The sequence below is a fragment of the Streptomyces sp. HD genome (assembly GCF_028369295.1).
Lineage (GTDB): Bacteria > Actinomycetota > Actinomycetes > Streptomycetales > Streptomycetaceae > Streptomyces.
Map to the genome: position 1 here is coordinate 57,022 of NZ_JAQMYP010000011.1, position 56,739 is coordinate 113,760.

At 70.9% G+C, this 56,739-nt stretch carries 52 protein-coding genes, 1 tRNA gene and 1 riboswitch (2 of these 54 cut by a window edge); of the genes, 32 read left to right on the forward strand and 21 right to left on the reverse strand.

What is annotated here, in order from left to right; translation table 11 throughout:
• The 11 genes from POF73_RS13275 to POF73_RS13325 form a co-directional block, all read left to right on the forward strand.
• Positions 1 to 606, forward strand: the final stretch of a protein-coding gene (locus POF73_RS13275) for a serine/threonine-protein kinase (protein ID WP_272115029.1). 888 nt of this gene lie to the left of the window's left edge; only the last 606 of its 1,494 coding nucleotides appear in the window; the start codon falls outside the window, past its left edge; it ends in the stop codon at positions 604 to 606.
• A gap of 282 nt (positions 607 to 888) precedes the next feature.
• Entirely contained in the window at positions 889 to 1,533 is a 645-nt protein-coding gene (locus POF73_RS13280) for a SurA N-terminal domain-containing protein (RefSeq protein WP_272114890.1), read from the forward strand.
• Between the two features lie 129 nt (positions 1,534 to 1,662).
• Entirely contained in the window at positions 1,663 to 2,652 is a 990-nt protein-coding gene (locus POF73_RS13285) for a nucleoside triphosphate pyrophosphohydrolase (protein WP_272114891.1), read from the forward strand.
• Between the two features lie 42 nt (positions 2,653 to 2,694).
• Positions 2,695 to 5,067, forward strand: coding sequence for a hypothetical protein (locus tag POF73_RS13290; RefSeq protein ID WP_272114892.1), 2,373 nt, complete (start codon positions 2,695 to 2,697; stop codon positions 5,065 to 5,067).
• Positions 5,064 to 6,329, forward strand: a complete 1,266-nt coding sequence (locus POF73_RS13295; protein WP_272114893.1) for a cytochrome P450 family protein — start codon at positions 5,064 to 5,066, stop codon at positions 6,327 to 6,329. Before POF73_RS13290 ends, POF73_RS13295 begins: the two co-directional genes overlap by 4 nt.
• 168 nt (positions 6,330 to 6,497) lie before the next feature.
• Complete coding sequence (locus tag POF73_RS13300; RefSeq protein ID WP_443049508.1) at positions 6,498 to 7,568, forward strand: transglycosylase family protein; 1,071 nt, start codon at positions 6,498 to 6,500, stop codon at positions 7,566 to 7,568.
• 205 nt (positions 7,569 to 7,773) lie between these two features.
• Positions 7,774 to 7,973: riboswitch (cyclic di-AMP (ydaO/yuaA leader) on the forward strand.
• 4 nt (positions 7,974 to 7,977) lie between these two features.
• Positions 7,978 to 8,667, forward strand: coding sequence for a LysM peptidoglycan-binding domain-containing protein (locus tag POF73_RS13305; RefSeq protein ID WP_272114894.1), 690 nt, complete (start codon positions 7,978 to 7,980; stop codon positions 8,665 to 8,667).
• A 343-nt stretch (positions 8,668 to 9,010) separates the two neighbouring features.
• Complete coding sequence (gene eno, locus POF73_RS13310; RefSeq protein ID WP_272114895.1) at positions 9,011 to 10,291, forward strand: phosphopyruvate hydratase; 1,281 nt, start codon at positions 9,011 to 9,013, stop codon at positions 10,289 to 10,291.
• 101 nt (positions 10,292 to 10,392) lie between these two features.
• Positions 10,393 to 10,869 (forward strand): FtsB family cell division protein, encoded by a 477-nt coding sequence (locus tag POF73_RS13315; RefSeq protein WP_272114896.1) that lies wholly within the window; start codon positions 10,393 to 10,395, stop codon positions 10,867 to 10,869.
• A gap of 58 nt (positions 10,870 to 10,927) precedes the next feature.
• Positions 10,928 to 11,485, forward strand: a complete 558-nt coding sequence (locus tag POF73_RS13320; protein WP_272114897.1) for a DUF501 domain-containing protein — start codon at positions 10,928 to 10,930, stop codon at positions 11,483 to 11,485.
• Positions 11,482 to 12,432, forward strand: coding sequence for a Ppx/GppA phosphatase family protein (locus POF73_RS13325; protein ID WP_272114898.1), 951 nt, complete (start codon positions 11,482 to 11,484; stop codon positions 12,430 to 12,432). Before POF73_RS13320 ends, POF73_RS13325 begins: the two co-directional genes overlap by 4 nt.
• Positions 12,433 to 12,542: 110 nt before the next feature.
• On the opposite strand, the gene POF73_RS13330 is transcribed toward POF73_RS13325, so the two are convergent.
• Positions 12,543 to 12,782, reverse strand: a complete 240-nt coding sequence (locus tag POF73_RS13330; protein WP_272114900.1) for a hypothetical protein — start codon at positions 12,780 to 12,782, stop codon at positions 12,543 to 12,545.
• A gap of 558 nt (positions 12,783 to 13,340) precedes the next feature.
• On the opposite strand from POF73_RS13330, the gene POF73_RS13335 reads away from it, so the two are divergent.
• A complete protein-coding gene (locus POF73_RS13335) occupies positions 13,341 to 14,720 on the forward strand; it encodes an NAD(P)/FAD-dependent oxidoreductase (protein ID WP_272114901.1) in 1,380 nt (459 codons plus the stop codon).
• Between the two features lie 215 nt (positions 14,721 to 14,935).
• Positions 14,936 to 16,249 (forward strand): class I SAM-dependent methyltransferase, encoded by a 1,314-nt coding sequence (locus POF73_RS13340; RefSeq protein ID WP_272114902.1) that lies wholly within the window; start codon positions 14,936 to 14,938, stop codon positions 16,247 to 16,249.
• 68 nt (positions 16,250 to 16,317) lie between these two features.
• On the opposite strand, the gene POF73_RS13345 is transcribed toward POF73_RS13340, so the two are convergent.
• Positions 16,318 to 18,852, reverse strand: a complete 2,535-nt coding sequence (locus POF73_RS13345) for an ABC transporter permease (protein WP_272114903.1) — start codon at positions 18,850 to 18,852, stop codon at positions 16,318 to 16,320.
• The gene (locus tag POF73_RS13350; RefSeq protein ID WP_272114904.1) at positions 18,852 to 19,622 is read right to left on the reverse strand and encodes an ABC transporter ATP-binding protein; all 771 of its coding nucleotides are present in this window, start codon (positions 19,620 to 19,622) and stop codon (positions 18,852 to 18,854) included. The genes POF73_RS13345 and POF73_RS13350 overlap by 1 nt, the downstream gene beginning before the upstream one ends.
• Positions 19,623 to 20,015: 393 nt before the next feature.
• On the opposite strand from POF73_RS13350, the gene POF73_RS13355 reads away from it, so the two are divergent.
• The 3 genes from POF73_RS13355 (at position 20,016) to POF73_RS13365 (ending at position 22,542) form a co-directional block, all read left to right on the forward strand.
• Positions 20,016 to 20,099, forward strand: a tRNA-Leu gene (locus POF73_RS13355).
• Between the two features lie 159 nt (positions 20,100 to 20,258).
• Positions 20,259 to 21,434 (forward strand): 4-hydroxybenzoate 3-monooxygenase, encoded by a 1,176-nt coding sequence (locus POF73_RS13360; RefSeq protein WP_272114905.1) that lies wholly within the window; start codon positions 20,259 to 20,261, stop codon positions 21,432 to 21,434.
• Between the two features lie 214 nt (positions 21,435 to 21,648).
• Positions 21,649 to 22,542, forward strand: coding sequence for a Bax inhibitor-1/YccA family protein (locus POF73_RS13365; protein ID WP_272114906.1), 894 nt, complete (start codon positions 21,649 to 21,651; stop codon positions 22,540 to 22,542).
• A gap of 63 nt (positions 22,543 to 22,605) precedes the next feature.
• Here the strand turns inward: POF73_RS13365 and POF73_RS13370 are convergent, their stop codons facing one another.
• Entirely contained in the window at positions 22,606 to 22,836 is a 231-nt protein-coding gene (locus POF73_RS13370; protein ID WP_272114907.1) for a DUF4287 domain-containing protein, read from the reverse strand.
• A gap of 94 nt (positions 22,837 to 22,930) precedes the next feature.
• On the opposite strand from POF73_RS13370, the gene POF73_RS13375 reads away from it, so the two are divergent.
• Positions 22,931 to 23,242 (forward strand): hypothetical protein, encoded by a 312-nt coding sequence (locus POF73_RS13375; RefSeq protein WP_272114908.1) that lies wholly within the window; start codon positions 22,931 to 22,933, stop codon positions 23,240 to 23,242.
• A gap of 114 nt (positions 23,243 to 23,356) precedes the next feature.
• Here POF73_RS13375 and POF73_RS13380 read toward each other — a convergent pair whose 3' ends face one another.
• The 3 genes from POF73_RS13380 to POF73_RS13390 all read right to left on the reverse strand — a co-directional run bounded on the left by POF73_RS13380 (position 23,357) and on the right by POF73_RS13390 (position 26,861).
• Positions 23,357 to 24,139, reverse strand: coding sequence for a hypothetical protein (locus tag POF73_RS13380; RefSeq protein WP_272115030.1), 783 nt, complete (start codon positions 24,137 to 24,139; stop codon positions 23,357 to 23,359).
• Between the two features lie 295 nt (positions 24,140 to 24,434).
• On the reverse strand, positions 24,435 to 25,655 hold the full coding sequence (locus tag POF73_RS13385) for an acetyl-CoA C-acetyltransferase (protein WP_272114909.1): 1,221 nt from the start codon (positions 25,653 to 25,655) through the stop codon (positions 24,435 to 24,437).
• Positions 25,656 to 25,835: 180 nt separating this feature from the next.
• Positions 25,836 to 26,861 carry an SGNH/GDSL hydrolase family protein gene (locus POF73_RS13390; RefSeq protein ID WP_272114910.1) on the reverse strand — a complete coding sequence of 342 codons (1,026 nt, stop codon included), beginning with the start codon at positions 26,859 to 26,861 and terminating at the stop codon, positions 25,836 to 25,838.
• A gap of 167 nt (positions 26,862 to 27,028) precedes the next feature.
• On the opposite strand from POF73_RS13390, the gene POF73_RS13395 reads away from it, so the two are divergent.
• Positions 27,029 to 28,417: a cystathionine beta-synthase gene (locus tag POF73_RS13395; RefSeq protein ID WP_272114911.1), complete on the forward strand. Its 1,389-nt coding sequence runs from the start codon at positions 27,029 to 27,031 to the stop codon at positions 28,415 to 28,417.
• A gap of 328 nt (positions 28,418 to 28,745) precedes the next feature.
• Here the strand turns inward: POF73_RS13395 and POF73_RS13400 are convergent, their stop codons facing one another.
• The gene (locus tag POF73_RS13400) at positions 28,746 to 29,603 is read right to left on the reverse strand and encodes a helix-turn-helix transcriptional regulator (protein WP_272114914.1); all 858 of its coding nucleotides are present in this window, start codon (positions 29,601 to 29,603) and stop codon (positions 28,746 to 28,748) included.
• A 151-nt stretch (positions 29,604 to 29,754) separates the two neighbouring features.
• On the opposite strand from POF73_RS13400, the gene POF73_RS13405 reads away from it, so the two are divergent.
• Positions 29,755 to 30,519 (forward strand): SDR family oxidoreductase, encoded by a 765-nt coding sequence (locus tag POF73_RS13405; protein ID WP_272114915.1) that lies wholly within the window; start codon positions 29,755 to 29,757, stop codon positions 30,517 to 30,519.
• A 22-nt stretch (positions 30,520 to 30,541) separates the two neighbouring features.
• Here the strand turns inward: POF73_RS13405 and POF73_RS13410 are convergent, their stop codons facing one another.
• From POF73_RS13410 to POF73_RS13430, 5 genes are all read right to left on the reverse strand, one after another.
• Positions 30,542 to 30,982 (reverse strand): hypothetical protein, encoded by a 441-nt coding sequence (locus POF73_RS13410; RefSeq protein WP_272114916.1) that lies wholly within the window; start codon positions 30,980 to 30,982, stop codon positions 30,542 to 30,544.
• Between the two features lie 71 nt (positions 30,983 to 31,053).
• Positions 31,054 to 31,986, reverse strand: a complete 933-nt coding sequence (locus POF73_RS13415) for an ABC transporter substrate-binding protein (RefSeq protein WP_272114917.1) — start codon at positions 31,984 to 31,986, stop codon at positions 31,054 to 31,056.
• Positions 31,987 to 32,011: 25 nt separating this feature from the next.
• Positions 32,012 to 32,674 carry an ABC transporter permease gene (locus tag POF73_RS13420; RefSeq protein WP_272114918.1) on the reverse strand — a complete coding sequence of 221 codons (663 nt, stop codon included), beginning with the start codon at positions 32,672 to 32,674 and terminating at the stop codon, positions 32,012 to 32,014.
• A gap of 1 nt (position 32,675) precedes the next feature.
• The gene (locus POF73_RS13425; protein WP_272114920.1) at positions 32,676 to 33,317 is read right to left on the reverse strand and encodes an ABC transporter permease; all 642 of its coding nucleotides are present in this window, start codon (positions 33,315 to 33,317) and stop codon (positions 32,676 to 32,678) included.
• Positions 33,314 to 34,348 carry an ABC transporter ATP-binding protein gene (locus tag POF73_RS13430; protein ID WP_272114921.1) on the reverse strand — a complete coding sequence of 345 codons (1,035 nt, stop codon included), beginning with the start codon at positions 34,346 to 34,348 and terminating at the stop codon, positions 33,314 to 33,316. The genes POF73_RS13425 and POF73_RS13430 overlap by 4 nt, the downstream gene beginning before the upstream one ends.
• Positions 34,349 to 34,489: 141 nt before the next feature.
• Between POF73_RS13430 and POF73_RS13435 the strand changes: the two genes are divergently transcribed.
• The 3 genes from POF73_RS13435 (at position 34,490) to POF73_RS13445 (ending at position 37,540) form a co-directional block, all read left to right on the forward strand.
• Entirely contained in the window at positions 34,490 to 36,007 is a 1,518-nt protein-coding gene (locus POF73_RS13435) for an aromatic amino acid ammonia-lyase (protein ID WP_272114922.1), read from the forward strand.
• Positions 36,004 to 36,864, forward strand: coding sequence for a MurR/RpiR family transcriptional regulator (locus POF73_RS13440; protein ID WP_272114923.1), 861 nt, complete (start codon positions 36,004 to 36,006; stop codon positions 36,862 to 36,864). The genes POF73_RS13435 and POF73_RS13440 overlap by 4 nt, the downstream gene beginning before the upstream one ends.
• 88 nt (positions 36,865 to 36,952) lie before the next feature.
• Entirely contained in the window at positions 36,953 to 37,540 is a 588-nt protein-coding gene (locus POF73_RS13445; protein WP_272114924.1) for a hypothetical protein, read from the forward strand.
• A 20-nt stretch (positions 37,541 to 37,560) separates the two neighbouring features.
• Here POF73_RS13445 and POF73_RS13450 read toward each other — a convergent pair whose 3' ends face one another.
• The 5 genes from POF73_RS13450 to POF73_RS13470 all read right to left on the reverse strand — a co-directional run bounded on the left by POF73_RS13450 (position 37,561) and on the right by POF73_RS13470 (position 41,295).
• Positions 37,561 to 37,935 carry a hypothetical protein gene (locus POF73_RS13450; protein ID WP_272114927.1) on the reverse strand — a complete coding sequence of 125 codons (375 nt, stop codon included), beginning with the start codon at positions 37,933 to 37,935 and terminating at the stop codon, positions 37,561 to 37,563.
• Positions 37,936 to 37,949: 14 nt separating this feature from the next.
• On the reverse strand, positions 37,950 to 38,462 hold the full coding sequence (locus tag POF73_RS13455; RefSeq protein WP_272114929.1) for a roadblock/LC7 domain-containing protein: 513 nt from the start codon (positions 38,460 to 38,462) through the stop codon (positions 37,950 to 37,952).
• 79 nt (positions 38,463 to 38,541) lie between these two features.
• Positions 38,542 to 39,330 (reverse strand): transcriptional regulator, encoded by a 789-nt coding sequence (locus POF73_RS13460; protein WP_272114931.1) that lies wholly within the window; start codon positions 39,328 to 39,330, stop codon positions 38,542 to 38,544.
• Positions 39,327 to 39,719: a hypothetical protein gene (locus tag POF73_RS13465; RefSeq protein ID WP_272114932.1), complete on the reverse strand. Its 393-nt coding sequence runs from the start codon at positions 39,717 to 39,719 to the stop codon at positions 39,327 to 39,329. The genes POF73_RS13460 and POF73_RS13465 overlap by 4 nt, the downstream gene beginning before the upstream one ends.
• A 181-nt stretch (positions 39,720 to 39,900) precedes the next feature.
• Positions 39,901 to 41,295 (reverse strand): diaminopimelate decarboxylase, encoded by a 1,395-nt coding sequence (locus POF73_RS13470; RefSeq protein ID WP_272115031.1) that lies wholly within the window; start codon positions 41,293 to 41,295, stop codon positions 39,901 to 39,903.
• A gap of 161 nt (positions 41,296 to 41,456) precedes the next feature.
• Between POF73_RS13470 and hutU the strand changes: the two genes are divergently transcribed.
• The 4 genes from hutU to hutI are packed head-to-tail and all read left to right on the forward strand — an operon-like array spanning position 41,457 to position 47,105.
• Positions 41,457 to 43,121, forward strand: coding sequence for a urocanate hydratase (hutU, locus tag POF73_RS13475; RefSeq protein WP_272114933.1), 1,665 nt, complete (start codon positions 41,457 to 41,459; stop codon positions 43,119 to 43,121).
• Positions 43,118 to 44,443, forward strand: coding sequence for an allantoate amidohydrolase (locus POF73_RS13480; protein ID WP_443049510.1), 1,326 nt, complete (start codon positions 43,118 to 43,120; stop codon positions 44,441 to 44,443). The genes hutU and POF73_RS13480 overlap by 4 nt, the downstream gene beginning before the upstream one ends.
• On the forward strand, positions 44,440 to 45,801 hold the full coding sequence (locus POF73_RS13485) for a formimidoylglutamate deiminase (protein ID WP_272114934.1): 1,362 nt from the start codon (positions 44,440 to 44,442) through the stop codon (positions 45,799 to 45,801). The genes POF73_RS13480 and POF73_RS13485 overlap by 4 nt, the downstream gene beginning before the upstream one ends.
• The gene (gene hutI / locus POF73_RS13490) at positions 45,798 to 47,105 is read left to right on the forward strand and encodes an imidazolonepropionase (protein WP_272114936.1); all 1,308 of its coding nucleotides are present in this window, start codon (positions 45,798 to 45,800) and stop codon (positions 47,103 to 47,105) included. The genes POF73_RS13485 and hutI overlap by 4 nt, the downstream gene beginning before the upstream one ends.
• A 43-nt stretch (positions 47,106 to 47,148) precedes the next feature.
• Here hutI and POF73_RS13495 read toward each other — a convergent pair whose 3' ends face one another.
• Positions 47,149 to 48,726 carry an RICIN domain-containing protein gene (locus POF73_RS13495; protein WP_272114937.1) on the reverse strand — a complete coding sequence of 526 codons (1,578 nt, stop codon included), beginning with the start codon at positions 48,724 to 48,726 and terminating at the stop codon, positions 47,149 to 47,151.
• 238 nt (positions 48,727 to 48,964) lie between these two features.
• Entirely contained in the window at positions 48,965 to 49,918 is a 954-nt protein-coding gene (locus POF73_RS13500; protein WP_272114938.1) for an RNA polymerase sigma factor SigF, read from the reverse strand.
• 239 nt (positions 49,919 to 50,157) lie between these two features.
• On the opposite strand from POF73_RS13500, the gene POF73_RS13505 reads away from it, so the two are divergent.
• The 6 genes from POF73_RS13505 to POF73_RS13530 all read left to right on the forward strand — a co-directional run bounded on the left by POF73_RS13505 (position 50,158) and on the right by POF73_RS13530 (position 55,666).
• Complete coding sequence (locus tag POF73_RS13505; RefSeq protein WP_272114939.1) at positions 50,158 to 50,535, forward strand: STAS domain-containing protein; 378 nt, start codon at positions 50,158 to 50,160, stop codon at positions 50,533 to 50,535.
• 249 nt (positions 50,536 to 50,784) lie between these two features.
• A complete protein-coding gene (locus POF73_RS13510) occupies positions 50,785 to 51,297 on the forward strand; it encodes an ATP-binding protein (protein ID WP_272114941.1) in 513 nt (170 codons plus the stop codon).
• A gap of 229 nt (positions 51,298 to 51,526) precedes the next feature.
• Positions 51,527 to 52,213, forward strand: a complete 687-nt coding sequence (locus POF73_RS13515) for an LPXTG cell wall anchor domain-containing protein (RefSeq protein WP_272114942.1) — start codon at positions 51,527 to 51,529, stop codon at positions 52,211 to 52,213.
• An 83-nt stretch (positions 52,214 to 52,296) separates the two neighbouring features.
• Entirely contained in the window at positions 52,297 to 53,160 is an 864-nt protein-coding gene (locus POF73_RS13520; protein WP_272114943.1) for a hypothetical protein, read from the forward strand.
• The gene (locus tag POF73_RS13525) at positions 53,157 to 54,254 is read left to right on the forward strand and encodes a hypothetical protein (protein ID WP_272114944.1); all 1,098 of its coding nucleotides are present in this window, start codon (positions 53,157 to 53,159) and stop codon (positions 54,252 to 54,254) included. Before POF73_RS13520 ends, POF73_RS13525 begins: the two co-directional genes overlap by 4 nt.
• 80 nt (positions 54,255 to 54,334) lie before the next feature.
• Positions 54,335 to 55,666 (forward strand): hypothetical protein, encoded by a 1,332-nt coding sequence (locus POF73_RS13530; protein WP_272115033.1) that lies wholly within the window; start codon positions 54,335 to 54,337, stop codon positions 55,664 to 55,666.
• A gap of 80 nt (positions 55,667 to 55,746) precedes the next feature.
• Here the strand turns inward: POF73_RS13530 and POF73_RS13535 are convergent, their stop codons facing one another.
• Positions 55,747 to 56,739, reverse strand: the 3' portion of a protein-coding gene (locus POF73_RS13535; RefSeq protein ID WP_272114945.1) for a peptide MFS transporter. Its footprint extends 513 nt past the window's final position; the window shows 993 of its 1,506 coding nt (coding positions 514–1,506); its start codon lies off the right edge, out of view; its stop codon occupies positions 55,747 to 55,749.

A 56,739-nucleotide genomic window follows, 5' to 3' on the forward strand; every position in this document is an offset into this window, starting at 1 on the left:
CCCCAGCCCGTCCCCGCCACCCCGGTCACCCCCGCCGATGAGAAGCCGGACGTCGCGCGCGCCGTCGACGAGGTCAAGCGCCTGCTCGGCGAGGGCCGTATCACCCAGGCCGTCGACATCCTCGGCGCGATCCTGCCCGCCGCCGCCGAACAGCACGGCGAGCACTCCCCGGTCGTGCGCACCCTGCGCAAGCAGTACGCCGCCACGCTCATGGACGACGGCCAGTACCGGCGCGCGCTCCCCGAGCTGCGCCGCCTCGCCGACGAACGCGCCGCCGAGGCCGGCCAGGCCGACCCCCAGTCCCTGCGCTTCCGCTACGACGCCGCCCAGTGCCTGGAACAGCTCGGCGAACCGGCGGCCGCGCTCACCGAGTACCGCGCGCTGCTGCCGTACTACGAGAACCAGTACGTCTCCGGCGACCCCGAGCTCGCCCACGACGTCCGCCGCCGCATCGGCCACCTCCTGTTCGCCGTCGGCGACCGCCCCGCCGCCCACGACACCCTGGCCCGCCTGCTGCTCGACGTGGAGCGACTGCGCGGCCCCGGTCACCCGCTCGCGACCGAGGTGCGGCGGACACTGCAGTGGCTGGGGCAGGTGCGCGGTTAGCCGCGCGCAGAGGACGTACACCGGCAAGGAGACGCGCGGTGGCCACACGATCACCGTCGACCGCGACGCGGTGGGACGCCCTGGTGGCCACCACCGGGTGAGCGGGCTCCGAGCAGGCCGAACGGCCCGAGTGGGCCGGCCGGGGGTGCTTCGGCGGGCTTCGGTGCCCGAAGTCCTGGTGAATCGTTGGTCGAATGGGTTGGCCAGAGCTTGCCCACTGCCTACCATCGATCACCGCAAGACTTTGTGCACCGTCGCACAAGCTCTCCTCGGGAGGTCCCCTTGCACCGCCGCCGTCGCACCGCGCTCCTCCTCTCCGTCGCGATCGCCGCGGCCCCGCTCCTCACCGCCTGTGGAAACGACGCGCACCCTGGCGCGGCGGCCGTCGTCGGCGGCGAGCGGATCACCGTCTCGCAGCTGGAGAACCGGGTGAGCGAGGTGCGCGCGGCACAGCGCGCGGCCGTGCCGGACGACGCCCAGTACGCGCAGGTCATCGCCAAGTCCGGCACACTCCCGCGCGATGTCCTGCACACCATGGTCCTCGACCAGGTGCTGCACCGCGCCGCCCAGGACGCGGGCGTGACCGTCAGCCGCAAGGAGCTCCAGCGGATGCGCGGCGGTCTGGAGGAGCAGGTCGGCGGCGCCAAGGCGCTGGAGGCCGCCTGGCTCCAGCAGTACGGCATCCCCCCGCAGCGCGTCGACGAGAACCTCCGCCTCCAGCTGGAGGCCCAGAAACTCGCCACCACGCTCGGCACGGACACCGGCAAGCCCGCCTTCTGGAACGCCCTGTCCGAGGCGTCCAAGAAGCTCGGCATCGACCTCAACCCGCGCTACGGCACCTGGGACGTCCAGAAGAGCAGCCGGGCCGACGCTCGGACGCCGTGGGTGCGCGAAGTGACGGCGGCAGGGGTTCAGCAGACGGCGTGACGGTACAGGGGGAGCCGCTCCGCCTGCGGACAACGGCGGAGCCCGCCCCGGCCTGTGGATGACAGCGGAGCCCGCCCCGGCCTGTGGATAACTCGGGGTGCCGTCGGCGTCGTGAGTTACGTTCGGATCGTGAACGCAACCAGTCCCGAGGCCACCCCCGGCCGCATCGTCCTGCTCACCACCAGCCACCGTGTCGCGCCCGGCCTGCTGTCCTGGCCCGCGTGGCACGCACTGCACGCGGCCGACCGTGTGCTCTGCGCGGACGGCGCCCACCCGCAGCTGCCCTATCTGCGGGAGGCCGGGATAACGGTCGACGAGGCCGCCCCGACCGCCGAGGACCTGATCGACGCGTGCACCGGCGGCCGCACGGTCGTGGTCGTGGCCACCGGTGAGGGCGAGCCGGCCCTCACCGACGGCCTCGCCCGTCTGGCCGGCACCGGCCGCATCCAGATGCCGGAACTGGAACTGCTCCCCGCCTCCTACGACCTGCCCGGCGCCCGCCTCCTCGATCTCGTCCAGGTCATGGACCGCATCCGCAGCGAGTGCCCGTGGTCCTCCCAGCAGACCCACAAGGGCCTGGCGAAGTACGGCATCGAGGAGGCGTACGAACTCGTCGAGGCGATCGAGGACGGCGACCGCGACGAACTGCGCGAGGAACTCGGCGATGTCCTGCTCCAGGTCGTCTTCCACGCCCGTATCGCCGAGGAAGGCCGCGCCGAGGACGGGGCCGCCCCCTTCTCCATCGACGACGTGGCCGGCGGCATCGTCGCCAAGCTCATCCACCGCCACCCGCACGTCTTCGGCGACGAGACGGCGACGACCCCCGAGGAGGTCAAGGAGCACTGGCTGCGCACCAAGGCCGTCGAGAAGCAGCGCGAGTCGGTGACCGAGGGCATACCCCTGGGCCAGCCGGGTCTCGCCCTCGCGGCGAAGCTGGCGTCGCGGGTGCGCACGGCGGGACTGGAGGTGCCGCTGCCCACGGGTGAGGGCATCGGCTACGAGCTCCTCGCGATGGCGGTCCGCGCGGAGGCGGCCGGGGTGGACCCGGAGGCGGCACTGCGGGTTGCCGCGCGGGCCTATCGGGATGCGGTGCGGGCTGCTGAGGGGGTGTCCTCTTAGTACCGTTGGGCCAACGGGTGGGTGCGAGGCGTGGGGGCCGGTGTGGCAACGGAGTTGGAGGAGCTGCGGGACGCGCTGGTGCGCGTGATGGGCAGCTCACCGGATGCGTCGCGTCGGATCGCGGAGGCGCTGGATCAGTCGGGTGTTCCGGGGGCGGTGGAGCTCTGGTTCCGGACCCCGGGAGGGGCGGTCCCGGACAGTACGCTCGGCCGTGAGTGGGTCAGGTTGCTGGCGACTCTGCGCAGAAACCACCCCAAGGAGTTCTCCGACCTCCAGAGCATCGCGGCCGAGCCCACCGCCGAACCTCCACCGCCCGGCCCCGCCTCCGGTGTCACGGCCGCCGGACCCCGTTCCATCGCGGCGGGCGGTGACATCGGCGTCGCCGTGACCGGCGACAACGCCCATGTGGTGACCGGTGGCGTCACGCACCACGTCGCGGGTGACCACATCGACTTCCGCGAGTCCAAGTTCCACGACCGTGTGGTCGGCGTGCAGCACAACCACTATGGTGCCGTGCCTGCGCCGGCGGACTGGCGGCCGGTCCGGCGGGTGGGGCCGCTGGAGTTCGGCGTACGCCCCACCAGGCCCGTGCCAGGGGTGCCCGACGTGCCGCCGTACGTGGAGCGCGACTGCGACGAGGACTTACGGGCCAAGCTCACCGGCCACGGCCTTGTGGTGATCCTCGGCCGACCCTGCACGGGCAAGTCGTACACCGCGTGGCGCGCCGTGCGCTCCCTGAAGGGCCAGCGACGCCTGTACGCCCCCGACGCCGGGGAGGACCTGCGCCCCCTGGTCGCCGCGCTCCAGGGCGACCCCGGCGGATACGTGGTCTGGCTGGACGAGCTGACCGGCCATCTCGGCGCGGGCGGCGTGGATCTGCGGCTGCTGGGGCGGCTCAACGATCTCGGTGCCGTCGTGCTCGCCACGATGAGCCCGGACGAGTACTACCGGCGCCGGGCCGGGACCGCGCCGGGCGACCGGGTCGTCGCCGCGGCGCGCACGGTGGAGCTGGCGCGCGAGTGGAGCGACGCCGAGCTGGCGCGGCTGGCGGCGCTCGACGATCCGCGCGCGTATCCGGCGTACATGTGGAGCGGCCGGGAGGGCGTGGCCTCGTACTTCGCCGTCGGGCATCACCTGTACGACGAGTGGCGTCGCGTGGGCACCCAACTGGAGCACCCGCGTGGGCAGTTGCTGGTCCGGGCGGCGGTTGATCTCGCCCGCTGCGGGGTCACGGCAGCGGTGCCTGCCGAGCTGCTCAGGAAGGTCCAGGAGCAGTACCGGGCGGAGGACCGGGAGTCGTTCGAGGACGCTCTCGCCTGGGCGACGGCGCCGATGTTCGGAGTCTCGGGACTGCTTGTCGCGGGTGCGGAGGATGGCGCCTGGCGGGCGTACGGGGCGTTGGTCGCGGAGGCGCTGCGGTCGGGCGACCTGGAGCCGGTGCCGGACGAAGTGTGGTGGACGCTGCTCGACGCCGCCAGGGAGCCGGGCGCCCCGCTCGATTTCCCAGCCGTCCTCGATGCGGCCCGCAATGCGCTGTACCCCCGCGTCGAGGCCGGGGACCCGGCGGTGGCGCTCGGATTCGCCCGGCGCACCGAGGGCGACGAGCGTGAGGTCTGGCTGCGGCGGGCGGCGGAGGCGGGGGATGCGTGGGCGGCTGTTGAGCTGGCGGAGATTCTGCGGGAGCGGGGGGAGGAGAGCCGGGCGCTCTCCTACCTGGAGCGGGCTGCGGAGTCGGGCAGCGAGAAGGCCGCGGCGCGGCTCGGCAGCCTGTTGCGGGACCGGGCCGAGCACTGGTTGCGCAGGGCGGCCGAGGCGGGTGAGGGGGAGGCGGCGCACGAACTGGGCGAGATGGTGATCGGCACGGGGCGCGACGACGAGGCGGTGCGCTGGTATCGCAGGGCCGCGGAGGCCGGGCATCAAAAGGCCGCGGTGAGGCTCGGCAAGCTGTACAGCAATTGGGGACGGGCGGAGGCGGAGGCATGGCTTCGGCATGCCTCGGACTGGGGTGATCCGAGCGCGGCGAACATGCTCGCGATCCACCTCAGCGCTGAGGAGGCACCTGACGAGGCAGAGGTCGAGGCTCTCTTCCGACAGGCGGTAGAGGGCGGGAACCGGTCCGCCATGGTCAATCTCGGCATCCGCCTGGAGAATGAGGGCCGGTACGTCGAAGCGGGGTCTTTGTACCTCGCAGCAGACCGGACGGGCTACCCCTTCGCGGCCCGCCACATGGCCCAGCTGCTGCTGACCCAGGGCAAGGAGAAAGAGGCCGCCGACTGGCGCCGCAAAGCCGCCGCCGTAGACCCCGAGGGCCTTCCCGAATCCTTGACCGCGCCGCTGCCCAGTCCTGCACCCGCACCACTGGTACCCGGCCTCACTCCCGACGATGATCCGGATCTCGATACCGTTTGGGAGTGACCGACCAGCCCACCCCCCAGGCCCCCGAACTCTTCACCTGGGAGTTCGCCACGGACCCCTACCCGGCCTACGCCTGGCTCCGAGAGCACGCCCCCGTGCACAGGACGCGTCTTCCCAGCGGCGTGGAGGCCTGGCTGGTCACCCGCTATGCCGACGCCAAGCAGGCCCTCGCCGACAGCCGTCTCTCCAAGAACCCGGCTCACCACGACGAGCCCGCGCACGCCAAGGGCAAGACCGGGATCCCGGGGGAGCGCAAGGCCGAGTTGATGACGCATCTGCTGAACATCGACCCCCCGGACCACACCCGGCTCCGCAGACTCGTCTCCAAGGCCTTCACTCCCCGCCGCGTCGCCGAGTTCGCCCCCCGCGTGCAGGAGCTCACCGACCACCTCATCGACGGGTTCGCGCAGAAGGGGAGCGCCGATCTCATCCACGAGTTCGCCTTCCCGCTCCCCATCTACGCCATCTGCGACCTGCTCGGCGTCCCCCGCGAGGACCAGGACGACTTCCGGGACTGGGCGGGCATGATGATCCGGCACCAGGGCGGCCCGCGGGGCGGCGTGGCACGGTCCGTGAAGAAGATGCGCGGCTATCTGGCCGACCTCATCCACCGCAAGCGCGAGGCACTCCCCGACACCCCCGACCCCGGCGAGGACCTCATCTCAGGTCTGATCCGCGCCTCCGACCACGGGGAGCACCTCACGGAGAACGAGGCCGCAGCCATGGCCTTTATCCTCCTTTTTGCCGGATTTGAGACGACCGTAAATCTCATCGGCAACGGCACCTACGCCCTGCTCACCCACCCCGAGCAGCGCGCCCGCCTCCAGAAGTCCCTCGCCGCCCACGACACCGCCCTTCTCGAAACCGGCATCGAGGAACTCCTCCGCTACGACGGCCCCGTCGAACTCGCCACCTGGCGCTTCGCCACCGAACCGTTCACCATCGGCGGGCAGCGCATCGCGGCCGGTGACCCCGTCCTCGTCGTGCTGGCCGCAGCCGACCGGGACCCGGAGCGGTTCGCCGACCCCGACGTCCTCGACCTCGGCCGGCGCGACAACCAGCACCTCGGCTACGGCCACGGCATCCACTACTGCCTCGGTGCCCCGCTCGCCCGCCTGGAGGGCCAGAGCGCCCTGGCCACTCTCCTCACCCGTCTCCCGGATCTGGAACTCGCCGTGGACCCGGCCGAGTTGCGATGGCGGGGCGGCCTCATCATGCGCGGACTGCGTACCCTTCCGGTGGAGTTCACCCCAGTTGGGTGAGTACGTCCGCCCTGGCAAACATGACACGCACTCACGCCTGTGATCTTCACGTGATCTGCGCGGCATTAACTTGTGACAAGTGATCGCCTGCCTATACGTTCACGGATCAACGACGGCGCCCAGGTTTAACGCGCCGCGGGTCCCTGTTGTCGCGCGAAAGGTCCCTGCATGCTCTCCGGGAACGGTCGTCACCGTCGCCCCCGTCAGGCCCCGGCTCTCCTCGTCGCGGCCGGAGTGACCGGGTCTGCCATCGCCATCCCGCTCCTCGGTGCCACCGGCGCGAGCGCCGCCGAGGGCAACGTCTGGGACAAGGTGGCCGACTGCGAGAGTGGCGGCTCCTGGAGCGCCGACAAGGGCAACGGGCGTTACGGCGGACTGCAGTTGACCCAGGACGACTGGGACAAGTACGGCGGTCTCGACTACGCCCCGAGCGCCGACCTGGCGAGCCGTTCGCAGCAGATCGCCGTGGCGCAGAAGATCCTGGAGGATCAGGGCGTCGGTGCCTGGCGCACCTGTGGGCTGCTCAGCGGGCTCACCCAGGAGTCCGGTTCGGTGGACCTCGACACGGGTGTCGAGGAGGACTCGCCGTCCGAGGTGTCCGGATCCTCCGGATTGCTCGATTCGTCCAAGTCGTCTGGGTCCAAGGGGTCGTCCGATGGCTCCGGCGACTCCGACGGCTCCGCGATCCCCTCGGACTCTGGCGACGCCTCGGAGTCGCCCAGCGGCTCCTCGGGCACTTCGCCCGAATCCTCCCCGGATTCCTCCACTTCTTCCTCTTCGCCCTCTTCATCCCCTGAGGTCGACAACTCCTCGAAGTCCGATACGTCCTCCGGTACAGACATCTCACAGTCGCCCGACAGCTCCCCCACGCTGACGCCCGACAGCGGCAATCAGGGCAACTCCGGGCAGGACGAGGGCTCCTCGGGCCTGGTCGACACCGGGGCGTTCGACACCGGAACCTCTGGCGCGGCGGCCGACAGTGCGGCCGACGCCGCGGCCGGCACCGGACGCCACCGCGGCCCCAGCGCCGACGAGGCCGAGGGTGCCGACAGCGCCGCCAAGCCCTCCGGTCGCCACGCCTCGTACACCGTCCGCGCCGGCGACACTCTCGCCTCCATCGCCGACTCCCTTGACCTCGACGGCGGGTGGCGTGCGCTGTACAAGGCGAACAAGAGCGCCATCGGTGCTGACGCGGACCACATCTTCCCCGGTCAGACCCTGGACGTCCCCGCCAAATAGGTGCTGAACAGGGCGAAAAGCAGCCGGAGTTCGCGTCACGGTTCGCACTTAATGTCCGTTTTGAATGTAGTGAGAGATAGATCTCAGAAGCCCTGATCGTCTTTGTAATTCCGGGAATCGCTTGTCTACGGTCGTGATCGCTCGTCACCACGAGCCCCGGCTGCCGCAACGCCGAATCCTGCCAGCGGTCGTACGGGAACAGTCGTCGCGTAAAGCGCCGTAGGCAGGAGCGGGGGACCCAAGGTTTGCGCCGGGTCCGGCAGTTGAGGCCCTTCGGGGCCGGACGGCCGGAGTCGGCTTGGGGTGAAGCCGCGCAACGGGAGCCGAGAGGCGAGCGTGCGCGGCCGGGCAACTCAACCGGCCCGAACCCGACAGCTCACCTCGCAGGCGTCGGTGAGGGGATCTCTCCATGCTGTTCTCCAGCAAGGGCAAGCACCGTCGTCCGTCCAAGGCCGCTCGCGCCATCGCCGTCGTCGGCGTCACCGGTGCCGCCGCCGTCGCCGCTCCGCTGATGGCCGCCGGCAGCGCCTCCGCCGCCACCGCCTCCGAGTGGGACGCCGTCGCCCAGTGCGAGTCCGGCGGCAACTGGTCGATCAACACCGGCAACGGCTACTACGGCGGTCTGCAGTTCTCCGCCTCCACCTGGGCCGCGTACGGCGGCACGGCGTACGCCTCCACCGCCAACCAGGCCAGCAAGGCCCAGCAGATCGAGATAGCCGAGAAGGTCCTCGCGAGCCAGGGCAAGGGTGCCTGGCCGAGCTGCGGTGTCGGCCTGTCCGGCGCCTCCACCGGCGGCTCCTCCTCCAGCGGCTCCTCGCAGAGCGGCGAGAGCACCACCCGCTCCTCCGAGCAGCAGTCGGCCTCCCGCTCCACGGACCGCCCGGCCGCCAAGAAGAGCACCAAGACCGTCACCACCCCGACCGGCAAGAAGGTCAAGAAGGGCGACGGCGAGTACAAGGTCGCCAAGGGTGACACCCTCAGCTCCATCGCCGAGAAGCACGACGTCAAGGGTGGCTGGGAGAAGCTCTTCCGGCTGAACAAGGACATCGTCGAGGACGCGAACCTGATCTACCCGGGTCAGCAGCTGCACCTGAAGTAAGGGCTGCGCCCGAAGCAGTACACGGGCGACAGCTGAACCACAGCGCCTTCACATCCGTGGAACTGACAGTGAGGGCGCCGTGAGGTTCACCCCCGTCCCCACGAACTCCCCGCCTCGGTGCGTCTTCCCCCGTACGCACCGGGGCGGGGCTTTTCTGTGCGGGGTTTTCTGTACGGGGTGTACGGCTTGTACGGGCGTTTTTGTTCCGTTCGGAAACAATTTACTCTCGGTTCTGTCCACGGGGCGGTCGACCAGTGGCTGAAGCCCCGGAGCCGGTTAGGCTCGTCTCGCAGTACCCACCACGGTCTGCGTACCCGCGTCACATCCCAAGAAGGAGATGCTCGTGCCGTCCATCGACGTCGTCGTAGCCCGGGAAATCCTGGACTCCCGAGGCAACCCCACGGTCGAGGTCGAGGTCGGCCTCGACGACGGCAGCACGGGTCGTGCCGCCGTTCCGTCCGGCGCCTCCACCGGCGCCTTCGAGGCCATCGAGCTCCGCGACGGTGACCCCAACCGCTACCTGGGCAAGGGTGTCGAGAAGGCCGTCCTCGCCGTCATCGAGCAGATCGGCCCGGAGCTCGTCGGCTACGACGCCACCGAGCAGCGGCTGATCGACCAGGCCATGTTCGACCTGGACGCCACCGACAACAAGGGCTCCCTCGGCGCCAACGCCATCCTCGGCGTCTCCCTCGCCGTCGCCCACGCCGCCTCCGAGGCCAGCGACCTGCCGCTGTTCCGCTACCTGGGCGGCCCGAACGCGCACCTGCTGCCGGTGCCGATGATGAACATCCTGAACGGCGGCTCGCACGCCGACTCCAACGTGGACATCCAGGAGTTCATGATCGCCCCGATCGGCGCGGAGTCCTTCTCCGAGGCCCTGCGCTGGGGCACCGAGGTCTACCACACCCTCAAGAAGGTGCTGAAGGGCCGCGGCCTGTCCACCGGCCTCGGCGACGAGGGCGGCTTCGCCCCGAACCTCGGCTCCAACCGCGAGGCCCTCGACCTCATCCTTGAGGCCATCAAGGAGGCCGGCTACACCCCGGGCGAGCAGATCGCCCTGGCGCTCGACGTCGCCGCGTCCGAGTTCTACAAGGACGGCTCCTACACCTTCGAGGGCAAGAGCCGCTCCGCCGCCGAGATGACCGAGTACTACGCCGAGCTCGTCGAGGCGTACCCGCTCGTCTCCATCGAGGACCCGCTGTTCGAGGACGACTGGGACGGCTGGAAGACCATCACCGACAAGCTCGGTGACAAGGTCCAGCTCGTCGGCGACGACCTGTTCGTCACCAACCCCGAGCGCCTCGCCCGCGGCATCGAGGACGGCGCGGCCAACGCCCTGCTGGTCAAGGTCAACCAGATCGGCTCGCTGACCGAGACCCTGGACGCCGTCGAGCTCGCCCAGCGCAACGGCTTCAAGTGCATGATGTCCCACCGCTCCGGCGAGACCGAGGACGTCACCATCGCCGACCTGGCCGTCGCCACCAACTGCGGCCAGATCAAGACCGGCGCCCCGGCCCGCTCCGAGCGCGTCGCCAAGTACAACCAGCTGCTGCGCATCGAGGAGATCCTCGACGACGCCGCGGTCTACGCCGGCCGCAGCGCGTTCCCGCGCTTCAAGGGCTGACCCCACCTGGGTAAGCCTTAGCCAGTCGTACGTACGTCCCTGTACTCGGTCCCGTACCGTGTGCGGGGACGTACGCACGTGAGAGGGGAGGCGGAGAGCCGATGGCCGTCAAGGACCGGGACCGTTTCTCCACCGCGACCAGGATCCGGTTGCTCGGCGAGCAGACGGCCGCCCGTGTCTACCGCTCGCAGACCAAGCGGCAGGCCCGGCGCTCCAGGCTCACCGGACGCGCCGCGCTGCTCGCGCTGGTCCTCTGCTCCATGGTGGTGGCGCTCGCGTACCCGATAAGGCAGTACGTCTCCCAGCGCGCCGAGATCGCCGATCTGCAGCGGCAGAAGGAGGAGGCGGCCGAGCGGGTCGAGCAGCTGCGCGACCGCAAGGCACGCTGGCAGGACGACGCGTACGCCGAACAGCAGATCCGGGAGCGGCTGCACTATGTGATGCCCGGGGAGACCGGTTACATCGTGGTCGACCCCGACGCCGCCAAGCAGTCGCGGACCGAGCTGGGGGCGGCCGACCGGCCCTGGTACTCGAACATCTGGGACGGGGTCGACAAGGCCGACGCCGCCGACCAGTGAGAACCGACCGCCGGGATCGAACGACAGATCTCCGGCGAGAACCGATAGAAAGACAGGCATGCAAACGCCCCCGCCGCCCACCCCGCGCACCGAGCCCACCGACGCGGACGTCGAGGCCTTCAAGCAGCAGCTCGGACGGCCCCCGCGCGGGCTGCGCGCGATCGCGCACCGGTGCCCGTGCGGACAGCCGGACGTCGTGGAGACGGCCCCGCGCCTGCCCGACGGCACGCCCTTCCCGACGCTGTACTACCTGACATGCCCGAAGGCGTCGTCGGCGATCGGCACGCTGGAGGCGAACGGCGTGATGAAGGAGATGACGACGCGGCTGGAGACCGACCCGGAGCTGGCCGCCGCGTACCGCGCCGCGCACGAGGACTACATCCGGCGCCGCGACGAGATCGAGGAGCTCAAGGGCTTCCCCAGTGCGGGCGGCATGCCGGACCGGGTGAAGTGTCTGCACGTCCTCGTCGCGCACTCGCTCGCGGCCGGGCCGGGAGTGAACCCGCTGGGGGACGAGGCCCTCGCGATGCTGCCGGAGTGGTGGCGCAAGGGAGCCTGCGTGACGCTCCCGGAGGAGTCCGAGCAGTCCGGGAAGCTCCCGGAGGAGGCTCAGTGACCCGCGTCGCCGCCATCGACTGCGGTACCAACTCCATCCGGCTTCTCGTCGCCGACGTCGACCCGGCCACCGGGGAACTCGTCGACCTGGACCGCCGTATGACCATCGTGCGCCTCGGTCAGGGCGTCGACCGTACGGGCCGGCTCGCGCCCGAGGCGCTGGAGCGCACCTTCGCCGCCTGCCGTGACTACGCGGCGATCATCAAGGAGCACGGCGCCGAACGGGTGCGGTTCGTCGCCACCTCCGCGTCCCGGGACGCCGAGAACCGGGACGAGTTCGTGCGCGGGGTCATGGAGATCCTGGGTGTCGAGCCCGAGGTCATCACCGGGGATCAGGAGGCCGAGTTCTCCTTCACGGGGGCGACCAGGGAGCTGGCGGGGCGCGAGGATCTGCACCGGCCCTACCTCGTCGTGGACATCGGCGGCGGGTCGACCGAGTTCGTCGTCGGGGAGCAGCACGTCCGCGCGGCGCGCTCCGTGGACGTCGGGTGTGTGCGGATGACCGAGCGGCATCTCGTGCGGGACGGCGTGGTCTGCGACCCGCCCTCCGAGGAGCAGATCGCGGCGATACGGGCCGACATCGAGGCGGCCCTCGACCTCGCCGAGGAGACGGTGCCGCTGCGCGAGGCCAGGACGCTGGTGGGGCTCGCCGGGTCGGTCACGACCGTGTCGGCGATCGCCCAGGAGCTGCCCGAGTACGACTCCGCACGGATTCACCACTCCCGGATCAGCCATGACCGGGTGCGGGAGATCAGCGAGTGGCTGCTGCACTCCACCCACGCCGAGCGCGCCGCCGTACCGTCCATGCATCCGGGGCGGGTTGACGTCATCGCGGCCGGCGCGCTGGTGCTGCTCGCGATCATGGAGCGGATCGGTGCCGAGGAGGTCGTGGTGAGCGAGCACGACATCCTCGACGGCATCGCTTTCAAGGTGGCCGAGGACGCATAGGGCGCCGTAGGGCGTGCGGGACGCCGTAGGGCGTGCAGGACATGGAAGGGCCCCGGTCCCTCGTAAGAGGAGCCGGGGCCCTTGCCTTGGCCCAGGTGCTGGGCTGTCGGTCAGTTGCAGAGGAGGACGATCAGGCCGTCGCAATCGCCGCCGTCGCCGTCGTCGTGGTGACCGTGGCCATGGCCATGGCCACCCTTGGCCGGACTCGACTGGACGACCGTGGCCTTGGCGGCTACGGGGGCAGCGGCCGCGGCCGTGGCCGCCCCTGCTGCGAGAGCGATGCCGAGGGCAGCGCCGACCGAGACTATTCGAGCGGTGGCCCGCACGAGGGCCTTGTGCGTAGTGATCATGGCTGCACGCTATGCACACTTTTCTCCGCTCGCGCGCGGAATGTGGCTGACGGGTGAACGGTGATCCAGATCGCCGCCGAAGGGTGGCCCGGGTCTCGTTTGTTACTGGGTGGTAGCCATCGGTTGAGCAGGTCGGTTAGCGTATGAGCGCTTCCTGTGGGCGCATTCGGGCCCCTTCACGACCCCCGCACGAGCCCTGTGAACGGCCTGCCGAAGAAAGTTCGTGAAGTTCTTCACAAGGAATTCGGTCCAGTCGAAGCGCGGAAGGGTGCCGGGTGACCCTTCCGAGGGGCGAACAGGCCCTTGAACATGTTCAGATGGACGGTGTAAAGAGGGTCCGGGAGGTCGGCTCCGGCGGGTGTTTCGGTCCGCTCACGGAGGGCCCGGCGAGACAGAGAGGCAGCTCACGCGGCATTGACAACGGGTCGGCCTCGGACCGGGTTCCCGATCGTGACCATGACCTGCGTCACGAGGGCCGGGGAGTGTAGCACGAGGCCTGCAAGAGCTTGTGAAGGGGCGCACGAGCGACCCCCCTGAGGCGGGTGGATACTCGATGGCATGAGCACCACGGAGCGTCCCAGGATCCTCGTAGTAGGCGGTGGGTACGTAGGCCTGTACGCAGCTCGGCGCATCCTCAAGAAGATGCGCTACGGAGAGGCGACCGTCACGGTCGTCGACCCCCGGTCGTACATGACCTACCAGCCCTTCCTTCCCGAAGCCGCCGCCGGCAGCATCTCCCCGCGCCACGTCGTCGTCCCGCTGCGACGCGTGCTGCCCAAGGCGGAGGTTCTCACCGGCCGGGTCACCACCATCGACCAGGACCGCAAGGTCGCCACGATCGCCCCGCTGGTCGGCGAGGCGTACGAGCTGCCCTTCGACTACCTGGTGATCGCGCTCGGCGCGGTCTCCCGCACCTTCCCGATCCCCGGCCTCGCCGAGCAGGGCATCGGCATGAAGGGCATCGAGGAGGCCATCGGCCTGCGCAACCACGTCCTTGAGCAGCTGGACAAGGCCGACTCCACGACCGACGAGGAGATCCGCCGCAAGGCGCTCACCTTCGTCTTCGTCGGCGGTGGCTTCGCGGGCGCGGAGACCATCGGCGAGGTCGAGGACCTGGCCCGCGACGCGGCGAAGTACTACACCAACGTGTCCCGCGAGGACATGCGGTTCATCCTCGTCGACGCCGCCGACAAGATCCTTCCCGAGGTCGGCCCGAAGCTCGGCCAGTACGGCAAGGAGCACCTGGAGGGCCGCGGGGTCGAGGTCTACCTCTCCACCTCCATGGACTCCTGCGTCGACGGCCACGTCGTGCTGAAGAACGGGCTTGAGGTCGACTCCAACACGATCGTGTGGACGGCCGGCGTCAAGCCGAACCCGGCCCTCGGCCGTTTCGGTCTGCCGCTCGGCCCCCGCGGTCACGTCGACTGCGAGACGACGCTCCAGGTCAAGGGCACCGACTACATCTGGGCCGCCGGCGACAACGCCCAGGTACCGGACCTCGTCGGCCGCAAGGCGGGCAACGAGAACGCCTGGTGCCCGCCGAACGCCCAGCACGCGCTGCGCCAGGCCAGGGCCCTCGGTGACAACGTGATCTCCGGTATGCGGGGCTTCCCGCAGAAGGACTACGAGCACGCCAACAAGGGTGCGGTGGCCGGTCTCGGCCTCCACAAGGGCGTGGCGATGATCGTCATGGGCAAGATGAAGATCAAGCTCAAGGGCCGTCTCGCCTGGTACATGCACCGTGGCTACCACGGTCTGGCCATGCCGACCTGGAACCGCAAGGTCCGCGTCTTCGCCGACTGGACCCTCGGCATGTTCCTCAAGCGCGAGGTCGTCTCCCTCGGCGCGATGGAGCACCCGCGCGAGGAGTTCTACGAGGCCGCCAAGCCCGTTCCCGCGGTGCCCAAGCCGGAGAAGACCGAGGCAAAGGCCTCCTGACCGGCTCCGGTCGCTGAACCAGACCGAAGGACCTCCCGCCATCCGTGGTGCGGGAGGTCCTTCGGCTTTCCAGCCGGTCCTTCGGCTTTCCCCGGTGCGGGGGTCAAACGCCGGACGGAGTCAAAAGCACGCGCGCGGGGGACTGTATCCGGGCCACGCTGGTGTTTACGTGGTGCTAGGACATTCCGGGGTCCCTCATCACGGAGGTGTGCGCCATGGCCGACGCCGCGGTGCGGCTGAAGGGTCTTCTCGAACAGGTGCTGGGAGCGCCGCTCCCGGTGGGCATCCGCGCCTGGGACGGTTCGCAGTCGGGGCCGCCGGGCGCGCCGACTCTCGTCGTACGGAACCGGCGTGCGGTGCGTCGGCTGCTGTGGAAACCCGGTGAGCTGGGGCTTGCCCGGGCCTGGGTCGCCGGTGACCTCGAAATCGAGGGGGATCTGTACGCCGCCCTCGATGTGCTCGCGGGGCTCGTGTGGGAGCGGGGCAAGGACGCCCGGAGCCTGGCTCAGGCGCTCCGGGACCCGGAGGTGCGGGCCGCCGTCCGCGGACTGGTCCGGCTCGGCGGGCCGCCGCTGCCGCCCGCGCCGCCCCCCGAGGAGGTTCGCCGGCACCGCGCCCATGTGCACACCAAGCGCACCGACAAGCGCGCCATCAGCCATCACTACGACGTCGGCAACGACTTCTACGAGATCGTCCTCGGGCCGTCCATGGTGTACTCCTGCGCCTACTGGCCGGCCCCGCCCCCACAGGGCACCCTCGAAGACGCCCAGCGCGACAAGCTCGACCTCGTCTGCCGCAAGCTCCGACTCCGGCCCGGCCTGCGGCTGCTGGACGTCGGCTGCGGCTGGGGCTCCATGGCCGTGCACGCGGCCCGCGAGTACGGCGTGCACGTCGTCGGCATCACCCTCTCCCAGGAGCAGGCGGCCTATGCCCGCAAGCGCGTCGCCGGCGAGGGGCTGACGGACAAGGTGGAGATCCGCGTACGGGACTACCGGGACGTCACCGACGGGCCGTACGACGCCATCTCGTCCGTCGGGATGGCCGAACACGTCGGCGCCGACCGGTACCTGGAGTACGCCGATGTGCTGTTCCGGCTGCTGAAGCCCGGTGGCAGGCTGCTCAACCACCAGATCGGGCGGCGGCCGCAGCGCGACGAGTCCTCCTACGAGGTCGACGAGTTCATCGACGCCTATGTGTTTCCCGACGGGGAGCTCCAGCCCATCGGCGTCACCGTCACCCAGCTCGAACGCGCCGGGTTCGAGGTGCGCGACGTGGAGTCGATCCGGGAGCACTACGCCCTGACGCTGCGCCACTGGGTCGCCAACCTGGAGGCAGACTGGGCGCGGGCGGTCAAGCTGACCAGCCCCGGGCGGGCCCGTGTCTGGCGGCTGTACATGGCCGCCTCCGCGCTGGCCTTCGAGCGCAACCGCATCGGCGTCAACCAGGTGCTGGCCGTCCGGACATCCGATTCCGGTGACTCGGGGATGCCGCTGCGGGCCCGCAAGTGGATCGAGCCCGAGCGCCGTTGATCCGGACGCAAGGGGAAGGGCCGGGCCCCCTCGTGGGGAGCCCGGCCCTTCGGCGTGTCAGAACGTGATCACTCGGCCTTGATCGCGTTCAGCATGTTCAGCCGCGCGGCGTTGCGGGCCGGCCACAGCGCGGCCAGGACGCCCACCAGTCCGGCCAGCACCAGGAAGATGCCGATCCGGTCCCAGGGCAGGACCAGCTGGTAGCCCGGGACCTGGTCCGCGAAGGTCTCGCCGATCGCCCAGCCGAGGAACGAGCCGAGACCGACACCGACCACCGCGCCGAACACCGAGATGACGACGGCCTCCAGCCGGACCATCCGCTTCACCCGGCGCCGGTCGAGACCGATCGCCCGCAGCATGCCGATCTCCTGCTGCCGTTCGAAGACCGACATCGCGAGGGTGTTGACGACACCCAGTACCGCGATGATCAGGGCCATCGCCAGCAGGCCGTACATGATGTTCAGCATGGTGTTGATGACGCCGCCGAACTCGTTGCGGATGTCCTGCTGGTCCATGATCGTGATCGCGGGGTTGTCGCCCAGCGCGTCGATGAGGACCTTCTCGTTCGCCGCGGACTGACCGCCGTCCACCTTCACGAAGATCTGCCGGATGTACGGCGTCGCCTCGTGCGGGTTCACCACCTTCTTGTCGATGAGGACGGGGGAGAGGAACTCGCTGTCCTTGTAGACGGCGCCGACCGTCAGCGTGGCCTTCTTCTCGTCGCCGAAGGTGACGGGGACGCTGTCGCCGGGCTTCCAGCCCTTGCTCTTGGCCGTCTTCTCGGCGACCGCGATCTGGCCCTTGGCGAGCGAGTCGACGCTGCCGCTGACGACGTCGACGTTGAGAACCTGCTCGATGTCGCCCGGGGTGACCGCGGAGGCGGACACGTAGTCCTCGTGACCGACCTGGAAGTAGACGTCCTGCTGCGGCGAGACCGCGGAGACGCCCTTGGCCTTCTCCAGCGCCGTCAGCGCGGACTGGTCGAGGTCGCCGCCGTTCGCCATCGAGACCATGTAGTCGGCCTTGATGTTGTCCGTGGTCATCTTGTCGATGGCCGTGCCGACCGTGATGCCGAGCACCGACAGGCCGGTCACCAGCGTCAGTCCGATCGCCAGCGCGGAGGCGGTGGCGCCGGTACGGCGCGGGTTGCGGACCGCGTTCTGGCCGGCGAGCTTGCCGGCCACCCCGAAGGGGCCGACCAGCAGCGGACGGACGAGCGCGATCACGGGCCGGGACAGCAGTGGGATCAGGATGATCACACCGACCAGCGCGAAGAACGCGCCCGCCGCGATGTACATCCGGCCGTCGTCGCCGCCGGTCGAGGCACCCAGCACGATCCCGGCCGCGCCGAGGGCGGTGATGGCCGCGCCGATGGAGTTGCGCACCACCAGCGACTTGGTGGTCGCCATCGCGTGGACGCTGCTCATGGCCGCCACCGGCGGGATCTTCGCGGCCCGGCGGCCGGGCAGCCAGGCGGCGAACATCGTGATCAGCACACCGACCGCGATCGCGGCGAGCACCGGCGTGGCGGACAGGATCAGCGGGCCGTCCGGGATCTTCATCTCGAACGCGGCCATGCCGGACCGCAGTCCGACCGCGAGGCCGATGCCGAGGACGAAGCCGATCACCGAGGCGACCAGGCCCACCACCGCGGCCTCGGCGAGCACCGAGCGGGTGATCTGCTTGCGCGACGCACCGACGGCGCGCATCAGGGCGATCTCCTTGGTGCGCTGGGCGACCAGCATCGTGAAGGTGTTGGAGATCAGGAAGATCCCGACGAACAGCGCGATGCCCGCGAAGCCCAGCAGGACCTGCTTGAGCGAGCCCAGACCCTGCTCGATCTGCTCGGCCTGCTTGTCCGCGAGCGCCTGGCCGGTCTCGGCGTCGGCGGTGTCCGGCAGCAGCGGCTTGACCGCGTCCAGGATCCTGGCGTCGTCGGCGCCGGGAGCGGCCGTGACGGTGACGCTCTCGAAGTAGCCCGGCTTGAGGTACTGCTTCTGGGCTACCGCGGTGTCGAACAGGACGAGGCTGCCGCCGGCGTTCACGGCGCCGTCCTCGGTGGTGAACACACCGCTGAGGGTGTACTCCTTCACCGGGCCGTTCGTCGCGACGCGCACCCGGTCGCCGACCCGGTACTCGCCCTTGGTGGCGGACTCCTTGTCCAGGGCGATCTGATCGTCCTTCACCGGGCCCGAGCCGTCGGTGAAGGTGTAGGCGCTGTCCTTGCCGTCCTTGCCGGGGGCGAAGTTGGAGCCCTTGTTGGACCAGCCGACGCCGATCAGCTTCCCGTCGGGGTCGGCGACCCCGGCGAAGCCTTCGACGCGGCCGTACGCGCCGGTGACGCCGTCAACGGCGGAGATCTTGTCGAGGGTCTTCCGGGAGAGGCCGGGCTCCTCCTTGGGGTCGTCCGGGTCGGCGTGCGAGGTGACGGAGACGGCGACGTCGGCGTAGCTCTTCGCGGACTGGTTGCGGAAGGCGTTGGAGAGGGTGTCGGCGAAGACCAGGGTGCCGGAGACGAACGCGACGCCGAGCATGACGGCGAGCACGGTCATCAGGAGCCGGGCCTTGTGCGCGAGTACGTTGCGCAGGGCTGTGCGGAACATCAGCTGGTGCGGCCCTTCGCGTCGAACTGCTTCATGAAGTCGAGGACGTTGTCCGCGGTCGGCCGGTACATCTCGTCGACGATCCGTCCGTCGGCCAGGAACACCACCCGGTCCGCGTAGGCCGCGGCCACCGGGTCGTGGGTCACCATCACCACCGTCTGCCCCAACTCCCGTACGGAGTTGCGCAGGAAGCCCAGCACCTCGGCGCCGGAGCGCGAGTCGAGGTTTCCGGTCGGCTCGTCACCGAAGATGATCTCGGGCTTGGAGGCCAGCGCGCGGGCGACGGCGACGCGCTGCTGCTGGCCGCCGGAGAGCTGGGCGGGGCGGTGGCTCAGCCGGTCGGCGAGGCCGACCATGCGGATCACCGAGTCCAGCCACTGCTTGTCCGGCTTGCGGCCCGCGATGTCCATCGGAAGGGTGATGTTCTCCAGCGCGGTGAGCGTCGGCAGCAGGTTGAACGCCTGGAAGATGAAGCCGATCTTGTCCCGGCGCAACTTGGTGAGCTGCTTGTCCTTCAGGGAGCCCAGCTCGGTGTCGCCGATGCGCACGGAGCCGGAGGAGAAGGTGTCCAGGCCGGCCACGCAGTGCATCAGCGTGGACTTGCCGGAGCCGGAGGGGCCCATGATCGCGGTGAACTCGGCCTGCCGGAACTCGACGGTGACGCGGTCCAGGGCGACTACCTGGGTCTCGCCTTGTCCGTAGATCTTCGACAGATCCGTGGCACGCGCGGCCACGGTGGTGGTCCGGCCGGCGATGGATGCGGTGGTCACGAGAGGAACGCTCCTGAAGGACGACGGTGTGTTCGAAGGACTCGTCCATCGTCCCGGCCGGGAACCGCCGTGTAGTCCATCCCTGTTCTGGTTCCGAAGGCAGACTGCGGACGGACCACGGGCGCCTGTGTCATACCTGAGGATGACGAGCGACCCTGACGGGCGTTCGCGTCGGGAACAGGTGGAGCGTCCTCGTTTGGACGGTGAAATTCCGTCATTCCGTATGCGCCGCCGACCGCCGCGCGCAAGGCTATTGGCAAGTGCGGATGGCGCGTACCGCGGGCTGATGCACCCTCAGACATCAATAAAATAAGACAACATCGGTCCGCCCGTCCGCTGTTCGGGGGACGTATCCCGATAGGCTCGGAACCTCGATGCGGAAGCCCATGGCCTGCCCAGATGGTGGAATGCAGACACGGCGAGCTTAAACCTCGCTGCCCCTTCGCGGGCGTGCCGGTTCAAGTCCGGCTCTGGGCACTTCCGACTCTTCTTTCTGTGTTCAACCTCCCTTCAAGAGTTGACCCCGATTCAACGGTTGGCGCACAACCGTTGACAGTGGGCGCGCGCCGTCGGAGACTCGCGTCAGGCAATGGTGAATAAAACTTCACTACACGAACACGCGAAGGGAAGCGACCGATGCGCACCACCGTCGGCATCATCGGAGCGGGCCCCGCCGGCCTCCTCCTCGCCCGGCTGCTCCACAACGCCGGCATCGACTCGGTCGTCCTGGAGAGCCGCGACCGCGCCTACGTCGAGCACCGCCAGCGCGCCGGGATCCTGGAGCAGGGCACGGTCGACGTGCTGCGCGCGGGCGGCGCCGGGGAGCGGATGGACCGCGAGGGCCTGCGGCACGACGGCATAGAACTGCGCTACGACCGCAAGCGCCACCGCGTCGACTTCCCCGCCCTCACCGGCGGCCGGTCCGTGATGGTCTACGCCCAGACCGAGGTCTGCAAGGACCTCATCGCCCTCCAACTCAAGGAGGGCGGCCCGCTGTTGTTCGAGGCGGAGGCGCTCGCGGTGGAGGGCGCCGACACCGACAGCCCGCGCGTGCGCTTCCGCCACGAGGGCGTGGAGGACGTCCTCGAATGCGACTACGTCGTCGGCTGCGACGGCTTCTGGGGCGTGTCCCGCAAGGCGATCCCCGCCGAACTGACCCGGGTCTTCGAGCGGACGTACCCCTTCGGCTGGCTCGGCATCCTGGCCGACGTCGCCCCCTCCCACGACGAGTTGGTCTACGCCCGCCACGACCGCGGCTTCGCCCTGCTGTCCATGCGCTCCCCGTCCGTCTCCCGCCTCTACCTTCAAGTGCCCGAGGGCACCGACGCCGAGGAATGGAGCGACGACCAGATCTGGACGGAGCTGGAGCGCCGCTTCGAGACCGCCGACGGCTGGCGCCTGGAGCGCGGCCCCATCACCCAGAAGTCCGTCACGCCCATGCGCTCCTACGTCCACGAGCCCATGCGCCACGGCCGTCTGTTCCTGGCCGGGGACGCGGCGCACATCGTGCCGCCGACGGGTGCGAAGGGCCTGAATCTGGCCGTCGGCGACGTCGTCACCTTCGCGCGGGCACTGACGTACGAGAGGGAGACGGGCTCGTCGGAGCTGCTCGACGGCTACTCCGCCACCTGTCTGCGCCGCGTCTGGCAGGCCGAGCGGTTCTCCTACGACATGACGACGCTGCTGCACCGCGCCCCCGACGCCACGCCCTTCGAGGACCGGCTCCAGCTGGCGCGGCTGGAGCGGATCGCGGGGTCGAGGGCCGCCGAGACGGACCTCGCCGAGGCGTACACCGGGTTCCCGTTCGGGTGAGCGCGTGCCGGGGCCGGGCGAGTGATCTCCGATCGATTCCGGCCACGTACCAGGTTCGTCATGAATGAGCCCCTCCGTGGCTGGGAATCACCCGGCCGCGTAGCGTGTTGCGCACCACGACGAGGGAAAGATCCTCCCCAAGCACTAGGGTCAATCCTTTGCCTACCTATTACTCTTGAGCCAAGGCCGCGCACGGCGGCCATGGAGGAGTGAAATGAGGAGCAGCAACCCGGTCTTCTCGCGACGGGGGTTCAGCCGCGACAACGGCTACGCGGGCTTCAACACCGCGCCGCAGGCCGGGGGCGCCGCTGTCGGCACGCAGGGCAACCCGTACGCCCAGCCGCAGGCCGGCAACCCGTACGCCCAGAACCCGTATGCCCAGCAGGGCGTGCAGTACGGCGCGCCGCCGCAGGCCCCGGCCGCCACCGGCCGGATGACGATCGACGACGTCATCCTGCGCACCGGCACCACGCTCGGCACGCTGATCGTCACGGCCGCGCTGGCCTGGGCCCTGCTGCCGGTCGACGACGCGCACATCAGCCGGTCCTACGGCATTGCCATCGGCGCCGGTCTGATCGGCATGGTGCTGGCGCTCGTGCAGTCCTTCAAGCGCAAGGCCTCGCCCGCGCTGATCCTGTCGTACGCCGCGCTGGAGGGTGTCTTCCTCGGCGTCGTCTCCAGCGTCGTCGACAACCGCATCGCCAGCGGTGCGGCCATGCAGGCGGTGATCGGCACGATGGCGGTCTTCGCCGCGGTGCTGGTCGCCTACAAGGCCGGCTGGATCCGCGTCAACCGCCGGTTCTACGGCTTCGTGATGGCGGCCGCACTCGGCTTCATCCTGCTCATGGCGGTCAACCTGCTGTTCGCCGTCTTCGGCGGCGGTGACGGCCTCGGCTTCCGCAGCGGCCCGCTCGGCATCGTCTTCGGTGTCATCGGCATCCTGCTCGGCGCCGCGTTCCTCGCCCTGGACTTCAAGCAGGTCGAGGACGGCATCGCCTACGGCGCGCCGCGCGAGGAGGCCTGGCTCGCCGCCTTCGGCCTCACCATGACGCTGGTGTGGATCTACATGGAGTTCCTGAGGCTCATCTCGATCCTCAACAACGACTGATCTGCGACGGTTGTGCAGCAAAGGGCCCCGGGTCTCCCGGGGCCCTTCGTCGTCTGCGCGCGCCTAGAGGAATTTGCGCGCCGCCCTCCTCAGGTCGTACTCATGGACGATCGCCTTCGCGTGGCCGTACGCGAGGTCGTATTCGTGGCGGAGCCAGCTGACCTTCTCCTCGAAGCGGATGAGAGCCGGTCCTTCTTCTACGGTGCGGAGCCAGTCGGAGACTTCACGACCGGTGCAGTGGGGGATGCGGGCGAGCATGTTGCGGTGGGTCTCCTCGGAGAGGACGTGGGACATCGGCGCCTCCGGACGCAAAGGGGATGTAAGCCGGTCCTTCAGGTCACCGTGCCTGAGCGTTCGCCCGTTGGCAACAGTCGCGTACGCTCACGGCGTGGTTGATACGACGCGTTTGACCCGGGCCGTGGATCACTTCGCCGACCGTTTGAGGGCGGCGCCGCAGAGTCGGCTGCAGAGAGGTGCGGCGACGGAGGCTCTGCGGCTGGCCCGGGAGTTGGCTCGGTGGGCGCAGGTTCTGGAGGCGCCGGGGGGTGAGCCTCGGGAGATGCCGGATGCGGGGATGTTTGCCGCGGCGGATCAGATCACCGTCGCCGTGCATGATCTGGCGGTGGTCCTTGAGACCGAAGCCGACGTTTCCGAAGCGGTGCGGTTGGTGGAGGAAGCGCAGAAGCGGGCGGGGGTCTGAGGCTCGCGGGCGGCTGCGGGCTTGTGGGGGGGCTTGTCGCGCCCACGCGGCGGAGCCGCAAATCGATACAGCCCCGCGCCCCTGAAGGGCGCTGCGTTCACCGGCGCTGCAGAGCTACAGGCTCGCTATGACCCTGTCCGCCAGGATGTAGACGTTCTCCTCGCCGCACGCGAAGGTCAGGGTGTACGCGCCCGAGACTCCCGAGCCGCCCAGCAGGACCGGGGTGTCGCCCGCTCGCAGGGCCGTGGCGAGGCGTTCGGCCGTTTCCCGGTGGCCCGGGGTCATGCAGAGGGTGGTGCCGTCGGCGAAGACGTAGACGTCGAGGGTGCCCAGCGGGCCGGGGCGGACGTCGGTCAGTTCGGTGGCGGAGGCGGCCAGGTCCTCAAGGGTGGCGACCGTGCGCTCGTGATCGTTCACGGCCGGTGACTGCACCGGGACGAAGTCCGGGTGGGAGGGGTGGCGGCGGCGGGCCGCGGCCAGTTCGGGGGACTCCCCGGCGAACTCGTCCGTGTCCGCGGTCGGCTCGGTGACCGGCTCCAGGTGCTCCAGGCCCGCGAAGTCGGCCTGGCGGGGCAGGAAGAGCTCGCTGTCGGACAGGCCCAGCAGCGTGGGCGAGTCGGAGGCGTCACGGGACTCCTGGGCGGCCCAGAAGGCGCGCGCCTCGGCAAGCTCCCGCTCACGCTCCTCGGCGAGCGCCTCTGCCACCGCGGCGCGTATCTCATCGGCGTCGGCGGAGAGGCGGGCCTGCGGGACGAGACCGCGGGCCGCTGCGGCGTTGTTCTGTGCCAGCTCGGTGTGCAGGGCCGCGACCTGTCGGCGCAGCACCATGAGGGTGCGCAGGACGGCGACGCCCACGGCGCCGGTGGCGGCCGTGGTGAGCAGCAAGGCGATCGGCATGGCGCTCACTGACGTACTCCCGGTTCAAAGTCGACCCCCGACTTCCTACATCAGCTTGAAGGGCGGACTATCCAGCTGTCAGTGCGTAACGTCACGAAACGGACAGGACTTTGGGCCTGGGGTTTGGTGGTGCAACGGCTCTGAGCTGCGTAAATCCCTCCGCGGAGGGAGATAGGTCACATCCTGGGGGAGATTGGATCACAAAACGGCCCAGAACCATGGAGTTTTCCGGGTTCTGGGCCATTGGCTCACGGTGGGTCGTGAGTTGACTACTGAGAGGTCTGCGTCGAGGGGCTCAGCTGAGGCGCTCGATGACCATCGCCATGCCCTGGCCGCCGCCGACGCACATCGTCTCCAGGCCGAACTGCTTGTCGTGGTGCTGGAGGGAGTTGATGAGCGTGGTGGTGATGCGGGCGCCGGTCATGCCGAAGGGGTGGCCGACGGCGATGGCGCCGCCGTTGACGTTCAGCTTGTCGATGTCGATGCCCAGGTCGCGGTAGGAGGGGATCACCTGGGCGGCGAACGCCTCGTTGATCTCGACCAGGTCGATGTCGTCGATGGTGAGGCCGGCGCGGCGCAGGGCCTGCTGGGACGCCTCCACCGGGCCGAGGCCCATGATCTCGGGGGACAGGCCCGAGACGCCGGTCGACACGATGCGGGCGAGCGGGGTGAGGCCGAGCTCGCGGGCCTTGGTGTCGGACATGATGACGAGCGCGGCGGCGCCGTCGTTGAGCGGGCAGCAGTTGCCGGCGGTGACGAGTCCGTCGGGCCGGAAGACCGGCTTCAGGCCGCCGACGGCCTCCATGGTGACGCCGGCGCGCGGGCCGTCGTCCTTGCTGACCACCGTGCCGTCGGGGAGGGTGACCGGCGTGATCTCGCGCTCCCAGAAGCCGTTCTTGATGGCTTCCTCGGCGAGGTTCTGGGAGCGGACGCCGAACTCGTCCAGTTCCTGGCGGGTGATGCCCTTCATCCGGGCGAGGTTCTCGGCGGTCTGGCCCATGGCGATGTAGGCGTCCGGGACCAGGCCGTCCTCACGCGGGTCGTGCCAGGTCGTGCCCTCCTGCTCGGCGACCGCGGCGGTACGGGCCTCGGCCTCGGCGAAGAGCGGGTTGTGGGTGTCCGGGATGCTGTCGGAGTTGCCCTTGGTGAAGCGGGAGACCGTCTCGACGCCGGCCGAGATGAAGACGTCGCCCTCGCCGGCCTTGATGGCGTGCAGGGCCATGCGGGAGGTCTGCAGGGAAGAGCTGCAGTACCGGGTGATGGTGCAGCCCGGGAGGTGGTCCATGCCCATCTGTACGGCGACGATCCGGCCGAGGTTGTTGCCCTGCTCGCCGCCCGGGAGGCCACAGCCGAGCATCAGGTCGTCGATGTCGCGGGGGTCCAGCTCGGGGACCTTGGCGAGGGCGGCCTGGATGATGGTGGCGGTCAGGTCGTCCGGGCGCAGGTCTTTCAGGGAGCCCTTGAAGGCGCGGCCGATGGGGGAGCGGGCGGTCGAGACGATCACGGCTTCGGGCATCACGGCTCCAGTGGCTTACCGGGGGCAGGGCTGTGTGGGAAGTTACCCGTACGTACGAGTCAGGTCACGGGCATGGCGATGTGACCCTCACCGCAATTTTCTAAGCGCTTGCTTTCCTCGCCCCGGACTCTCCCCCGAGCTCTCTCCCGAGCTCTCTCCCGGACTCCCTCCCGAGCGCTCTCAGGAAGACGGTGTCGCCGGGGTCCGGTCCGGCTCCGGTACGCGCCGACGGCGCCTGCGCTTGAGCAGTGCCCATGGCCCCTTCGGCCCCGTCGGCATCGCTGCCGTGACCTCCGTACCCGCCTCCGAGGCGGCCTCGGCCGCGGCGCGGGCGACCGGGAGGAAGCCCTCGCGGCGGGTGACGTCGGGGCGCTCCTCCTCGGCCGGCCAGAGACCGAGGGCCGCGCAGACCGTGGGGAGCACCGCCATCGCCGCCGTGGCGTAGCCCTCCGCCGAGGGGTGGTAGTTGTCGGGGCCGAAGAGTTCACGTGGGTTGGCCGCGAACTCCGGGCCGAGCAGGTCGCCCAGCGACACCGTGCGGCCGCCCTGTTCGACCACGCCGATCGTCTGGGCGGCCGCCAGCTGGCGTGAGGCGCGCCGGGCCAGCCAGCGCAGCGGTTGCTGGACCGGTTCGATCGTGCCGAGGTCGGGACAGGTGCCGACCACCACTTCCGCACCGGCCGTGCGCAGCCGCCGTACCGCCGCGGAGAGGTGACGGACCGAACGCGTCGGCGGCATCCGGTTCGTGACGTCGTTCGCGCCGATCATGATCACGCAGATCTCGGGCACCAACGCGGGATCGGCGAGCACCAGGGCCACCTGGCGGTCCAGGTCGTCCGAACGGGCCCCCGGCAGCGCCACGTTGCGGAAGTCGACCGGCCGTTCCGCCACCGCCGCCAGCCCCGACGCCAGCAGCGCGCCCGGCGTCTCCTGCGCCCGGTGCACACCCTGGCCCGCGGCCGTCGAGTCACCCAGCATCGTCAGCCGCAGCGGCGGCTCACCGGGGGTGTCGTACGTGCGGCCGTACCGTCCGTCGGCGCTCGGTACGTGGTTGCTCGTGCCGTTGCCCACATGGCGCCTGGCCAGCCGGACCTCGGCGAGGACGACACCGACGGCCGCCGCGCCGACCAGGCCGATCCCGCCTCCGCCGTACGCGGCGCCCGCCGCGATCCGCCGGGCCACCCGCGCCCTCGACATGCTCGTCATGCGTCGCAGCCACCTCCTCGAAGCCGTACATCCACTGCTTGCCCCGCACGGACCGTGGCCCAATCCCAACGGCGCGTGAACGACCTTCACGGGCCCGTGCGGGCCACCGGGCCTTAGGCTGGCGGAACCACTACGACCACATCTTTTTGCAGCTACCGGAGACAACGGTGCATTTCCACGATTCGATGATCAGTCTCGTCGGCAACACCCCGCTGGTGAGGCTCAACAACGTGACCAAGGGCATCCGGGCGACCGTCCTGGCCAAGGTCGAGTACTTCAACCCGGGCGGCTCCGTGAAGGACCGCATCGCCCTGCGCATGATCGAGGCCGCGGAGGAGAGCGGCGCGCTCAAGCCCGGCGGCACGATCGTCGAGCCGACCAGTGGCAACACCGGTGTCGGGCTCGCCATCGTGGCCCAGCAGAAGGGCTACAAGTGCATCTTCGTGTGCCCCGACAAGGTGAGCACCGACAAGATCAACGTCCTGCGGGCGTACGGGGCCGAGGTGGTCGTGTGCCCCACCGCGGTGGATCCCGAGCACCCGGACTCCTACTACAACGTCTCCGACCGGCTCGTGCGCGAGACGCCCGGCGCGTGGAAGCCGGACCAGTACTCCAACCCCAACAACCCCCTCTCCCACTACCACTCCACCGGCCCCGAGCTGTGGGAGCAGACGGCGGGGAAGATCACCCACTTCGTGGCGGGCGTGGGCACCGGCGGCACCATCTCCGGCACCGGCCGCTATCTGAAGGACGCCAGCGACGGCAAGGTGCAGGTCGTGGGCGCCGACCCCGAGGGCTCCGTGTACTCCGGCGGATCCGGACGGCCGTATCTCGTCGAGGGCGTCGGTGAGGACTTCTGGCCCACCGCCTACGACCGGACCGTCGCCGACGAGATCGTCGCCGTGTCCGACAAGGACTCCTTCCAGATGACCCGGCGCCTGGCCCGCGAGGAGGGCCTGCTGGTGGGCGGCTCCTGCGGCATGGCCGTCGTCGCCGCGCTGAAGGTCGCCGAGCGGCTCGGGCCCGACGACGTGGTGGTCGTCCTCCTCCCCGACAGCGGCCGCGGCTACCTCAGCAAGATCTTCAACGACGAGTGGATGGCCGACTACGGCTTCCTGGAGGACGAGGGCCCGAACGCGCGCGTCGGTGACGTCCTCAACGACAAGGAGCACGGCGCCATCCCGTCCCTCGTCCACATGCACCCGGACGAGACGGTCGGTCAGGCCATCGAGGTGCTGCGCGAGTACGGCGTCTCGCAGATGCCGATCGTGAAGCCGGGCGCCGGTCACCCGGACGTGATGGCCGCCGAGGTCGTCGGGTCCGTCGTCGAGCGGGAGCTGCTCGACGCCCTGTTCACCAAGCGGGCCTCGCTCGACGACCCGCTGGAGAAGCACATGTCGGCCCCGCTGCCGCAGGTCGGCTCCGGTGAGCCGGTCGGCGACCTGATGTCCGTACTGGGCGCGGCCGACGCGGCGATCGTCCTCGTCGAGGGCAAGCCGACCGGTGTGGTCAGCCGGCAGGACCTGCTGGCGTTCCTCGCCAAGGGCGGGAAGTAGCGGCAAACCTGCGGTGAACGGGCCGTGTCCGCGGCGAACTTGCGGTGACCGGGGCCGCCCGGGCTGTCGCGGAACTGGTACGAGCGCGACACGTTCACGCAGCACCCGCTTAACACGGGTCCGGCACATTAGTGGGTGTCGGCAGGGCGGGAGCGGCTCCCCGCCCCAGCCGGCGCCGAACGTCCAAGGACCTCCGGAGCGGCTCCCGGACCTCCATGGACGCCACGGACGCGCAGCCCGGTCCTGACCCGGCACGCGTCCCTCGCGGGGACCGCCGTCGTCCCGCCCCCCGGCAACGGGGGTGCGGCGGTCCCCGCGCAAATCTCTTTCAGCGGCCGGGACTGGACGCCCAGCTTCCCAGCAGCGCCAGCCTCTCGACTGTCTCCGAACCCGGCTCCGGCGTATAGACGACGAGCGTCTGTTCCGGTGTCTCCGGGAGCGTCAGTGACTCGTACGGCAGGGTCAGCAGGCCCGCGACCGGGTGCTGGAGGCGTTTCACCCCGTACATACAGGCCTTGACCTGGTGGTCGGCCCACAGGCGGCGGAACTCCTCGCTCTTGAGGGAGAGTTCGCCGACGAGCTCGCGCACGCCGCGGTCGTCGGGGTGGGCGCCCGCGCTCAGCCGCAGGTTGGCGACGGTCTGGGCGGCGACCGCGGCCCAGTCGGGGTAGAGGTCGCGGCCCTCGGGTTCGAGGAAGAGCTGGCGGACGACGTTGCGCCGGTCGGGGGCCATGCGGCCGAAGCCGTTCAGGGCGTCGGCGAGGGAGTTCCAGGCCAGTACGTCCATGGCGGGGCCGAGGACGAAGGCCGGGGTGCGCTCGATGCTGTCCAGCAGCAGCTGGATGCCGGGGCGGACACGTGGCGCGCTGCGGCGGCGCTCGCCCTTCTTCGACGGCCGGGCCACCGCGTGCAGATAGGCGTGCTCGGTCTCGTCCAGCCGCAGGACACGGGCGATCGAGTCCAGCACGGCGTCCGAGACTCCCCCAGACTTCGTCCGGGAGGTGCCCCCAGGCCCGCGGCCCTGCTCCAACCGGATGTAGTAGTCGACGCTCACCCCGGCCAGCTGCGCCACCTCCTCGCGGCGCAGCCCGGGCACCCGGCGCCGGCCGTAGGAGGCCAGCCCCACCTCCTCGGGCTGGATGCGGGCGCGGCGCGAGCGCAGGAAATCTCCGAGGTCCCCGTTCATGGGTTCGATCGTAGGGGAGCCGTCGACGCGGAACCTGGTACTGGCAGACCCAGGAAAAGCTCATCCCTGGGTAAGGCGGCCCGGGCGGCCGAGGGTGGTGGACGAGGCCGGGGGGACGCCCCGGCGGACCACCCATCCGAGGAGCACCTCCATGTCGTACGAGAACCTGGCCGGACGTACCGCCGTCGTCACCGGGGCCGCCAGCGGGATCGGCGAGGCCGTCGCCGTGCTGCTGGCCGCGCAGGGGGCGAAGGTCGCGCTGCTCGCGCGGCGCGGTGAGCGGCTGGAGTCGATCGCCGAGAAGATCCGGGCCGAGGGCGGAGAGGCGCTGGCCGTGGTCGCGGACGTCACCGACGACGCGTCCGTGGCCGCCGCGGTGGACCGGATCCACGACGCCTACGGGACCGTCGATCTGATCGTCAACAACGCCGGCGTCATGCTGCCGAACCCGATCGCGGACGCACGCGTCGACGAGTGGCAGCGGATGCTCGACACCAATGTCATGGGTGTCCTGCGCGTCATCGGTGCCCTCGCCGACGACCTGACCGGCGCCGCCGCCGAGGGCCGCAGCGCGGACCTGGTGAACGTCTCGTCCATCGGCGCGCATGTCACCGGCTTCACCAACTACGCCGTGTACGGGGCGACGAAGGCCGCCGTCACCCATCTCTCGGCACTGCTGCGAGGCGAGTTCGGGCCGCGGGACGTGCGGGTCACCAACATCGAGCCGGGGTTGACCCAGAGCGAGCTCGCCTCGCACATCGACAACGACGGTCTGCGGGAGCAGGTCGGCGGGATGGTCGAGGCGATGGGTGCGCTGGCGGCCGGGGAGATCGCCGATCTCGTCGCCTACGTCACCAGCCGCCCCCGGCACATGAACCTGCGCCAGGTCGTGGTGCTGCCGACCCGGCAGGCGTGAGCGCCCCGGCCGGTCGGGAGGCTCAGTCCTCCCAGCGGTCCTCGTCCTTGGCCGACCTGCGGCGCCAGCCCCGGAACAGACCGGGGTTGGTGCGGGCCGCCTGGACGACGTTGACGCCGACGATGCCGATCCAGGTGACCAGCAGGCCGGGCAGATGGGCGGTGCCGGCGCCGATCGCGGACAGCGGGACCGCCAGGACCAGCGAGACGATGCCGAAGCCGAACCGCTCGCCGAAGGAGTCCGTCGGCCTGGGCGACCGCGCGCCCCTGGCCACCGTCATCTGCTGCTCGGCCAGCTGCCGCCGCATCCGGCGCTCGACCGCCCCGTCGATGCGCTGGTCGACCTTCTCCATGAACGAGTCGACCAGCGCGGACTCGTACTCCTCACCCAGCTCCCTGCGGGCCTGCAGAGAGGCATTGAGTTCCTTCTTGAGCTCGGTGTCCCGCGCGTCCATTCCCGTCATGAGCCCACGGTAGGCAGCGGGGCCGACGGCTGCACTGGGGATAGCCCCCCTGTTCGTAAGGGGGTGCGCCGTCACTTCACCAGTCCGTGCTCCTTCGCGTAGGCGTTCGCCACGTCCTCGGGGTCCTTCTTGTCCTTGTCGACCTGCCGGTTCAGTTCGGTGAGCTGGGCGGTGGTCAGGGTGTTGCCGAGGCGGGCGAGGGCCTTGCGGACGGTGGAGTCGGCCTTGCGGTCGGCGATCAGGGGGACGACGTGCTGGCCGGGGATGAGGTTCTTGGGGTCGGTCAGCACCACCCAGCCGTTGGCCTGGATGTCCGTGTCCGTGGTGAAGAGGTTCGCCACGTCCACGTCGCCCTTCTTCAGGGCGCCCTTCACGAGTGGTCCGGAGGAGTCCAGTGACTTGAACTCCTTGAACTCGACCCCGTAGACGTCCTTGAGGCCGACCGCGCCGACCTCTCGCTTCTTGACCTCGGGCGCCGCCCCGATCACCAGCTTGCCGTTCTGCTTCGTCAGGTCGGCGAGGGAGGTCAGGCCGTACTTCTCGGCCGTCTCGCGGGTGACGACGAAGGCGTCCGAGTCCTCGGCCATGCCGTACGGCAGCACCTGGAGGCCGCTCGGGAGCGCGATGGTGAGGGCGTTCTGCATCTCGCCCTCCTCCGTCGCCGTCGCCTTGGGGGCGACGTAGTGCAGCAGGGCGCCCTGGTACTCGGGGAGCAGGTCGATGTCGCCGCCCTTGAGCGCGGGGATGAGGATCTCGCGGGTGCCGAGGTTGGGGCGGACGGTGACCTTCACTCCGGCCGCGTCGAGTACGGCGGCGTAGAGGTAGCCGAGCACCTGGTTTTCGGTGAAGTTGGCGGTGCCGATGGTGAGGCCGCCCTTGCTGGAGCCGCCGCCGGACCCGGCGGAGCCCCCGCCTTCGAGGGAGGTGATGCCGCTGGAGCAGGCGGCGAGGGCGGGGACGGAGGCGGCTGCGAGGAGGCCGCCGAGGAGCGTGCGTCGGTTCATCGAGTGACGGTTCATCGAATGGTCCCTAGGCAGTGCGGTGGCGGAAGAGGAAGCGCTGGAGGCCGGACAGGGCCAGGTCGAGGAGCACGGCGACCACGGCGACGAGCACCGCCCCGCCGAGCACCTGCACCAGGTCGCGTTGGGCCAGGCCGTCGAAGACGTAGCGGCCCAGGCCGCCGAAGGAGACGTACGCGGCGATGGTGGCCGTGGCCACGACCTGGATCAGTGCCAGGCGCAGGCCCGTCATGATCAGCGGGAGGGCCAGGGGCAGCTCCACCTGGAGGAGGACCTGGTGACCGCGCATGCCCTGGCCGCGCGCCGCGTCCTTCACGTCCGGGTCGACGGCCGTCATCCCCGCGTAGGTGTTGGTGACGATCGCCGGGACCGCGAGGGCGACCAGCGCGACGTAGACCGGGAGCATGGACAGTCCGCCGGCCAGGAAGACCAGCACGACCAGGCCTACGGTCGGCAGGGCGCGGCCGAAGGACGCGAGGTTGATCGCGAGGAAGGCGCCCTTGCCGGTGTGGCCGATCAGCAGGCCGAGGGGGAGGCCGATCGCCGCCGCGATGAGCGTGGCGAGCAGGGAGTACTGGAGGTGTTCGGCGAGGCGGTGCGCGATGCCGTCCGGGCCGGTCCACTGCTCGCTGCCGACCAGCCAGGCGCCGAGGTTCTTGAAGAGTTCGTACATGTCAGGCTCGCCGCCTCCGCCAGGGGGTCAGGACGTACTGGAGGGCGACCAGAGCTGCGTCCGCGACCACGGCCAGGAGCAGCGTGAGGACCACTCCGACGATCACCGGGGTCGGGAAGTTGCGCTGGAAGCCGTCGGTGAAGAGCTGGCCCAGGCCGCCGTCGCCGATGTAGGTCGCGACCGAGACCAGGGAGATGGACATGACGGTTGCGATCCGCACGCCGGCCATGATCACGGGGAGCGCGAGCGGGAACTCCACGGTGAGGAGGGTGCGCAGCGGGCGCGTGCCCATCGCCTTCGCCGCCTCCTTCGCCTTCACCGGGACCGAGTCCAGGCCCTCGACCGTGTTCCGGAGCAGGACCACCAGCGTGTAGACCGTCAGGCCGATGACGGTGGTGGTGCGGGTGAGGCCGGAGACCGGGAGCAGGAGTACGAAGATCGCGATCGACGGGATCGTGAACAGGACGTTCGACAGGCCCAGCAGGAAACCGCGCAGGGGGCGGATCCGGTGGGCGATCACCGCGAGGGGCAGGGAGATCAGGACGCCCAGGAAGACGGCGGTGAGCGCGGCCTGGAGGTGGGAGATCGTCAGGGTGGTGAGGTCGTCGGTGTGGTCGCCTATCCACGACCAGTCGACGGTCATGCCGCCACCCGGGCTTCCGAGTGCGCCTGGCCCGCGTGCTCGTGGATGGCGTCGCGGGAGGTGACACCGGTGAGGACGCCGTCCGCGTCGACCCGGGCGATCAGGCCGGTGGGGGAGGCGATGGACTCGTTGAGCGCCGCGAGCAGGGAGTCGCCGTCCTTGAGCGGTCGTACGGGGATCTCGGTGTCCTGCGACGCCCAGTGGACGGGCCTGTTCGCCTCGTCCAGGACCAGGCTCCAGGTGTCCCCCTCCGGTGCCGGGCTCTGTGGGACGTCGGCGAGGGTCCGCAGGGACAGCAGCTTCAGGCCGCGCTCGGCGCCGAGGAAGTCGGCCACGAAGTCGTCGGCGGGGCGGGCGAGCAGTTCGGCGGGGGAGGCGCACTGGACGAGATGGCCGCCGGTGCGGAAGATCGCGATCTGGTCTCCGAGCCGTACGGCCTCGTCGACGTCGTGCGTGACGAAGACGATGGTCTTGCTCAACTCCTTCTGCAGACGCAGGAGTTCGTCCTGGAGCTGGGTGCGCACGACCGGGTCGACCGCGCCGAACGGCTCGTCCATCAGCAGTACAGGCGGGTCGGCGGCGAGCGCGCGGGCGACGCCGACGCGCTGCTGCTGGCCGCCCGAGAGCTGGTGCGGGTAGCGGCGGCCGGTCTCGGCGGGGAGGCCAACGGTCTCCAGGAGCTCGGCGGCCTTCGCGCGTGCCTTGCGGCGGCTCCAGCCGAGCAGCAGCGGCACCGTGGCGATGTTGTCCAGCACCGTGCGGTGCGGGAACAGGCCCGCCTGCTGGATGACGTACCCGATGGAGCGGCGCAGCTCGGCGGCGTCCTGGCGGGTGACGTCCTGGCCGCCGACCTTGATGGTGCCGGAGGTCGGTTCCACCATCCGGTTGATCATCCGCAGGGTGGTCGTCTTGCCACAACCGGAGGATCCGACGAGGACGGTCACGCCGCCCTCCGGCATCTCCAGGGAGAGATCATGGACTGCTGTCGTGCCGTTGGGGAAGCGCTTGTGGACCGCGTCGAACTGGATCATGAGATGTCCCTTGCCCGGCTGTATAACGTCATGCAGAGTTCTTGGTAGCTGAATAGGTTGTCAACGGGTTGGTGTAAATCCGAAGTAACGGATGACCGAAGGGCAAGACGTGATGTCCGGGTTGAGGGGAGTTTGGGCTTGATGTCGTCTCGAATCGTGGACGCGCCGGAGGCCGTGCCCTCCGGCTACACCGGACTGGTCGTCCTCGACGGAATCGGGCTCGGCGTCGAGGGCGTCGCGCGCCTCGCCGACGGGACCGCGCGGCCGGTCCCGGCGACCGACGCGATGAAGCGGGCCGAGGAGTCCTGGGACGCCGCCCGCCTCATCGCCGCTACGGGCCGTGTCTACGGCCGTTCCACCGGAGTGGGCGCCAACCGGAACGAGGACGTGCCCACCGACGCCGCCGCCGAACACGGCCTGCGTCTGCTGCGCAGCCACGCCGGTGCCATCGGCGAGGAGCTGCCCGCCCGACAGGTCCGGGCCATGCTCGCCGTCCGCGCCAACCAGCTGCTGGCCGGCGGCGCGGGCCTGCGCCCCACCGTCATCACCGCCCTGTGCGAGGCATTGGGGAGCGGCGCCCACCCGGTCGTGAACGAGTTCGGCTCGGTCGGCACCGGCGACCTCGCGGCCCTGGCGCAGACCGGCCTCGCGCTGGCCGGCGAGCACCCCTGGCGCGGCTCCGGTGCGCCGCAGCCGCAGCCCCTCGACAACAACGACGCCCTCGCGTTCATCAGCAGCAACGCCCTCACCCTCGGCCAGGCGGCCCTCGCCCTGCACGAACTGCGCGGCCTCGTCGCCGCCACCCAGGTCGTCGCCGCCCTGTCACTGCTCGCGGTCGACGGCTCCCACGAGGCGTACGCCGCCCCCGTGCACACCGCCCGGCCGCACCGGGGGAGCACCGAGGTCGCCCGCCGGATGCGGGAGCTGATCGGCGCCGAGGACCGCCCGACCCCTCCGCTGGGCCGGATCCAGGACCCGTACGGCTTCCGCTGTCTGCCCCAGATCCACGGCCCGGCGCACGATGCCGCCGACGCCCTGGAGGAGGTGCTCGCGGTGGAGATCAACGCCGCCGCCGAGAACCCTCTTATCTCCCCCGAGGACATGGCGGCCTACCATCACGGCGGCTTCTACCAGGCCCAACTCGCCCTCTCCCTGGACCACTTCAGGCTGGCCCTGACCCAGGTGGCGCGGCTGTCGACGTCCCGTCTGTCCACCCTGAACGAGCCCGCCTACACCCGCCTCAAGCCCTTCCTCGCCGACCACGAGCCCGCCTCGTCCGGCGTGATGATCCTGGAGTACGCCGCCGCGGCCGCCCTCGGTGATCTGCGCGCCTTCTCCGCCCCCGCCTCGCTCGGCCACGCTGTACTCTCCCGGGGCGTGGAGGAGCAGGCCAGCTTCGCCTCGCTCGCCGCGCGGCAGACACTGCGTGCGTGCGGCGCGTACCGTCTCGTCGTCGGCTGTGAACTCGTCGCCGCCGTACGGGCGTTGCGCCAGCGCGGCCTCAGGCCCGACCCTGAGCTTCCGATCGGCCGGGCGATGGAGCTGGCCGAGTCGGTGCTCGACGACGACCCGGCCGACCGTCCGCTCACCGACGACGTGACGGCGGCGGCCGCACTGCTGGACCGGTTCACGGAGATCTGGAGGGGGAGCGCGGCATGAGCGCGGACAGGAACACGGGCGGGACGGACAGCCCCGCCGCGCGGTTGCAGGCGCTCTTCGAGGGGCACCGGCTCACGCCGACCCAGCGGCGCATCGCCCACAGCATGGTGCGGCGGGCCGGCGACGTGCCCTTCCTGTCCAGCGTCGAACTGGCCGAGCTCGCCGGGGTCAGCCAGCCGTCCGTGACCCGCTTCGCCGTCGCCCTCGGCTTCGACGGCTACCCGGCGCTGCGCAAGCACCTGCGCGAGGTCGCACCCGTCGAGCAGGCGGCGGACACCGGCTCGTACAACGAGTACCAGCAGGCCGTCGAGGCCGAGATCGAGAACCTGCGGCATCTGGCGGAGGTGCTGGCCGACCCGCGCCCGGTGCAGAAGGCCGGACGGCTGCTCGCCGCCTCGCGTCCCCTGCCGGTGCTCGGTCTGCGCGCCGCCGCCTCCCAGGCGTACGGCTTCTCGTACTTCGCCGCCAAGGTCCATCCGGACGTACGGCTGCTGGACGAGGGCGGCACGATGATCCAGGACCGTATCGACGCCGCCGTACGGGCCGGCGCGAGCGCCCTGCTCTGCTTCGCACTGCCCCGGCATCCGCGCGAGGTCGTGGACACCCTGGCGTATGCCAAGGAGGCCGGGCTGACGGTCGTCACCGTCGCCGACTCCGCGTTCGCGCCGGTCGCCAAGGTCTCCGACCTGCTGCTGCCCGCCGCCGTCGGCACCGGCCTTGCCTTCGACACGGCCTGCGCGCCGATGCTGCTGGGCCGGGTCCTGCTGGAGGCCATGTGCGACGACCTGCCGGACGCCCAGGCGCGGCTGGAGGAGTTCGACGCGCGGGCGGCGGCCCGGGGACTGTTCGTCGAGTGAGTTCCTGAGCCGTCTTAAGGCTCGTCTCACGTTCGCTGGCTAGCGTGCGCGCACAGCAAGTGGACAGACGCGATACGGGAGGCGGGACGTGGCACGCGCAGGTGGGCAGGGGCTGGCTCGGGTGGCCGTCGTCGTACGGGCAGGGGCGGCGCCGTTGTGGTGGCTCGGAGTGTTCGCGGCCGGCATCGGGGCGCTGGTGCCGGGGATGACGGGACGCCGGATCGGGGTGCTGGCGGGAGCGGCGCTGTTCATCGTCGCCGTGCCGGTCGTGGCGTACGCCCGTCGCAAGCGGTACGTCGCCCTGAGCCGCTCGGCCGCCCGCGCCGGCAAGCACGATGTGCTCCAGGACCGTGCCGTGGCCGTTCGCAACTGGCGCCGTGGCCACCGCTGGTGGCTGCTGCTCGCGTTCCTCGCCGCGCTGGGCAGCGCGTTCGTGGTGCCGGCGACGGGCGGGATGCTGCTCGCCGGGTGCGGGGCGGGGCTGCGGCTCAAGGCGTCCTGGCTGGGCCGGCGGGAGCGGGCCGAGAACGCCCTGCTGTGGGTGCGGGTCGACTGGCTCGACGGCCGGGGCGGCCGGCCGGCGGGCAAGGCCGTCAAGGCCTACCGCAGTACCGGCATCGCCGCGGGCGACGCGGCCCCGGGCGGGGCCCGCCGCCGCACCGCGGCGCTCGTGTAGGTCGGTGGGCCGGACCTCCGTCAGACCTCCAGGTCCTCCTCGATCTTCTTCAGCTGGTGCCTGGCCATGGCGAGGTTGGCCCGCTTGGCGTCGAGGACCAGGTAGAGGAAGAGTCCGTTGCCCCCGCGCCCGGTGATCAGCCGGATCAGGTGGTACTGGTCGCTGAGGGTGATCAGGATGTCCTCGATGCCGCCCTTGAGGCCGAGGTGTTCCATCGTGCGCATCTTGGAGCGGACCACGTCGGTGTTGCCCGCGGCGGCGACATTGAGGTCGAAGCTCTTGCTGCCGCCGAGCGTGCCGAGGGCCATGCCGCTGGTGTAGTCGACGAGCGCGACGCCGGTCGCACCCTCGATGGAGGCGAGGCATTCCTTCAGGGTGGTCTCGGTGTTGGCCATGATGGGGGTTCCTCTCAACTGTCCGTAGTGGTGCGCGCGTTGGCGGTGGTGCGGGTCGTGCGCGCGTTTCTCGTGCGGGTGGGCATGGGTTTGGTCTCCTTGGACTCCTTCGGCTCCTTGGCAGAGCTCTTTGCGGGGCTCCTGCGGGGCGGCGCCGCCTCCGCGTCGATGAGCTCGCCGATGCGGGCACCGGCGCGGCGGCCCTCCAGATGCAGTCGGCCGACGTTGACGCCGTCCTTGGCGAGCAGCGTCAGCACGGCGGTGTCGCCCGCGGCGTACGTCGCCACATAGCCGTCGGCCCCGCGCACCAGCAGTTCGCGGAAGTCGCCCCGGCCGGTCGCGTCCGTCATCCGCTGTGCGACACCGAGTGCGGCGGCGGTCAGCGCGGCGAGGCCGTCCGGTTCGACGCCAGGCGTGTCGTGGGCGAGGACGAGGCCGTCCACGCCGGCCGCGAGCGCCCCGGTCAGCTGGGGCACACGGGCTCTGAGCCGGCGGAACTCGTCGAGTAGCGGGGCCTCGGCCGCCATCAGGTTTCTCCTCTCGGCGCGGGACCGCTGCGGCGGGCGCGGCACCCCGACCGGCTCGCGGTCCTCGAAGGGTTTGCGGTCAAAGGGCCTCCAGCGCATCCCTGACCCTCTTCAGCAGCGCGATGTAGGGATCGGCGGCGTCGGGTGGGTGGTCGTCCATGGGCGGCGGCTGCGAGGACACGAGCCCCGCCGCGGCCAGCCGCCGTATGTGCACCAGCGTGTGGAACGCCGGTCTGCCGAGCTCCCGCGCGATGTCCGTGGCCCGCCGCACGCCGTCCACCCTCGCGAGTACGGCGGCCTGCCGGGACGGGACCGCGGGGGCCGCCACCGGGTCGGCCCGGATCAGCGGCGCGGCGTCCGTCGCCGGGTCGGGCCAGATGCGGCGCAGCAGGGCGCGGCGGCGCAGCGTCTCGCGCTCCAGGTCGTCGACCGCCACGGGATGAACGCCGGCGAGCCAGTGCGCGGTGCCGTAGCGGAAGCGGCCGGGCGCGCTGCTGGGGGCGAGGGCGAAGTACGCGGCGTCGTACAGCGCGCTCACCTGGGCCAGCTCCAGCGCCCCCGGCGGTAGGCCGCGCCGCAGGAGCCGCCCCTCGTCGGCGTTGTCCTCGGCGTCCTGCCAGGTCTCGGCGTCGAGCGCGCCGTGGGTCGTCAGGAGCAGGCCGAGGCTGGGTGCGAGCGGGCTCTCGGCGTGCACCACCTGGCCCTCGACGAGGTGGAGCGCGCCGTGCTCACGGGCCAGCACGCCGGTGGCCCGCTCCTCCGCGAGCCGGGTCAGCATCGGCGAGACCACGCCCCGCGCCCGCTCCCGGGCCGCCGACGCGTCCCGGACGGGCAGGCGCGGCGGCGGGGTGGTTCCGACCACGGTCATGCCAGCACCAGCCGTTCGGCCATCTCGCCCAGCCGGATGCGGGCCAGCGCGAGGTTGCCGTCCGCGCGGGCCAGCCACAGGTACAGCACCACGCTGCTGTCGAACGTCGTCGGCACGAACCGCAGCACGTGGTAGCTGTCCCGGTTGCTGAGGATCACGTCCTCGACCGGCGGATCCATGTCGTCGGAGCCGTCGGCCGGCCCGAACGCGTGCTGCTCGGCGGCCAGCCGTGCCAGCTCCGCGGCCTCGGCGGCCGCCGTCTCGTGGTCACCGCCCGGAGGGTCGCCCACGGTGCCCAGGGCCAGCCCGCTCGTCCAGTCGACCAGCGCCGCCCCCCGTGCACCGGGCAGCCTCATCGTCTCCAGCAAGCACTCGTCGATTCCGGGCACCGTCGCTCCCCTCCCGCCTGGGGTTCGCCTGAGTGACGTTGAAACTACGCAACGTGTGTGCGGCGAGTGAGCGTTCGGGCATTTTCCAGTGGAACATGCGCGGAGTGACTAGGGTGGGTCAACTGAGCCCGTTTTCGAGCCAGTTGATCGCGTATGGCCTACTGCCCGGCGTCGGTCTTCGTCAACGGCGCTTCGGCGCGGGCAGGGTGGTGAGTGAAGTGGCGTGCGCCCCTCCTGATTCGGCCACGATCTCGTCGAGCGACTGCGGCTCACGCACGGTCGCGAAGGTCATGCCCCCGGCGTCGTCGGACGCGAAGCCGTAGATGCCCGGCCGGGCGAGGGAGTTGTAGGCGTAGTGGTGCGCGAAGTAGTACGCCCCCGTGTCCGCCGCCGCCGCGAAGTCCCCCTGCTCCAGCAGCGGCAGCGCGCACCCCTCGGCCAGCAGGTCGCCCGAGAAGCAGGCCGGCCCCGCCACGTCCTGCACCACGGCCGGCCCCTCCTTCGGGCGCCCCTTGCCGTCGTACGCCGCGATCCGCAGCGGCCAGCTCCCCGGCGCGTACACCGTCCGCGTCGCCACCTGCACCCCCGCGTGCGTGATCGCCACCGGCCGCCCGCCCGCGCTCTTGGCGTACTCGACCCGCGCCACGACCGTGCCGTGCTTGGCCAGCAGCGACCGGCCGAACTCCGTGACCAGCCCGTAGCGGCCGTCGAACAGCCCCGGCACCGCCTCGCTCAGCAGCCGCGCGTACTGCGCGTACGTCGGCGCGGTGGCGTCCGAGGCGAAATTGACCGGCAGCCCGCCGCCGATGTCGAGCGTGTCGATCTGCCGCCGCCCGATCCGCCGGTTGATCTCCTCGGCGAGGGCGTACGTCTCCGCGACCCCCTGCGTCATCAGTGACAGCGGGATGCCCTGCGAGCCGGTGTGCGCATGCAGCCGGGTCAGCCACGGCCGGTCCTGATACGCCCGCACGACCCATTCCCGCGCCCCCTCGTCCCGCAGCGCCACCCCGAACTTCGACGTCGCCGTCGCCGTGGACGTCGCCTCGATGGAACCCCCGCCGACCTGCGGGTTCACCCGGATCCCGAGCGGCGAGCGACTCGTGGCCGACCTCACCAGAGCGTCGATACGGTCCAGCTCCTGCGGGTTGTCCGCGTTGACGGCGATGCCCAGCGCCAGCGCCTCCCGCAGCTCGGCCGGGGTCTTGGCCGGCGAGTCCAGCACCGTCATCTCCGGACGCAGCCCCGCCGCCCGTGCCAGCGCCAGCTCGCCCGGGCTCGCCACCTCCGCCCCGATGCCCTCCTCGCGCAGTAGTCGCAGCACCGGCACCAGCGGGGTCGCCTTCACCGCGAAGGCGTGCAGCACGGGCGTCCCCGGCGCCGCCACCGCCTCGAACGCCGCCCGCAGCGCCGCCGCCGACTCCCGGATGCCGGTGACGTCCAGCAGGCCGACGATGGGGGAGTCGGGCCCGAGCAGCCCCTGCTCCACGGCCGCCCGCACCGCTTCGTCCCGCCGCGCCGCCCGGTCGGCGTCATGCGCCGGGATCGCCAATTCGTTGCCCACAACATCCCCCGTCATGCCGTTGTACGAGCCCATGCATCCAGCCAAACACCCGTGACGCGCCCGCGCTGCCTCACCGATGTATTGACTAGTTCTATTCAGACAGTCAGGATGTGAATATCCGTCTCAACAGTTCCATCCCCGACAGTTCGCAGTCACAGTCCGCTGGGAGGCAGACCATGTCAGGACCCCGCCCCGTCCGAGCGCCGCGCGGTACGGAACTGAGTGCCCTGGGATGGCAGCAGGAAGCCGCCCTGCGGATGCTGCAGAACAACCTCGACCCCGAGGTCGCCGAGCACCCCGACAAGCTCGTCGTCTACGGCGGCACCGGCAAGGCGGCCCGCGACTGGCGCTCCTTCGACGCCATGGTGCGCACGCTGCGGGGCCTCAAGCAGGACGAGACGATGCTCGTCCAGTCCGGCCGCCCCGTCGGCGTCATGCAGACCCACGAATGGGCCCCGCGCGTCCTCATCGCCAACTCCAACCTCGTCGGCGACTGGGCCAACTGGGAGGAGTTCCGCCGCCTGGAGCAGCTGGGCCTGACCATGTACGGCCAGATGACGGCCGGCTCCTGGATCTACATCGGCACCCAGGGCATCCTCCAGGGCACCTACGAGACCTTCGCCGCCGTCGCCGCGAAGAAGTTCAACGGCACCCTCGCCGGGACGATCACCCTCACCGCCGGTCTCGGCGGCATGGGCGGCGCCCAGCCGCTCGCCGTGACCATGAACGACGGTGTCGCGATCTGCATCGACTGCGACCCGCGCGCCATCGAGCGCCGCATCGAGCACCGCTACCTGGACGTGAAGGCCGACTCGCTCGACCACGCCCTCCAGCTCGCCACCGAGGCCCGCGACGCCCGCCGCCCGCTGTCCATCGGCGTCCTCGGCAACGCCGCCGAGCTGGTCCCGCAGCTCCTCGCCATGGGTGCGCCCATCGACATCGTCACCGACCAGACCTCGGCCCACGACCCGCTGGCCTACCTGCCGCTCGGCATCGCCTTCGAGGACATGGCCGACGCCGCCGCCAAGGACCCGGCGGGCTTCACCACCAGGGCCCGCGAGGCGATGGCCAGGCACGTCGAGGCCATGGTCGGCTTCATGGACGCCGGCGCCGAGGTCTTCGACTACGGCAACTCCATCCGCGGCGAGGCCCAACTCGCCGGTTACGACCGGGCGTTCGCCTTCCCCGGCTTCGTCCCCGCCTACATCCGCCCCCTGTTCTGCGAGGGCAAGGGCCCCTTCCGCTGGGCGGCCCTCTCGGGCGACCCGGCCGACATCGCCAAGACCGACAAGGCGATCCTCGACCTCTTCCCGGAGAACGAGTCCCTCGCCCGCTGGATCAAGATGGCCGGCGAGCGGGTCCACTTCCAGGGCCTGCCCGCGCGCATCTGCTGGCTCGGCTACGGCGAGCGGGACAAGGCCGGCGAGCGCTTCAACGACATGGTGGCGAGCGGCGAGCTGGCCGCACCGCTGGCCATCGGGCGCGACCACCTGGACTGCGGTTCGGTGGCCTCCCCCTACCGTGAGACCGAGGCCATGCTCGACGGCTCGGACGCGATCGCCGACTGGCCCCTGCTGAACGCCATGGTGAACGTGGCCTCCGGCGCCTCCTGGGTGTCCCTCCACCACGGCGGCGGCGTCGGCATGGGCCGCTCCATCCACGCCGGCCAGGTGACCGTGGCCGATGGCACGAAGCTGGGCGGCGAGAAGATCCGCCGCGTGCTGACGAACGACCCCGGCATGGGCGTCATCCGGCACGTGGACGCGGGGTACGACATCGCGGAGTCGGTCGCCGACGAGCGCGGCGTGCGGGTCCCGATGCGTGAAGGTGACGACGCGTGACTCAGTACTCGGGCGGGCACGGCAACTCTCCGGTGAGGACCGGGGATTCGTCGCCGGGCGCGGGTTCGGCTGTGCCCACCTTCGCCCGATCCCAGCCCGGCGGCGCCTCCTTCCACGAGATGTGGCGCGAGCTGCTTCCCATCGGCAGGCACCCCGCCTCCCACGGCTACCGGCGCTTCGCCTGGACCGGTGTCGACCTCGACTGCCGGGCCTGGTTCAAGGACCAGGCCGAGGCACGCGGGCTCACCTACGAGGTCGACCGCAACGGCAACCAGTGGGCCTGGCTCGGCGACCCCGCAGCCGGGGACGCCGTCGTCACCGGGTCGCATCTCGACTCCGTTCCGGACGGGGGCGCCTTCGACGGGCCCCTGGGCGTCGTCTCCTCCTTCGCCGCGCTCGACGAACTGCGCGGCAGGGGCGTGGAGCTCGCCAAGCCCCTCGCCATCGTCAACTTCGGCGACGAGGAGGGCGCCCGGTTCGGGCTCGCCTGTGTCGGGTCGCGGCTCACCGCCGGGCAGCTCACCGTGGAGAACGCCCACCGGCTGACCGACGGGGACGGGGTCAGCCTGCCCCGGGCCATGGAGGCCGCCGGGTACGACCCCGAGACCATCGGCGCCGACCCGGAACGGCTCGCCCGCATCGGTGCCTTCGTAGAACTGCACGTCGAGCAGGGCCGGGCCCTCGACCTGTCCGGCGACCGGGTCGGCATCGCCAGCGCCATCTGGCCGCACGGCCGGTGGCGGTTCGACTTCCGGGGCGAGGCCAACCATGCGGGGACCACCCGGCTCGTGGACCGGCGCGACCCCATGCTGTCGTACGCCGAGACGGTGCTCGCCGCCCGCCGGGAGGCCGAACTCGCCGGTGCCGTGGCCACCTTCGGCAAGATCGCCGTCGAGCCCAACGGTGTCAACGCCATCCCCTCCCTGGTGCGCGGCTGGCTCGACTCCCGGGCCGAGGACCAGGCGAGCCTCGACCGTGTGGTCGGCGGCATCGAGAAGGCCGCCCGGGAGTACGCGGCGGCCCACGGCATCGACCTCGACGTCGTCCGGGAGTCCTTCACGCCCGTCGTCGAGTTCGACCACGCCCTGCGCGACGAACTGGGCCGCATCCTGGGCAAGGACACCGACATCACCGTCCCCGTCCTGGGTACCGGTGCCGGACACGACGCCGGAATCCTGTCCGGGACCATCCCGACGGCCATGCTGTTCGTACGCAACCCCACGGGCGTCTCGCACTCCCCGGCCGAGTTCGCCGCCGAGGACGACTGCGTGGCCGGGGTCCTCGCACTCGCCGACGTACTGGAAGGGCTGGCCCGCAGGTGACATCGAAGACCTACTGGCTGGAGCACGCCTGGCTCGACACCCACGTCGAGCCGGGTGTGGCCCTGACCGTGTCCACCAGCGGCTCCGCCGCGGAGGCGGACGGCCGCATCACCGCCGTCCGCACGGACGTCCCCGCCCCGCCGCCCGGCGCCGAGGTCCTGCGCGGACTGACGCTCCCCGGCCTGGCCAACGCCCACTCGCACGCCTTCCACCGCGCCCTGCGCGGCACCGTCCAGGTCGGCTCCGGCACCTTCTGGACCTGGCGCGAGACCATGTACGCCACGGCCGCCCGGCTCACCCCGGAGACCTACCACGCCCTCGCCCGCGCCGTGTACGCCGAGATGGCGCTGGCCGGGATCACCGCGGTCGGCGAGTTCCACTACGTCCACCACGCCCCGGGCGGTACCCCGTACGCCGACCCCAACGCGATGGGCGAGGCCCTCATCGCGGCCGCCGCGGACGCCGGCATCCGCATCACCCTCCTCGACACCGCCTACCTGTCCTCCGGCTTCGGACAGCCGCCCAACACCCACCAGCTCCGCTTCTCCGACGGCGACGCCGACACCTGGGCCGAACGCTGTTCAGTTCTCAAGGAACGGGATCACGCACGGATCGGAGCGGCGATCCACTCCGTACGGGCCGTGCCCGCCGACCAGTTGGAGACCGTGGCGCGGTGGGCCGAGGAGCGGCGGGCCCCGCTCCATGTGCACCTGTCCGAGCAGACCGCCGAGAACGAGGCGTGCCTGGAGGTCCACGGCTGCACCCCGACCCAGCTCCTCGCCCTGCACGGTGTCCTCGGACCGCGCACCACCGGCGTCCACAACACCCACCTCACCGCCGAGGACGTCTCCCTCATCGGCGGCAGCGGCACCGGCACCTGTATGTGCCCGACCACCGAGCGGGACCTCGCGGACGGCATCGGACCCGCCGTCGCCCTGCAGAACGAGGGCTCCCCGCTGTCCCTCGGTTCCGACAGCCACGCCGTCATCGACTTGCTCGAAGAGGCGCGCGCGATGGAGCTCAACGAGCGGCTGCGCACCCGCACCCGGGGCCACTGGACCGCCGCCGCTCTGCTGCGGGCCGCCTCGGCCGACGGACACGCCGCCCTCGGCTGGGACGACGCCGGCACCCTGGAGCCAGGCGCCCGCGCCGACTTCACGACGATCGCGCTCGACTCGGTCAGGACGGCAGGGCCGCTTCCGCGGCTCGGGGCCGAGACGGCCGTATTCGCCGCGTCGGCAGCAGACGTGTCGCATACGGTCGTGGCAGGTCGGCACGTCGTACGGGACGGGGTCCACACCCTCGTACCGAATGTGCCGAGGGCCCTCGCGGACGCCGTCGAAGCCCTGCGCGGATGACTCCGGGCCGCCCACCCGCGCGGCCCGCCTCCGTCCCTGTCTCCGTCCCCGAACCCGACCCCACCGCCGACCAGGCAACCAAGGACGCCATGAGCAACGCGACGACCGTCAGCCCCGCCCACTCCGCGAGCACCGCAAGCACGCTCATCACCAACATCGCCGCCCTGGTCACCAACGACCCCTCCCTCGGTGACAATTCCCCCCTCGGACTGATCCAGGACGCGGCCGTCGTCATCGAAGGCGACCGCGTCGCGTGGACCGGTGATCAAAGCAAAGCACCCGCCACTGACAATCGGGTCGACGCAGGCGGCCGGGCGGTCGTCCCCGGCTTCGTGGACTCCCACTCCCACCTCGTCTTCGCGGGCGACCGGACGCAGGAGTTCAACGCCCGGATGTCGGGGCGGCCGTACAGCGCGGGCGGCATCCGCACCACGGTCGCGGCCACGCGGGCGGCGAGCGACGAGGAACTGGAAGCCAACCTCACCCACTACCTCGCCGAGGCCCTCCGCCAGGGCACCACCACCTTCGAGACCAAGTCCGGCTACGGCCTGACCGTCGAGGACGAGGCCCGCGCCCTGCGCATCGCCACCGCCCACACCGCCGAGGTCACCTACCTCGGCGCCCACATCGTCCCGCCGGACTTCGCCGACGACCCGGCCGGCTACGTCGCCCTCGTCACCGGCGAGATGCTCGACGCCTGTGCGCCGTACGCCCGTTGGGTCGACGTCTTCTGCGAGAAGGGCGCCTTCGACGGCGACCAGGCCCGCGCGATCCTCACCGCCGGCAAGGCCAAGGGCCTGCACCCCCGCGTCCACGCCAACCAGCTCACCTACGGCCCCGGCGTCCAGCTGGCCGTCGAACTCGACGCGGCCAGCGCCGACCACTGCACCCACCTCACCGACGCGGACGTCGACGCCCTCGCAGGCGGCCGTACGGTCGCCACCCTGCTCCCCGGCGCCGAGTTCTCCACCCGCGCCCAGTGGCCGAACGCCCGCCGCCTGCTCGACGCGGGCGTCACCGTGGCCCTCTCCACCGACTGCAACCCGGGCTCGTCCTTCACCTCCTCCGTCCCGTTCTGCATCGCGCTGGCGGTGCGGGACATGGGGATGACCCCGGACGAGGCGCTCTGGTCCGCCACGGCGGGCGGCGCCGCGGCCCTCCGTCGCGACGACATCGGCCGCCTCACCCCGGGCGCCCGCGCGGACCTGATCCTCCTCGACGCCCCGAGCCATGTGCACCTGGCGTACCGGCCGGGCGTGCCGCTGGTCAGCGAGGTCTGGCGGCGGGGCGTGCGCGAGGCCTGAGCGGGAGGGGCCTCGGGCAGCGGCCCACCGGCCGGGGGCCCGATCAGGAGGCCCCCGCCTGCCACAGCTGAAGCGCGTCCCCGTACAGCGGCTCCAGCGAAAGCCCGTCCCCGGCGCCCCCGTCCGGCGTCACCGCCCGCTCCAGCGCGATCGAGGGCCGGATCGCCCCGTCGCCGTCCACCACGAACCTCAGGTTCCGCCCGTTGGACCCGTAGACCGAGTCACAGGTCCAGATCCCGACGCCCCGGTCCGTCGAACCCCGGCTGTCCAGGCAGAAGTCGGGATCGGCGGCCGACTGCAGCACCCCGCGATCGGAGTCGACCCGCCAGCGCTGCGTCCGGGACGAGTTGCAGGGAGCCGTGACCACGTCGGTGCCGTTGAAGAAGGCGCCGCCCACGTCCAGGCACAGTCGCGTCTCGACGTTCACGACCTGGGCGTACGAGCCGTTCGGCGGGTGTGTCGCGGACGGCTTGGGGGAGGGCGGTGGCTTCGGGCGGGCCGTCTTCGACGGAGCCGGACGCTTGGTGGAAGGTTTGGCGGAAGGCTTGGGTGAGGGCGACTTGGTGGCGGTCGGCGAAGCCGACGGGCTCGCCGACACCGTGGTCGTCACCGTCACCTGCGGCACACTCACCGGACTGCCGGCCGAGCCCACCGGATCCTGCGACGGCGACGACGAACCGCCCTGCGCCACCAGGAAGAGCACCAGCGGCAGCATCGCCACTCCGAGCGCCGCCGACACCAGCACGACCCGCCGGCGGTCCGGGGGCCAGCCCTGCTGCTGCCAACCCCGCTCCGCGGCCCGGCCGGCGCCCTCCCGCTCGCCCGCGCCACCCGCCGCGTACGACGTTCCGCCCCACGGCAGCAGCCCCTCCGCCAGCGCCGTGCGCGGGGAGTCCCGCAGGGCCGACAGCTCCTCGTACGCCGTCGTGCAGTGCGGGCAGTGCACCATGTGAGCGTGCAGGTCGGCGCTGCCGCGGGGACTGTCCGGCCGTACCGACTCCTCGATGAGGCGGCCGAAGTCGGGGCAGTCGGGGCCGTCGGATGCGGCGAGGCGGGCGCGCAGACAGGCGCGGGCCAGCTGCTGGAGCGCCGGGGTGATGCCGTACGTGACGTCCGCGCGTGTGAGGCCGAGGAGACCGGCGGTGCGTTCCACCGGCTCCCGCTCCACGACTCCGTACCAGATCAGGCCCTGGGTGCGGGACGGCAGCGTCTGGAACGCCGTGAGCATGGGCGGGACCGGACCGGCGGGGCCGGCCGTGTTCAGGACGAGCAGTAGCCCCGCGTCCAGGCCCGCCGCCCGCTCGTCCATGGCCCAGGTCCCCGCCAGACGGGCGGTCAGCAGCAGGAGTTGGTGCCGCCAGGGCAGACCGTGATCGATGCCGCGCGCGGCCTGGCGGGCCGCGAGCGTGAACGCCTGGGCCGCCAGCTGCCGTGCCATCGAGTCGTTCGGGGTGCACACGCGCGCGTAGGTGAGCACGGGCGCATGATGGCGGGCGCGCAGTTCCTGGAGCGCCGTGTACGCGGTGGCCGTGTCGGCGCGCAACAACTCGGTGAGCCGTGCGTCGGACGCGCCCGCGTGGATCCCATGACCAAGGTCCCCACCGTCACCGGCCCGAGCCATCCGCCTGCCTCCTCGCAGCCTTGCGACCCGTCCGGAGTTCTGGCTTACCGGCGGGTATGACGGCTCATAGTGAAGGAACGGGAGCTTTGGGGAAAGGGTTTCTGTGGGTAACCCGTGAACGCACTGTGCCCGGTGCCCTGCCGACAGGTTCGGCGGGGCACCGGGCACAGTGCACGTCAGCGCGAGGGAGCGGCTGCTCCTCGGCCGGCTGTTTCTGGGCCGGCCATTGTTCGGCCGGTCATTCCTCGACCGTCAGCCCCTTCCGGAGCCGGACCAGTGTCCGGGACAACAGCCGCGACACATGCATCTGCGAGATGCCGAGTTCGTCGCCGATCTCCGACTGGGTCATGCCCGCGACGAACCTCAGGGAGAGGATCTTCCGGTCCCGGGGCGGCAGTTCGGCGATGAGCGGCTTCAACGACTCGACGTACTCGATGCCTTCGATGCCGTGGTCCTCGTAGCCGATCCGGTCGGCCAGCGCGCCCTCGGCGTCGTCCTCCTCGGGCTGGGCGTCCAGCGACGAGGCGGTGTACGCGTTCGACGCGGCCATGCCCTCGACGACCTCGTCGTTGGTCAGCCCGAGCCGCTCGGCCAGTTCCGCCACCGTCGGGGCGCGGTCCAGCTTCTGGGCCAGCTCGTCACCGGCCTTGGCCAGGTCGAGCCGGAGCTCCTGGAGCCGGCGCGGTACCCGCACCGACCACGAGGTGTCGCGGAAGAAGCGCTTGATCTCGCCGACGATGGTCGGCATCGCGAAGGTGGGGAACTCCACGCCACGGCTGAGCTCGAAGCGGTCGATCGCCTTGATCAGGCCGATGGTGCCGACCTGGATGATGTCCTCCATCGGCTCGCTGCGCGAGCGGAAGCGGGAGGCGGCGAACTTGACCAGGGCGAGGTTGAGTTCGACGAGGGTGTTGCGGACGTACGAGTATTCGTGGGTCCCTTCCTCCAGCGACTCCAGCCGCTCGAAGAGGGTCTTGGACAGGGCCCGCGCGTCCACCGGCCCCACCTCGTCGTACGGCGGGATGTCCGGAAGCCCGGCGAGTACGTCGTCCTGTCCGAACTCCTGACCGAGGTCCGGTTCGGGGTGTACGTCGCTGCTCTGCGCGATGGGATCCAGATGTTCCGGTCGGGGTGCCGACGTCGCGTTCTGGGTATGCGAGGCGTCGAGCCGGGGTGACATGATGTCCTCCATCGTTCTCGGCATATGGCTGCCGAAGCCTGTGCGTGCACTGCGGTGTGCGGCGCCTCCAAAGCCGGCCGAGTCGGTTACGTGTCTCTACTAGCCCTACCCGGTTTCCCGAGTCCACCGCAAGTGCTCTCTGTTCCGAAATGTCCGTTTCTGGGTGGATGTTCGGGTGTTGGAGGGCGTAGGGAGGGCGTAGTGTTCGAGAGCGTGAGTCAGCAGCCACGACGTCGGGAGTGAGACACGGCATGGACCGCGGGACGGTCGGCAGCGCACAGTCTGGCCGACTTCTGGTCGAGGTGCGGGAAGAGGGCTCCAGTGCCGTCGTGACCCCGGCGGGTGAGTTGGATCACCACACCGCCGATTTGTTGCGTGAGCCACTCGACGACTGCCTGGACAAGGGCTTCAGCCGACTGGTCGTCGACTGCTCGCGGCTTGAGTTCTGTGACTCCACGGGGCTGAACGTGCTGCTCGGGGCGCGCCTGAAGGCGGAGGCCGCCGGTGGCGGGGTGCATCTCGCGGGCATGCTGCCCGCCGTTGCGCGTGTGTTCGAGATCACGGGGGCTTCCGCGGTCTTCACGGTCCACGACTCGCTCGACGATGCCCTGGCCGACGGCTCCGGTTGACCCCTCGCGTCCGGCACTGCATCGGACGTCACATCATTTGTGCCGAATACGGGGGTGTTCCCTCGGTCCGGTCGGGCAGGAGACACCCTGAACCTGTCGGCTGTGAGGTCCGCCACCGAGGGGGTGGGGGACTGTGACCGACGTATCAGGCAAGGACTTGTGTGCGGGCGTACTGACTCTGCGTACTTACTTCTGAATCGTGTTGAACGTTGAACTGGTGAATCGGTGAATCGGTGAGGTGAAGCGCTGATGAGCACCACCCGGCCCTTCTCGCCGGGCGACCGCGGCCCTGAGCCCAGCGGCGCTTCCGGGGCGTCCGAGGGGACCGAGTCGTCCGTCGAGCCGTCGGCGGGGCCTCGGGTCCGTCGGCTCGACTTCGCTGGCCAGAGCGGGGTCGTCCCGCTCGCCCGCGACTTCGCCCGGCAGGCGCTGTACGCGTGGGGCTGGCTGCCCGCGGCCACCGCCGACCAGCGGGCCGCGGCCGAGGATGTGCTGCTCGTCGTCTCCGAGCTGGTCACCAACGCCTGTCTGCATGCCGAGGGGCCGGACGAGATGCTGATCGCCTGGGACAACAAGGTGATCCGGATCGAGGTCTCCGACAAGGGCACCGGCCAGCCCGCACCCCGCACCCCGCATCGCGCGGGCCGCCCCGGCGGTCACGGCATGTTCATCGTGCAGCGGCTGTGTCTGGACTGGGGTGTCGTCAGGGCGCCGGGTATCGCGGGCAAGACCGTGTGGGCTGAGCTGGGCGCCCCGGCGTAGGGGCGCGCACGCCGGTACGGAAGATTCGTTTCCGCTTCCGCCGGGGATCCCCGGTGTAGGCGCCGCCTCGGGTTACCCGGGGTCACCCCCCGGGGGTCGCTCTCCACTCGAACCCCCTCTCTTGCGCGCCGGATCGACACAACTCCGGCGTGCACCGTGTCTTCCTTCCTCAAGTCCCCGGGCGTACCTTGACGGCCCGATCTGATGTGCCGTCAGGAATGAGGGGACCGTGTCGAAGCAGAAGCGAACCGCCGCGCTCGCGACCGCCGCGGCCCTGGCCGGCTCGGCGGTGTTGATGGCCGCCCCCGCGGCCCGGGCCGAAGTCGTCGACGTCAACTACGCCTGCAAGACGCCCATCGGCGACAAGAGCGCCGTCTCGCCGATCGACATCAAGGGCGTCAAGAGCGGCAGCGGCTACAAGGTCACCATGTCGTGGCAGAAGGGCGTCTCCTCCAGCCCGGTCGAGCTGGGCAAGGGCGCGATGAACCCGAGCGCCACCATCAAGCTGGGCGGTGCCGACAGCGGCATCGTGAACGTGACCGGCCCGGCCAACCAGGAGGCGATTCCCGCCAACACCCCCATCAAGATCAGTGACTTGACGGGCACCTACACCCCGAAGAAGACCGGCAAGGTCACCTTCACGGCGGGCACCCTCACCATCAAGGCCCTCGGTACGACCACCACCTGCACACCGACCAACAACCCCGGACCGTCACTGAGCCTCGACGTGACGGCGGCGGGCGGCGGCGGGGCCGACAGCGGACCCCAGAGCGGTTCCGGCTCCGGCTCCGAACTCCCGCAGACCGGCCCCGAGGACTCGGCGATCGCCCTGGGCACGCTTGGCGGCACGGTCCTGCTGGCGGGCGCGGCGGGCACGCTGTGGCTGACCCGGAGGAGGCGGACGGTACGCCGCTGAACTCCTCTGTATGCCCGCCCGTCGCCCGACCACCGCCCCTCAGCGAGGCGCTTCGCGCCGCACCTCCTTGACGGGAGCCGCCGATGTCGTCAGCCGCCCGTGTCCTGTGTCTGCCTCTGCTGCTTCCGCTCCTGCTGGCGGCCGCCCCCACTGCGGCCGCCACCGAGACCTGGTCCGTCACGCCCTCCGGCGGCGGGCGCCCGTCCTTCTACACCGAGGGCGAGCCCGGCACGGTCCAGCGGGACACGGTGTCCGTGACGAACCGCGGCGCCGGGCCGGTCACCGTGCGGCTGACCGGCACCGGCGTGCCGATCGCCTTCGCCGCGAGCCGGGTGCGGATCCCGGCCCGCACCCGTGCCGAGGTGCCCTTCACGGTGACCGTCCCGACGGGCACGTCCCCCGGCGACCGTTCCGCCGAGATCGTCGCCCGCGACACCGGGGGCCGCGCCAGGACCGTCCCCCTCCGGCTTCGCGTCACCGGCCCGCAGCTGTCCGCGCTGACCGTCGAGCACGTCGCGATACGCGCCGACGGCATCACGTACGAGCTGGTCAACAGGGGTACGACCCCCCTCACCCCGAGCCTTGCGGTCCGCGCCGACGGCGTCCTCGGCCGTCTCCTCGACCGCACCCCACGCACCCTCCCCGTCGGCCTGCCCCCGGGCAGCCGCACCAGGCTCACCGAGCCGTGGCCCGACCGCCCCGCGCTCGACGTGGTCGACGTCCGGCTGACGGTGACGGCGGCGGGCGGCGCGAGCGACACGGCGGAGGCGTCGGCACGGTTCGTGCCGTGGGGCGCGGTGGCCGGGGTCGCGGGGTGCGTGGCGGCGGTGGGGGCCTTCTTCGCCGTACGACATCGAAGGCGCCGTAGGCCGTACGACGGCGGTGGTGAAGCGGTCGAAGAGCAACAGCTCCACACGGAAGCCGAGTTGACGGGAGCGGGGACGTGAGCGGCAGGGTACGGATCCCGGCGTGGCCGGCGCTGGTGGCGGTACTGGCGCTGCTGTTGCTGCCGATGGCGGCCGTGGGAGCGTCGGCGGCCGACGGTCAGCCGGCCGTGAAGCTGTCCAAGTCGCAGGCGGGGACGGGCGGGTCGATCACCGTGACCGGCAGCGGCTGGCGGGCGCGCGCACTGCTGATGATCCTGATCTGCGGCCAGTCGGTGCCGTCCTCCGGCGTGACCGGTGGCACCAACTCCTGTGCCAACGCCGACGGCAGGGCCGTGACGACGGACGCCGAGGGGCGGTTCAGCCGGAAGCTGCCGGTGGCCGAGCCGCCGGTGCCGTGCCCGTGCGTGGTGCATGTCGCGACGGTGACCGGGGCGAAGGGCGAGGCCGACGCGATCTTCCAGGTGGCCGGACACGCCGTCGAGCCGCTGCCCGCCGAGCCGGCCGGCGGGCGGCTGTCGGTCCTCACGGACACCCGGCTGGACGGCGCCGGCGGCCTGCTGACCTGGTTCGGCGCACCGCCGTCCCGGACGCTGGTGTTCACGGTCGGCAACGTCGGTACGTCACCCGTCAGGAACCCGGTCTTCCAAGTCGGCACCTCCCACGGCGTGTTCGCCCCGCAGTGGGAGGAACAGCAGTGGCGCGGCACCATCCAGCCCGGTAAGAAGGCGCGGATCGAACTGCCGGTGGAACTCGCCGCCGGGGCGCACGGCGGCTACACCGTCTCCCTGAAGTACGGCGGCAAGGTGATGGCCGAACAGCCCTGGGGCGTGGGCCGGCCCTGGGGCGTGACGCTGTTCTGGGTCCTGGTCTGCCTGGTCGTACCGGCGGCGCTGTTCCGCGTCGGGATGGCGGTGGTGGACCGGGTACGGCCCCGCAAGGCCGCCCGGCGCCGCGGCCTCCGGCTGCCCGAACTGGCCCTGCGCATCCCGGGGTTGAAGCCCCGGGAGGAGGCGAGGCACGCCCTCCCCTCCCCTCCCTCGACCCTGCCGTGGTTCACCCCGGACAACGACCCGGGCACGGCCGGTCGGCTCTCCGCACCGCACGACGACAGCCCGACGAGTCCCACGACTCCGACCAGGAAGGGATCCACGTGAGCATGCGAAGGAGAGTCACACCGGCCGGGCCCCGGAGCCCCGGCGGCCCCCGCAGAGCGAGCGCCGCGGGGGCCGCCCTGATGCTCGGCGGCGCGGCCGTCCTGCTCGGCGTGGCGGCCGCGCCCGCGCAGGCGGCCGAGGTGGCGTACGCGACCGAGTGCGTCCCGCCCGCGATCTCCGGGCTGCCGCCGGTCCAGGGCACGACGAAGGTGGAGATCACCGCGCCCGCGGAGGCGAAGGTCGGCGACGAGGTGGAGATCGTCTGGAAGTTCGTCCAGGCGGCGTCCAAGAACCCCAATATCCTCGACCTCGGCCAGGACACGGTCCAGCCGACGGGGACGTTGAAGGCGGCCGGCGCGCAGACGGCCGACATCGCCATGGAGGGGCCGCGGCAGAACCCGCCGATCCCCAAGAACAGCGAGATGAAGCTGTCCGACATGAAGGGCAAGCTGAAGCTGACGGCACCGGGCGAGGTGTCCCTGACGCCCGGCGCGTACAACATCAACGTCAACAAGCCGATCTCCACGGACACCAAGTGCACGCCGAAGGAGGCCGTGCAGAAGGCGGCCACGATCAAGGTGACGGACGGGGGCGGTGGCCCGGGCGGGACGACGGGCGGGCTGCCCACGGTGGTCCCGACGCTGCCGACGGGTGTGCCGACCGATCTGCCCACGGGACTGCCGACGGGAACGTCGAGCCCTTCGAGCCCGGCGCCGAGTGAGAGCGAGCCGGGCGGCGGGGACACCGGCGGTACGGGCACCGGCGGCGGGGACGGCGGCCAGACCGACTTCACGGGCAAGGAGGTCCAGGTCCCGTACAAGTGCAAGACGCCCATCGGGGACAAGGAGGCGACCTCGCCGGTCCAGATCAACGCCAAGAAGGACGGTGGGAGCTTCGACCTGACGGTCCAGTTCAAGAAGTCGGTGATGGACAGCCCCGCCGACATCCCCAAGGACTCCGTCAAGCCGTCGATGGAGGTCGCCCTGGGCGGCGCCGACAAGGGCACGGTCCATGTCGAGGGCCCGACCAACTCCGAGGCCATCAAGGCGGGTGACCCGATCGAGATCCCCGACCTCACGGGCACGTACAAGCCGGGCGCGAGCGGTGAGTCGACCCTCTCCCCGGGTGTCCTGACCATCGAGGCGCTGGGTACGACGACGACCTGCACACCGGCGAAGACGGAGGTCTCGTTGACGCTGGACACGTCCGAGCAGGCGAGCGGGGCGTCCGGCGGCGGGTCGGCCGGCGGTTCTGCGGGAGGTTCCGCCGGCGGCTCGGCCACGGACGGGGGCCTGGCGGCGACGGGTGCGGAGGACCACGGCACCTTGAAGGCGCTGGGGCTGGTGGCCGGCACGGCCCTGCTGCTGGGCGGCGCGGTGTTCACGTTCATGCCCGGACGCAGGGTGCGCTAGCGGACTCCGGGGCGCCGGGAAACACGGAGGCCGTCACACCCACCCGGGTGCGACGGCCTCCGTCGGCTCAGGACGGACGTCTAGTGGACGTCACCCATGAGGGACTTGACCTTCTTGCGGTACATCCACACCGCGAGACCGGCGATGACGGCCAGGACGGCCTCGACGGCGACGAAGTTCTTCTGGTCGAGGTTGACGCCGCCGACGGCCGGGTTGGACAGCAGCGCCGTGATGGAGTCACCCGCGGTGACCGCGAGGAACCAGACACCCATCATCTGGGAGGCGTACTTCGTCGGCGCCATCTTCGAGGTGACCGACAGGCCCACCGGAGACAGCGTCAGCTCACCCAGCGTCTGGACGAAGTAGATCGCCACGATCCACATCGCCGCGGCCTTCTCGCCGCCCTCGGCGATCGACAGCGGGATGAGGAACACGAAGAAGGACGCACCGATCAGAAGGAGACCGGAGGCGAACTTCACGACCGTGCTCGGCTCCTTGCCGCGCCGGTTCAGCCACACCCACAGCCAGGCGAAGACCGGCGCGATGGCCATGATCAGGACCGGGTTGACCGACTGGTACCAGGAGACCGGGAACTCCCAGCCGAAGACCGAGTTGTTCGCCGAGGCGTCGGCGAAGATCGACAGGGTCGTGGCGCCCTGGTCGTAGATCATCCAGAAGACGGCCGCCGCGATGAAGAAGTAGATGTACGCCGACATCCGCGACTGCTCGACGGAGCTCAGCTCCTTGTCCCGCTTGATACGGCCGATGACCCAGATCGGCACGATCAGACCGATGACCGTGAGCGGGATCATGGCCCAGTTCTGCGTGAAGTGGCCGGAGAGGCCGACGACGGAGTAGAAGACCACGGGGGCGGCCAGCCACAGCAGGCCCTTGCGCAGGGTGCTGCGCTTCTCGTCGGCGTCCATCGGGGTCGGGACGATGTCGCTGCGCTCGCTCAGGTGGCGGGTGCCGAGCAGGAACTGGGCCAGACCCAGCGCCATGCCGAGCGCGGCCAGCGCGAAGCCGAGGTGCCAGTTGACCTTCTCGCCGACGGTGCCGATGATCAGCGGCGC

Coding starts and splice junctions, on each gene's coding strand:
- POF73_RS13405 (WP_272114915.1), top strand. CDS start 29,755: ATGTCGTACGAGAACCTGGCCGGACGTACCGCCGTCGTCACCGGGGCC.
- POF73_RS13455 (WP_272114929.1), bottom strand. CDS start 38,462: ATGGCGGCCGAGGCCCCGCTACTCGACGAGTTCCGCCGGCTCAGAGCC.
- POF73_RS13300 (WP_443049508.1), top strand. CDS start 6,498: ATGCTCTCCGGGAACGGTCGTCACCGTCGCCCCCGTCAGGCCCCGGCT.
- POF73_RS13435 (WP_272114922.1), top strand. CDS start 34,490: ATGTCGTCTCGAATCGTGGACGCGCCGGAGGCCGTGCCCTCCGGCTAC.
- POF73_RS13365 (WP_272114906.1), top strand. CDS start 21,649: ATGAGGAGCAGCAACCCGGTCTTCTCGCGACGGGGGTTCAGCCGCGAC.
- POF73_RS13425 (WP_272114920.1), bottom strand. CDS start 33,317: ATGACCGTCGACTGGTCGTGGATAGGCGACCACACCGACGACCTCACC.
- POF73_RS13420 (WP_272114918.1), bottom strand. CDS start 32,674: ATGTACGAACTCTTCAAGAACCTCGGCGCCTGGCTGGTCGGCAGCGAG.
- hutU (WP_272114933.1), top strand. CDS start 41,457: ATGTCAGGACCCCGCCCCGTCCGAGCGCCGCGCGGTACGGAACTGAGT.
- POF73_RS13380 (WP_272115030.1), bottom strand. CDS start 24,139: ATGCCGATCGCCTTGCTGCTCACCACGGCCGCCACCGGCGCCGTGGGC.
- POF73_RS13500 (WP_272114938.1), bottom strand. CDS start 49,918: ATGGAGGACATCATGTCACCCCGGCTCGACGCCTCGCATACCCAGAAC.
- POF73_RS13330 (WP_272114900.1), bottom strand. CDS start 12,782: ATGATCACTACGCACAAGGCCCTCGTGCGGGCCACCGCTCGAATAGTC.
- POF73_RS13520 (WP_272114943.1), top strand. CDS start 52,297: ATGTCGTCAGCCGCCCGTGTCCTGTGTCTGCCTCTGCTGCTTCCGCTC.
- POF73_RS13410 (WP_272114916.1), bottom strand. CDS start 30,982: ATGACGGGAATGGACGCGCGGGACACCGAGCTCAAGAAGGAACTCAAT.
- POF73_RS13345 (WP_272114903.1), bottom strand. CDS start 18,852: ATGTTCCGCACAGCCCTGCGCAACGTACTCGCGCACAAGGCCCGGCTC.
- POF73_RS13390 (WP_272114910.1), bottom strand. CDS start 26,861: ATGACGAGCATGTCGAGGGCGCGGGTGGCCCGGCGGATCGCGGCGGGC.
- POF73_RS13315 (WP_272114896.1), top strand. CDS start 10,393: ATGGCCGTCAAGGACCGGGACCGTTTCTCCACCGCGACCAGGATCCGG.
- POF73_RS13340 (WP_272114902.1), top strand. CDS start 14,936: ATGGCCGACGCCGCGGTGCGGCTGAAGGGTCTTCTCGAACAGGTGCTG.
- POF73_RS13530 (WP_272115033.1), top strand. CDS start 54,335: ATGCTCGGCGGCGCGGCCGTCCTGCTCGGCGTGGCGGCCGCGCCCGCG.
- POF73_RS13400 (WP_272114914.1), bottom strand. CDS start 29,603: ATGAACGGGGACCTCGGAGATTTCCTGCGCTCGCGCCGCGCCCGCATC.
- POF73_RS13360 (WP_272114905.1), top strand. CDS start 20,259: ATGCGCACCACCGTCGGCATCATCGGAGCGGGCCCCGCCGGCCTCCTC.
- POF73_RS13470 (WP_272115031.1), bottom strand. CDS start 41,295: ATGACGGGGGATGTTGTGGGCAACGAATTGGCGATCCCGGCGCATGAC.
- POF73_RS13415 (WP_272114917.1), bottom strand. CDS start 31,986: ATGAACCGACGCACGCTCCTCGGCGGCCTCCTCGCAGCCGCCTCCGTC.
- POF73_RS13305 (WP_272114894.1), top strand. CDS start 7,978: ATGCTGTTCTCCAGCAAGGGCAAGCACCGTCGTCCGTCCAAGGCCGCT.
- POF73_RS13510 (WP_272114941.1), top strand. CDS start 50,785: ATGAGCACCACCCGGCCCTTCTCGCCGGGCGACCGCGGCCCTGAGCCC.
- POF73_RS13440 (WP_272114923.1), top strand. CDS start 36,004: ATGAGCGCGGACAGGAACACGGGCGGGACGGACAGCCCCGCCGCGCGG.
- POF73_RS13385 (WP_272114909.1), bottom strand. CDS start 25,655: ATGCCCGAAGCCGTGATCGTCTCGACCGCCCGCTCCCCCATCGGCCGC.
- POF73_RS13460 (WP_272114931.1), bottom strand. CDS start 39,330: ATGACCGTGGTCGGAACCACCCCGCCGCCGCGCCTGCCCGTCCGGGAC.
- POF73_RS13495 (WP_272114937.1), bottom strand. CDS start 48,726: ATGGCTCGGGCCGGTGACGGTGGGGACCTTGGTCATGGGATCCACGCG.
- POF73_RS13335 (WP_272114901.1), top strand. CDS start 13,341: ATGAGCACCACGGAGCGTCCCAGGATCCTCGTAGTAGGCGGTGGGTAC.
- POF73_RS13450 (WP_272114927.1), bottom strand. CDS start 37,935: ATGGCCAACACCGAGACCACCCTGAAGGAATGCCTCGCCTCCATCGAG.
- POF73_RS13505 (WP_272114939.1), top strand. CDS start 50,158: ATGGACCGCGGGACGGTCGGCAGCGCACAGTCTGGCCGACTTCTGGTC.
- POF73_RS13430 (WP_272114921.1), bottom strand. CDS start 34,348: ATGATCCAGTTCGACGCGGTCCACAAGCGCTTCCCCAACGGCACGACA.
- hutI (WP_272114936.1), top strand. CDS start 45,798: ATGACTCCGGGCCGCCCACCCGCGCGGCCCGCCTCCGTCCCTGTCTCC.
- POF73_RS13370 (WP_272114907.1), bottom strand. CDS start 22,836: ATGTCCCACGTCCTCTCCGAGGAGACCCACCGCAACATGCTCGCCCGC.
- POF73_RS13320 (WP_272114897.1), top strand. CDS start 10,928: ATGCAAACGCCCCCGCCGCCCACCCCGCGCACCGAGCCCACCGACGCG.